Annotated in this window: 59 protein-coding genes and 1 riboswitch (1 of these 60 cut by a window edge); of the genes, 40 read left to right on the top strand and 19 right to left on the bottom strand. The window is 62.5% G+C overall.

Annotated features, from left to right (window positions below):
• Positions 1–1,179, bottom strand: the 5' end (the start) of a protein-coding gene (gene uvrB, locus QD408_RS21965) for an excinuclease ABC subunit UvrB (RefSeq protein ID WP_414140745.1). The gene continues 1,851 nt to the left of window position 1, outside the view; 1,179 of the gene's 3,030 nt are visible here — the first part of the coding sequence; its start codon is at positions 1,177–1,179; its stop codon lies beyond the left edge, outside the window.
• A 229-nt stretch (positions 1,180–1,408) separates the two neighbouring features.
• Between uvrB and QD408_RS21960 the strand changes: the two genes are divergently transcribed.
• Complete coding sequence (locus tag QD408_RS21960) at positions 1,409–1,696, top strand: DUF982 domain-containing protein (RefSeq protein WP_190237536.1); 288 nt, start codon at positions 1,409–1,411, stop codon at positions 1,694–1,696.
• A 96-nt stretch (positions 1,697–1,792) separates the two neighbouring features.
• Here QD408_RS21960 and QD408_RS21955 read toward each other — a convergent pair whose 3' ends face one another.
• Both QD408_RS21955 and QD408_RS21950 read right to left on the bottom strand, forming a co-directional pair.
• Complete coding sequence (locus QD408_RS21955) at positions 1,793–2,248, bottom strand: DUF805 domain-containing protein (protein ID WP_414140775.1); 456 nt, start codon at positions 2,246–2,248, stop codon at positions 1,793–1,795.
• 153 nt (positions 2,249–2,401) lie between these two features.
• On the bottom strand, positions 2,402–3,172 hold the full coding sequence (locus tag QD408_RS21950) for an adenylate/guanylate cyclase domain-containing protein (protein WP_414140744.1): 771 nt from the start codon (positions 3,170–3,172) through the stop codon (positions 2,402–2,404).
• A 219-nt stretch (positions 3,173–3,391) separates the two neighbouring features.
• On the opposite strand from QD408_RS21950, the gene QD408_RS21945 reads away from it, so the two are divergent.
• The 9 genes from QD408_RS21945 (at position 3,392) to QD408_RS21905 (ending at position 11,627) form a co-directional block, all read left to right on the top strand.
• Positions 3,392–4,180 carry a DUF899 domain-containing protein gene (locus tag QD408_RS21945; RefSeq protein WP_414140743.1) on the top strand — a complete coding sequence of 263 codons (789 nt, stop codon included), beginning with the start codon at positions 3,392–3,394 and terminating at the stop codon, positions 4,178–4,180.
• Between the two features lie 187 nt (positions 4,181–4,367).
• Positions 4,368–4,727 (top strand): DUF4087 domain-containing protein, encoded by a 360-nt coding sequence (locus tag QD408_RS21940; protein WP_190237524.1) that lies wholly within the window; start codon positions 4,368–4,370, stop codon positions 4,725–4,727.
• Positions 4,728–4,995: 268 nt separating this feature from the next.
• Positions 4,996–5,373: a response regulator gene (locus QD408_RS21935; protein ID WP_088685176.1), complete on the top strand. Its 378-nt coding sequence runs from the start codon at positions 4,996–4,998 to the stop codon at positions 5,371–5,373.
• A gap of 54 nt (positions 5,374–5,427) precedes the next feature.
• Positions 5,428–5,682: a hypothetical protein gene (locus QD408_RS21930; protein WP_414140742.1), complete on the top strand. Its 255-nt coding sequence runs from the start codon at positions 5,428–5,430 to the stop codon at positions 5,680–5,682.
• Between the two features lie 146 nt (positions 5,683–5,828).
• Entirely contained in the window at positions 5,829–6,629 is an 801-nt protein-coding gene (locus QD408_RS21925; RefSeq protein WP_088685174.1) for a class I SAM-dependent methyltransferase, read from the top strand.
• 254 nt (positions 6,630–6,883) lie between these two features.
• Complete coding sequence (locus QD408_RS21920) at positions 6,884–8,134, top strand: MFS transporter (RefSeq protein WP_414140741.1); 1,251 nt, start codon at positions 6,884–6,886, stop codon at positions 8,132–8,134.
• Positions 8,135–8,471: 337 nt separating this feature from the next.
• Positions 8,472–8,819: a DMT family protein gene (locus tag QD408_RS21915; protein WP_088685172.1), complete on the top strand. Its 348-nt coding sequence runs from the start codon at positions 8,472–8,474 to the stop codon at positions 8,817–8,819.
• 110 nt (positions 8,820–8,929) lie between these two features.
• Positions 8,930–10,441, top strand: coding sequence for a DUF1800 domain-containing protein (locus QD408_RS21910; protein ID WP_414140740.1), 1,512 nt, complete (start codon positions 8,930–8,932; stop codon positions 10,439–10,441).
• Between the two features lie 13 nt (positions 10,442–10,454).
• Entirely contained in the window at positions 10,455–11,627 is a 1,173-nt protein-coding gene (locus QD408_RS21905; RefSeq protein WP_414140739.1) for a DUF1501 domain-containing protein, read from the top strand.
• A 463-nt stretch (positions 11,628–12,090) separates the two neighbouring features.
• On the opposite strand, the gene QD408_RS21900 is transcribed toward QD408_RS21905, so the two are convergent.
• The gene (locus QD408_RS21900; protein ID WP_414140738.1) at positions 12,091–12,678 is read right to left on the bottom strand and encodes a hypothetical protein; all 588 of its coding nucleotides are present in this window, start codon (positions 12,676–12,678) and stop codon (positions 12,091–12,093) included.
• Between the two features lie 25 nt (positions 12,679–12,703).
• Positions 12,704–13,090: an acyl-CoA thioesterase gene (locus tag QD408_RS21895; protein WP_064691979.1), complete on the bottom strand. Its 387-nt coding sequence runs from the start codon at positions 13,088–13,090 to the stop codon at positions 12,704–12,706.
• Positions 13,091–13,398: 308 nt separating this feature from the next.
• On the opposite strand from QD408_RS21895, the gene QD408_RS21890 reads away from it, so the two are divergent.
• The 4 genes from QD408_RS21890 to QD408_RS21875 all read left to right on the top strand — a co-directional run bounded on the left by QD408_RS21890 (position 13,399) and on the right by QD408_RS21875 (position 17,840).
• The gene (locus QD408_RS21890; protein ID WP_088685168.1) at positions 13,399–15,219 is read left to right on the top strand and encodes a methyl-accepting chemotaxis protein; all 1,821 of its coding nucleotides are present in this window, start codon (positions 13,399–13,401) and stop codon (positions 15,217–15,219) included.
• Positions 15,220–15,370: 151 nt separating this feature from the next.
• Positions 15,371–16,678 carry an extensin family protein gene (locus tag QD408_RS21885; protein ID WP_414140737.1) on the top strand — a complete coding sequence of 436 codons (1,308 nt, stop codon included), beginning with the start codon at positions 15,371–15,373 and terminating at the stop codon, positions 16,676–16,678.
• A 93-nt stretch (positions 16,679–16,771) separates the two neighbouring features.
• Entirely contained in the window at positions 16,772–17,119 is a 348-nt protein-coding gene (locus tag QD408_RS21880) for a CAP-Gly domain protein (RefSeq protein ID WP_088685166.1), read from the top strand.
• Between the two features lie 118 nt (positions 17,120–17,237).
• Positions 17,238–17,840 (top strand): hypothetical protein, encoded by a 603-nt coding sequence (locus QD408_RS21875; RefSeq protein WP_414140774.1) that lies wholly within the window; start codon positions 17,238–17,240, stop codon positions 17,838–17,840.
• A 563-nt stretch (positions 17,841–18,403) separates the two neighbouring features.
• On the opposite strand, the gene QD408_RS21870 is transcribed toward QD408_RS21875, so the two are convergent.
• Both QD408_RS21870 and QD408_RS21865 read right to left on the bottom strand, forming a co-directional pair.
• The gene (locus QD408_RS21870; protein WP_414140736.1) at positions 18,404–18,829 is read right to left on the bottom strand and encodes a type II toxin-antitoxin system VapC family toxin; all 426 of its coding nucleotides are present in this window, start codon (positions 18,827–18,829) and stop codon (positions 18,404–18,406) included.
• Positions 18,826–19,080: a FitA-like ribbon-helix-helix domain-containing protein gene (locus QD408_RS21865; RefSeq protein ID WP_414140735.1), complete on the bottom strand. Its 255-nt coding sequence runs from the start codon at positions 19,078–19,080 to the stop codon at positions 18,826–18,828. The genes QD408_RS21870 and QD408_RS21865 overlap by 4 nt, the downstream gene beginning before the upstream one ends.
• Before the next feature lie 458 nt (positions 19,081–19,538).
• On the opposite strand from QD408_RS21865, the gene QD408_RS21860 reads away from it, so the two are divergent.
• From QD408_RS21860 to QD408_RS21840, 5 genes are all read left to right on the top strand, one after another.
• Complete coding sequence (locus QD408_RS21860) at positions 19,539–20,984, top strand: MFS transporter (RefSeq protein WP_414140734.1); 1,446 nt, start codon at positions 19,539–19,541, stop codon at positions 20,982–20,984.
• Positions 20,985–21,106: 122 nt separating this feature from the next.
• Positions 21,107–22,171, top strand: a complete 1,065-nt coding sequence (locus tag QD408_RS21855) for a sensor histidine kinase (protein ID WP_088685160.1) — start codon at positions 21,107–21,109, stop codon at positions 22,169–22,171.
• 231 nt (positions 22,172–22,402) lie between these two features.
• The gene (locus QD408_RS21850) at positions 22,403–22,954 is read left to right on the top strand and encodes a DUF924 family protein (protein WP_414140733.1); all 552 of its coding nucleotides are present in this window, start codon (positions 22,403–22,405) and stop codon (positions 22,952–22,954) included.
• Positions 22,955–23,090: 136 nt separating this feature from the next.
• Entirely contained in the window at positions 23,091–25,628 is a 2,538-nt protein-coding gene (locus tag QD408_RS21845; protein ID WP_414140732.1) for a mechanosensitive ion channel domain-containing protein, read from the top strand.
• 113 nt (positions 25,629–25,741) lie between these two features.
• Positions 25,742–26,008 (top strand): hypothetical protein, encoded by a 267-nt coding sequence (locus QD408_RS21840; RefSeq protein ID WP_088685158.1) that lies wholly within the window; start codon positions 25,742–25,744, stop codon positions 26,006–26,008.
• A 12-nt stretch (positions 26,009–26,020) separates the two neighbouring features.
• Here QD408_RS21840 and arsC read toward each other — a convergent pair whose 3' ends face one another.
• The 4 genes from arsC to QD408_RS21820 are packed head-to-tail and all read right to left on the bottom strand — an operon-like array spanning position 26,021 to position 28,018.
• Positions 26,021–26,443, bottom strand: coding sequence for an arsenate reductase (glutaredoxin) (gene arsC, locus QD408_RS21835; RefSeq protein ID WP_414140731.1), 423 nt, complete (start codon positions 26,441–26,443; stop codon positions 26,021–26,023).
• Entirely contained in the window at positions 26,440–27,135 is a 696-nt protein-coding gene (locus tag QD408_RS21830) for an MIP/aquaporin family protein (RefSeq protein WP_414140730.1), read from the bottom strand. Before QD408_RS21830 ends, arsC begins: the two co-directional genes overlap by 4 nt.
• Complete coding sequence (locus tag QD408_RS21825; protein ID WP_414140729.1) at positions 27,135–27,665, bottom strand: arsenate reductase ArsC; 531 nt, start codon at positions 27,663–27,665, stop codon at positions 27,135–27,137. Before QD408_RS21825 ends, QD408_RS21830 begins: the two co-directional genes overlap by 1 nt.
• Positions 27,662–28,018, bottom strand: coding sequence for an ArsR/SmtB family transcription factor (locus tag QD408_RS21820; RefSeq protein WP_414140727.1), 357 nt, complete (start codon positions 28,016–28,018; stop codon positions 27,662–27,664). The genes QD408_RS21825 and QD408_RS21820 overlap by 4 nt, the downstream gene beginning before the upstream one ends.
• Before the next feature lie 42 nt (positions 28,019–28,060).
• On the opposite strand from QD408_RS21820, the gene QD408_RS21815 reads away from it, so the two are divergent.
• The 5 genes from QD408_RS21815 to QD408_RS21795 all read left to right on the top strand — a co-directional run bounded on the left by QD408_RS21815 (position 28,061) and on the right by QD408_RS21795 (position 32,369).
• Positions 28,061–28,585, top strand: coding sequence for a DUF6428 family protein (locus tag QD408_RS21815; protein ID WP_088685153.1), 525 nt, complete (start codon positions 28,061–28,063; stop codon positions 28,583–28,585).
• Between the two features lie 119 nt (positions 28,586–28,704).
• Positions 28,705–29,208, top strand: a complete 504-nt coding sequence (locus QD408_RS21810; protein ID WP_414140725.1) for a DinB family protein — start codon at positions 28,705–28,707, stop codon at positions 29,206–29,208.
• Positions 29,209–29,217: 9 nt separating this feature from the next.
• A complete protein-coding gene (locus tag QD408_RS21805; RefSeq protein ID WP_414140724.1) occupies positions 29,218–29,832 on the top strand; it encodes a TetR/AcrR family transcriptional regulator in 615 nt (204 codons plus the stop codon).
• Between the two features lie 191 nt (positions 29,833–30,023).
• Entirely contained in the window at positions 30,024–30,854 is an 831-nt protein-coding gene (locus QD408_RS21800; protein WP_088685150.1) for a response regulator, read from the top strand.
• A 183-nt stretch (positions 30,855–31,037) separates the two neighbouring features.
• Entirely contained in the window at positions 31,038–32,369 is a 1,332-nt protein-coding gene (locus tag QD408_RS21795; RefSeq protein WP_414140723.1) for a diguanylate cyclase, read from the top strand.
• Positions 32,370–32,795: 426 nt separating this feature from the next.
• On the opposite strand, the gene QD408_RS21790 is transcribed toward QD408_RS21795, so the two are convergent.
• Positions 32,796–33,815 (bottom strand): GlxA family transcriptional regulator, encoded by a 1,020-nt coding sequence (locus QD408_RS21790; RefSeq protein WP_088683892.1) that lies wholly within the window; start codon positions 33,813–33,815, stop codon positions 32,796–32,798.
• A 294-nt stretch (positions 33,816–34,109) separates the two neighbouring features.
• A complete protein-coding gene (locus tag QD408_RS21785; RefSeq protein ID WP_088683891.1) occupies positions 34,110–34,310 on the bottom strand; it encodes a hypothetical protein in 201 nt (66 codons plus the stop codon).
• A 245-nt stretch (positions 34,311–34,555) separates the two neighbouring features.
• Here QD408_RS21785 and QD408_RS21780 point away from each other — a divergent pair, with 245 nt between their 5' ends.
• Both QD408_RS21780 and QD408_RS21775 read left to right on the top strand, forming a co-directional pair.
• On the top strand, positions 34,556–34,789 hold the full coding sequence (locus tag QD408_RS21780) for a DUF2171 domain-containing protein (RefSeq protein WP_088683890.1): 234 nt from the start codon (positions 34,556–34,558) through the stop codon (positions 34,787–34,789).
• 90 nt (positions 34,790–34,879) lie between these two features.
• Entirely contained in the window at positions 34,880–35,065 is a 186-nt protein-coding gene (locus QD408_RS21775; protein WP_003564288.1) for a DUF3008 family protein, read from the top strand.
• Positions 35,066–35,082: 17 nt separating this feature from the next.
• Here QD408_RS21775 and QD408_RS21770 read toward each other — a convergent pair whose 3' ends face one another.
• Positions 35,083–35,802 carry an MgtC/SapB family protein gene (locus QD408_RS21770; RefSeq protein WP_414140722.1) on the bottom strand — a complete coding sequence of 240 codons (720 nt, stop codon included), beginning with the start codon at positions 35,800–35,802 and terminating at the stop codon, positions 35,083–35,085.
• 224 nt (positions 35,803–36,026) lie between these two features.
• Between QD408_RS21770 and greA the strand changes: the two genes are divergently transcribed.
• The 6 genes from greA to QD408_RS21740 all read left to right on the top strand — a co-directional run bounded on the left by greA (position 36,027) and on the right by QD408_RS21740 (position 40,413).
• Positions 36,027–36,509, top strand: coding sequence for a transcription elongation factor GreA (gene greA, locus QD408_RS21765; protein WP_414140721.1), 483 nt, complete (start codon positions 36,027–36,029; stop codon positions 36,507–36,509).
• A gap of 118 nt (positions 36,510–36,627) precedes the next feature.
• Positions 36,628–37,008: an adenosylmethionine decarboxylase gene (gene speD, locus QD408_RS21760; RefSeq protein WP_414140720.1), complete on the top strand. Its 381-nt coding sequence runs from the start codon at positions 36,628–36,630 to the stop codon at positions 37,006–37,008.
• A gap of 99 nt (positions 37,009–37,107) precedes the next feature.
• Positions 37,108–37,959 (top strand): DUF350 domain-containing protein, encoded by an 852-nt coding sequence (locus QD408_RS21755; protein WP_414140719.1) that lies wholly within the window; start codon positions 37,108–37,110, stop codon positions 37,957–37,959.
• A 10-nt stretch (positions 37,960–37,969) separates the two neighbouring features.
• Positions 37,970–38,626: a hypothetical protein gene (locus tag QD408_RS21750; RefSeq protein WP_414140718.1), complete on the top strand. Its 657-nt coding sequence runs from the start codon at positions 37,970–37,972 to the stop codon at positions 38,624–38,626.
• Positions 38,623–38,859 carry a hypothetical protein gene (locus QD408_RS21745; RefSeq protein ID WP_414140717.1) on the top strand — a complete coding sequence of 79 codons (237 nt, stop codon included), beginning with the start codon at positions 38,623–38,625 and terminating at the stop codon, positions 38,857–38,859. The genes QD408_RS21750 and QD408_RS21745 overlap by 4 nt, the downstream gene beginning before the upstream one ends.
• A 3-nt stretch (positions 38,860–38,862) precedes the next feature.
• Entirely contained in the window at positions 38,863–40,413 is a 1,551-nt protein-coding gene (locus QD408_RS21740; RefSeq protein ID WP_414140716.1) for a polyamine aminopropyltransferase, read from the top strand.
• A gap of 60 nt (positions 40,414–40,473) precedes the next feature.
• Here QD408_RS21740 and QD408_RS21735 read toward each other — a convergent pair whose 3' ends face one another.
• Entirely contained in the window at positions 40,474–41,367 is an 894-nt protein-coding gene (locus QD408_RS21735) for a LysR family transcriptional regulator ArgP (protein ID WP_414140715.1), read from the bottom strand.
• Between the two features lie 98 nt (positions 41,368–41,465).
• Here QD408_RS21735 and QD408_RS21730 point away from each other — a divergent pair, with 98 nt between their 5' ends.
• Positions 41,466–42,074, top strand: a complete 609-nt coding sequence (locus tag QD408_RS21730) for a LysE/ArgO family amino acid transporter (protein WP_414140714.1) — start codon at positions 41,466–41,468, stop codon at positions 42,072–42,074.
• 63 nt (positions 42,075–42,137) lie between these two features.
• On the opposite strand, the gene QD408_RS21725 is transcribed toward QD408_RS21730, so the two are convergent.
• The gene (locus QD408_RS21725; protein ID WP_088683879.1) at positions 42,138–42,317 is read right to left on the bottom strand and encodes a hypothetical protein; all 180 of its coding nucleotides are present in this window, start codon (positions 42,315–42,317) and stop codon (positions 42,138–42,140) included.
• Positions 42,318–42,391: 74 nt separating this feature from the next.
• Here QD408_RS21725 and QD408_RS21720 point away from each other — a divergent pair, with 74 nt between their 5' ends.
• The gene (locus tag QD408_RS21720) at positions 42,392–43,333 is read left to right on the top strand and encodes a LysR family transcriptional regulator (protein ID WP_414140713.1); all 942 of its coding nucleotides are present in this window, start codon (positions 42,392–42,394) and stop codon (positions 43,331–43,333) included.
• Positions 43,334–43,432: 99 nt separating this feature from the next.
• On the top strand, positions 43,433–43,588 hold the full coding sequence (locus tag QD408_RS21715) for an entericidin A/B family lipoprotein (RefSeq protein ID WP_004680588.1): 156 nt from the start codon (positions 43,433–43,435) through the stop codon (positions 43,586–43,588).
• Between the two features lie 96 nt (positions 43,589–43,684).
• Here the strand turns inward: QD408_RS21715 and QD408_RS21710 are convergent, their stop codons facing one another.
• Complete coding sequence (locus QD408_RS21710) at positions 43,685–44,035, bottom strand: hypothetical protein (protein ID WP_088683878.1); 351 nt, start codon at positions 44,033–44,035, stop codon at positions 43,685–43,687.
• Between the two features lie 34 nt (positions 44,036–44,069).
• Entirely contained in the window at positions 44,070–45,065 is a 996-nt protein-coding gene (locus tag QD408_RS21705; protein ID WP_414140712.1) for a glycine betaine ABC transporter substrate-binding protein, read from the bottom strand.
• A 684-nt stretch (positions 45,066–45,749) separates the two neighbouring features.
• Here QD408_RS21705 and QD408_RS21700 point away from each other — a divergent pair.
• Together QD408_RS21700 and QD408_RS21695 are read left to right on the top strand one after the other, a co-directional pair.
• Positions 45,750–47,204 (top strand): cobyric acid synthase, encoded by a 1,455-nt coding sequence (locus QD408_RS21700; protein WP_414140773.1) that lies wholly within the window; start codon positions 45,750–45,752, stop codon positions 47,202–47,204.
• Positions 47,205–47,422: 218 nt separating this feature from the next.
• Positions 47,423–48,592 carry an adenylate/guanylate cyclase domain-containing protein gene (locus QD408_RS21695; RefSeq protein WP_414140772.1) on the top strand — a complete coding sequence of 390 codons (1,170 nt, stop codon included), beginning with the start codon at positions 47,423–47,425 and terminating at the stop codon, positions 48,590–48,592.
• 3 nt (positions 48,593–48,595) lie between these two features.
• On the opposite strand, the gene QD408_RS21690 is transcribed toward QD408_RS21695, so the two are convergent.
• Entirely contained in the window at positions 48,596–50,386 is a 1,791-nt protein-coding gene (locus QD408_RS21690) for a chloride channel protein (protein ID WP_414140711.1), read from the bottom strand.
• 227 nt (positions 50,387–50,613) lie between these two features.
• A riboswitch (cobalamin riboswitch) is annotated at positions 50,614–51,009 on the top strand.
• Between the two features lie 281 nt (positions 51,010–51,290).
• Between QD408_RS21690 and cobU the strand changes: the two genes are divergently transcribed.
• The 3 genes from cobU to cobN form a co-directional block, all read left to right on the top strand.
• Positions 51,291–51,800 (top strand): bifunctional adenosylcobinamide kinase/adenosylcobinamide-phosphate guanylyltransferase, encoded by a 510-nt coding sequence (cobU, locus tag QD408_RS21685; protein ID WP_414140710.1) that lies wholly within the window; start codon positions 51,291–51,293, stop codon positions 51,798–51,800.
• A 4-nt stretch (positions 51,801–51,804) separates the two neighbouring features.
• Positions 51,805–52,860 (top strand): cobalamin biosynthesis protein CobW, encoded by a 1,056-nt coding sequence (cobW, locus tag QD408_RS21680; protein ID WP_414140709.1) that lies wholly within the window; start codon positions 51,805–51,807, stop codon positions 52,858–52,860.
• A 3-nt stretch (positions 52,861–52,863) separates the two neighbouring features.
• On the top strand, positions 52,864–55,177 hold a 2,314-nt coding region (cobN, locus tag QD408_RS21675; RefSeq protein ID WP_414140708.1), incomplete at its 3' end, for a cobaltochelatase subunit CobN.

Below are 55,177 nucleotides of genomic sequence, written 5' to 3'. Positions count from 1 at the left end.
CAGCGGGTCGAACTCGGTGATGGCGTCGATCTCGTCGCCGAACATGCTTATGCGCCAGGCCGCGTCTTCCAAGTGGGCGGGGAAGATTTCGATGGTGTCACCGCGCACGCGGAAGGAACCGCGCGTGAAATCCATGTCGCGGCGCTTGTATTGCTGGGCGACGAGATCCGCCAGCAGCTGGCGCTGGTCCAGCCGGTCGCCGACCGACATCTGGAAGGTCATGGCCGTATAGGTCTCGACCGAGCCGATACCGTAAATACAGGAGACCGAGGCGACGATGATGCAGTCGTCGCGTTCGAGCAGCGAGCGCGTCGCCGAGTGGCGCATGCGGTCGATCTGCTCGTTGATCGAGCTTTCCTTCTCGATATAGGTGTCGGAGCGCGGCACATAGGCTTCCGGCTGGTAGTAATCGTAGTAGGAAACGAAATATTCCACGGCATTGTCGGGGAAGAAGTTCTTGAATTCGGAATAGAGCTGGGCGGCCAGCGTCTTGTTCGGCGCCAGGATGACGGCCGGGCGCTGCGTTTCCTCGATCACCTTGGCCATGGTGAAGGTCTTGCCCGAGCCGGTGACGCCGAGCAGCACCTGGCTGCGGTCGCCATTCTCCAGGCCCTCGACGAGATCGCGGATCGCCGTCGGCTGGTCGCCGGCCGGCTTGTATTCGGAATCCATGCGGATGGTGATGCCGCCTTCGGATTTATCCGGGCGGGCGGGGCGGTGCGGTGTCCAGATCTTGCCGTTCTTGTGCAGCGGGTTGCCGCTTTCGATCAGCTTCGACAGCGCCTCCACCGTGGCGGTGACGCTGCCGGGCGCCAGACTGCCGGCATCCTCCAGCGAGATGTCGAGACCGGCGACGGGATTGAGGCCGGCAGCGGCGCGCGTCTTCGGATCGGAGGAACCGCCGATCGAGACGCCGCGCGCTGTCTTGCTCGCCGTCGCCTTCTTGTTGACGCTGACGGCTTCCGAATGCTTGCGTGCTTCGTTCTCCACCTTCTTGCGGTGCTTGCCGGCCTTGGAGGCAATCTCGCGCTGGCTTTCGACGCCCGCCGCCTCGGCATCCGCCTCCAGCTGCTTCACCCAATCGGCGACGGAGCCGGAGAGGGGGGCTCCCTCGAACGACGACTGCGGGGCTTCCTCGAAGCCATTCGGGGCGGGGGATTTCTTCGGAGATTTGGCCATGGCGCGAATATGGAGAGAGTCAGCGCGAAAGGGAAGAGGCAAAGAGTACAAAAGGGAAACGAATGAATCGTTCGGATTGGCTCAACAATTGGCCGGCTGGTGGATGACGGGCGGAGCACCCGCCTCGTCCTTCGAGGCCCCTTCGGGGCACCTCAGGATGAGGCTCTCTTGGGTGCGGGAACCGGCATCGGCCCTCAGCCGTTAGTCTCCCGTCATTTCAGTTTCGGGTGTGACTGCCATTAGCGACCATTCCGCCTTCTGGAAAAAACCGATCTCGATCGATCTTGATACCGGCGAACGGCTGGTTCTCCGCTCACCGCAGGATGCGCTTTACGCACTCGTTTCCGACTGGCCGATCCACGGCGGCGTCCATCAGCAGAGGGCGGTCGATTTCTGCCGTGCCTGGCTCGCCGGCCGCATGCCGGCCGAGACGGTGCGGCAGGCTTTCATCCTGGCGGCGCTGGAGGCTGGTGTGGCGATCAATGATGATGGGGATGGGACGGAAGCTCGGTTTTGAACTCTCAGGACAGAGCAGTGGCCCTGCCTTACCCGCGTGCCCGTCAACCTACTTTTCTTCGTAGACGGCATCCTGCCTCAACGGGGCGACGCCTGCTCAAGCGAAGACGGTTTCCCTGGCATGATCCGCCGTCGGCGCTCTGCAGTACCATACGAGGACGGCAATCGTTCCAATGGGAAATAAAAACCAAAGAAGCTGGTGCCATCCGCTTCGGTTGACGTCGTGAAGGCGTCGGGCGGCCACGGCGATCCACGGAAGAAACGTGGCCAGCGACCAGATCCGGTTCAAGGTTTGGCTCCGGTCCACGACAAGCAAAGCGATGGCGACGAGAGAGAGGAAGAGTGCCGAATACCAGAATTCCGATCGGCTCGCCCTGCCGCGGAAGGTCACGTAGTTCTTGAAATAGCTGCCGATCGCCTGGCCGAAACCCATGGGCTGCGCCAGTCCGCCGAAGCGGTTCGGCCCGGCCGGCGGCTTTCTGAAGATGAAGATCACCGGCACGACGATCACGATCAACAGGATCAACCAGTGCCACAAAGAAAAACTGCCCATGAGATTCCCCCACGATTGAAGTGGCATAGAGATAAGCAATCTTCGTTTCGGGAGGATTAATCGGCTTGCAATCCGATGTTTTCGGCAATCACAGGATGAGAAACCGCGGCTGTTAGCCTGGAGATGCTTCGAAGAAGGCCGCAGCGCCGTCGCTCAGCGCTTGACCAGCACGCGCGCCTGCACCGGCTGCTCGATGCCCTTCAGGGACAGCATGCGCGCTTCGGCGCCGTCCGTCAGCTCGGGCGCCTCGGCCGCCGTTTCCGCCGAGACGAGGATTTCGCCAGCCGCAGCCTGGGATTCCAGCCGGGCGGCCTGGTTGACCACGCCGCCGATTGCGGTGAAATCGCTGCGGAAGCTGGAGAATTCGCCGATCTGGACCTCGCCGGAATGGATGCCGACGCCGACGCCCAAGGTGCGGCCGGGCAGGGCGGCGGGCGCCAGGCCGTTCAGGGCCGCGGCGCAGTTTCGCTGGATCTCCCGGGCGGCCATGATGGCGGCGCTCGCATGATCCTTGCGGACGATCGGAAAATTGAAGATCGCCATCAGGCCGTCGCCCATCTGCTTGTTGACGATGCCGTCATGCGCCCAGATCGCCTGGGCGCAGCGATCCTGGAACTGGCTGACGATTTCGCTCAGGCGCGCGGCCTCGATGCGCTCGGAAAGATCGGTAAAGCCCCTGATGTCGGCGAACAGGATGGTGGCGTCGACCGTGATCTGGCGCTGCTTCTTCACATATTGGAAAGAGCGCTCGCAGATCGTGCAGATGTCCGGATTCATCTTGCTGCGGGTGATGCCGAAGGCGCGGAAGGGAAGCGCGAGCGGGCCGCCGATCGGGATCGGCATGTGCATCTGATCCCAGCAGCCGCGGCAGATCCTGGCGCTGCCGTGTCTTGCAGTCTCGGTGAAAGTGGATTCTGTCGTCATGTCGAGCGATCCATCGCCAATGGGTGAGGGAAGCTTCCGTCAGTCCGCGGCTTTTGGCAACTCTTGTGTTGGCTCGGTGGCGTCTGCACGTGCATTGCCGGTCACACTTGTTACTCCCACTGTGCAACGCCAGCTGCGAAACTATCTCCGACCAATGCGCAATGAACCGGCTTCAATGATGGAGGTGCGGGAATTCGCCCCACTAAGGAGATCGAAGCGATGACTGCAACAGTTCAGAATGGAAAGGGCGGGCAGCCCATGCAGACGCCGCCCGTCGTGTCGCAGCAGGCCTGGGAGACGGCTCACAAGCAGCTTCTGGTGAAGGAGAAGGCCCAGAGCCGCGCCCGCGACGCGCTTGCCGCCGAGCGGCGGCGCATGCCGTGGATGGCGGTCGAGAAGAACTATGTCTTCGAAGGCCCGCAGGGCCGGATGAGCTTGCTCGATCTGTTCGAGGGGCGGCGGCAGCTCATCGTCTACCGCGCCTTCTACGAGCCCGGCGTCTTCGGCTGGCCCGAGCAGGCCTGCCGCGGCTGCTCGATGGTGGCGGATCAGGTCGCCCATGTCGCCCATCTCAACGCCCGCGACACCACCCTGGTCTTCGCCTCGCGCGCGCCGCAAGCCGATATCGCCGGGCTGAAGGCGCGGATGGGCTGGACGATGCCCTGGGTGACGATCACCGACGGTTTCGACAAGGATTTCGGCGTCGACGAATGGCATGGCACCAATGTGTTCTACCGCGACGGCGATCGCATCTTCCGCACCTATTTCGTCAACAATCGCGGCGACGAACAGATGGGCGGCACCTGGAACTATCTCGACATCACGCCGCTCGGCCGCCAGGAGGTCTGGGAGGATTCGCCCGAGGGCTATCCGCAGACGCCGACCTACAAATGGTGGAATTGGCACGACAGTTATGTTGCCGACGCCGCGCCGGACAAGAAATGGGTCGAAGTCTCGGAAGTCGGCGAGGCGGCGTTCCGCGAGGAAAGCGCCAAGGGGAAATCTTGAGTGGGGTTCAGGATCAGCCCGTTGCTTTATAATGCGGTTGTGCGTTTCGGGATGGGTGTGCCACACGACACGCCTTTAAAGGAAAGTGGCTGGGTAGAGTTGGCGCGATGATCGAGACCTGGATTACCCCCGTTGCCTTGCCGGCCACCGACCATGCATAGTGGCCGGCGAGGCGGAGGGGTTGATAATGAGATTGCACGCGGTTGTTTTGATGATGCTTCTCGCACCCGCGGCGGCGCATGCCGAAAGGCGCTGCGGCTGGCTGGACAATCCCTCGACGCGGAACTGGTCGCTCATGGATGCCAGTGGCGGCTGGACCATCATGGAGAATGGCAGCGGCTACAAGGCCGAGGGAATGGACAAGATTCCCGACCTTACGACCGGCGAATATGTCTACACCTATGCCACGCACGGCTATGGCTGCGCCTGCATGGACGTGGAAACGGACGGCGAGGGGGGGATCAGCCGCATCCATTCCGTGCGGCAATTGCCGCTTTCCCGATGCCGGAACGATGCCGCCATCCGCTGGTTCCTCGATAAGGACTAATGAGCGGGCAGGCTGACTGCCCTAGCGCTCAACCTTATATCCCTGAAAGTGCGTGAAGAAGGGCGGGTCCGCTGTCTCGCGGCTGGAACTTTCGCGTCTGAACGGTGTTCGAGGCATGCATCGGGCGGTCGCGCCGATGACGCAAGAACTCGGTTACTATTTCTGCACGCATGTCTTTTGGATTGGAAACATTCGAGGGGAAGTTGCGTTGTATGGGTTACCGGCGGTGTGACCGGCGGCCTGCTTGTTCATGGGAGGAGGATGATCCATGAAAGTGATGATCGTTGAAGACGAGAACTTCATCGCCTTGGAACTCGAGCGCATCGCGCAGGATGCCGGCCACCAGACCGTCGGGCCGGTTTCGACGATCGAGCAGGCGCTGGCCTATGCCCCGCGAAGCGATGTCGCGCTCGTCGATCTCAGCCTTTCCGACGGGCTCAGCGGCGCGCAACTCGCCCGCCGGCTGATCGACCGTTACGGCGTCGACGTCATCTTCGTTACCGGCAGTCCGGAAAGCGTCGGAAACGGCATCGAAGGCGCCGTCGACGTGATCGGCAAGCCCTTCACCGACGAGAGGATCGCCGGGGCGCTCTCGCGGGCGCAGGCGCTTCGCGGAGATTACGAAGGCAGGAACGCTGTATTCTGAGCGAACAAAGTCGTATTCTTCCCTTACCCTTGTCATCGGGAGGAGACGCTTGGGATGAAGCATGCGCTCATTGCCGTTTTCTTCGCCCTCGCCGCCTGCGCCGGCACTGCCGGCGAGCCGCAGGCGCTCCCGGACAGTCTCACCTATGGCGGCAAGACCATCCATTCGCCCTATCGCCCGGGAATGGTGGTCCAGCACACTTTTCTCGGCGCGTTCGGCTACCGCGTCTTCGAGACCTATGTCGTTCAGCCCGATGGGACGCTCAAGCTGACCTCGCAAAGCACGGGGCCGGATTTCCTCTGGCGGTGAGCAAGGTCGGCGCGGCGGTAATCTTCTCTGATCCACGACAAATCCATCATGTTACTCTCAATCTGGTCCGGCGCCCTGCTTGCGACGAGTGCCGCGCGGAACCATAATCATAGGCGCAGACATGGTCCTTGAACGGGGAGGCTTCGATGCCGTCGAGTTTCAATGTCGAAAGTGCCGATGGTTATGAGCGGCTGATGGGGCGCTGGAGCCGAAGGCTGGCGCCGATGCTGATCGATTTCGCGGGGCTTGCGGATGGAGATCGGGTGCTCGATGTCGGTTGCGGCACCGGCAGCCTGGCATTCACGCTGGCGGAAAAGCCCGGCCTGCGGGAGATTGCCGCGATCGACTATTCGCCGGTATTCGTCGCGGCGGCGCAGGCGCGCAACACCGATCCCAGGATCACGATCCGGCAGGCGGATGCCTGTGCGCTGCCCTTCGAGAATGATCGCTTCGACAGGGCGATATCGCTGCTCATGCTGCATTTCGTGCCGGAGGCTGATAAGGCGGTGGCCGAGATGGCGCGTGTCGTGCGGCCCGGCGGCGTGGTCGCCGCCGCCGTCTGGGACCATTACGGCGGCATGTCGGGCATGCGGATGATGTGGGATACGGTCGTCATGCTCGATGAGAATGCGCTGCCGTTGCGCCGGAAATATTGTTTCCAGCCGATGATGCGGCCGGGGGAGATGAAGCAAAGCTTCATCGCGCAGGGACTTGCCGACGTCGAGGAGACGTCGCTCCTGATCCGGATGGATTACCTCTCTTTCGACGACTATTGGGGACCGATCGCCGCCGGCGAGGGGCCGCTCGGCAAGTATGTGGCAGGGCTGGAGCCGGGCAAGAGAAAGGCGGTCGATGCCGCCCTCAGGGCGGCTTACGAGGCGGGCGAGCCCGATGGGCCGCGGTCGTTCGCGTCCGTTGCGTGGGCGTGCCGGGGCAGGGTGGTGTGAGAAGGCTGGGAGGTGCCCAGCTTTCGGGTTAGCAGCGCTGCCTTGCTTGAGCCGCGACGGAATGCCGCTCCCATCACGGCCAATGTGATGGAACGAGGCTGATATCGCTGACGTTGTTTTCGCTGTCTCCGGCTGCGCAATCCTTCCCTCACAACCGCAGCCGCGACAGCCGCAACCCGCCCGTTTCGGGCACCCCTTCCGACGGCATCCGGAATTGCCCCGCCTCGCCGCCGCTTTCGGACGGAGGAATTCAGATGTCCGCTTTGGAAAGCCTGCGCCTGCTGACGCCGCAGCAGCGCAACACCGTCATTGCCAGCTATCTCGGCTGGACGCTCGATGCTTTCGATTTCTTCATTCTCGTCTTCGTTCTCAAATATATCGCCGAGGAATTCCACACCGACGTCCCCGCCGTTTCGGTGGCGATCTTCCTGACGCTTGCGATGCGGGCGCTCGGCGCGCTGATCTTCGGGCTGGCGGCCGACCGATACGGGCGGCGCATTACACTGATGGCCGACGTGCTGCTCTATTCTCTGTTCGAATTCCTGACCGGCTTCTCCACCGGCCTCACCATGTTCCTGGTGCTCCGGGCGCTTTACGGCATCGCCATGGGCGGCGAATGGGGCGTCGGCGCTTCGCTCGTGATGGAGACGGTGCCGGAGGAGAGCCGCGGCATCGTTTCCGGTATCCTGCAGGCGGGCTATCCCTCGGGCTATCTCATCGCCTCGGTCGTGTTTTTCCTGCTTTTCCCCGTCATCGGCTGGCGCGGCATGTTTTTCGTCGGCGCGCTGCCGGCGCTGCTGGTGCTCTACATCAGGCGCAATGTCGAGGAGAGCCCGGCCTTCCTGAAGCGGCAGGGCGCGGGGCGCCGGCCGTTCCTGACGGTGCTGCGCGAAAACATTCCGCTGTTCCTCTGGGCGGTGCTGCTGATGACGGCGTTCAATTTCTTCAGCCACGGCACGCAGGATATCTATCCGACTTTCCTCGAAACCCAGCGCAATTATTCGAGCTATACGGTCGGCGCCATCGCCATCGTCTATAATATCGGGGCGATCTGCGGCGGGCTGTTCTTCGGGGCGCTGTCGCAGCGGATCGGCCGCAAGCGGGCGATCGTCACGGCCGCGCTGATCGCCGTGCCCGTCGCGCCGCTCTGGGCCTACGCGCCGGGACCGGTGCTGCTCGCCATCGGCGCCTTCCTGATGCAGTTCTTCGTCCAGGGCGCCTGGGGCATCGTGCCGGTGCATCTAAACGAGCTGTCGCCGGACGAGGTGCGCGGCACCTTTCCCGGCTTCGCCTACCAGCTCGGCAACCTGCTCGCCTCGGGCAATGCGACGCTGCAGGCGGGCCTCGCCGCCCGCTGGGATGGCGATTATGCCTTTGCGCTGCTGATCGTCGCGGCCGTGGTGGCGCTCGTCGTCGCCGTGCTCGCCGGCTTCGGCCACGAGAAAAAGGATGTCCGCTTCGGCAGGGAGGAGGCCGAAGAACCGCATGGCGCGATGCGAATCTAGCGCGGCCTGTGGTTCAAGAGGCCGGTGGCAGGTGTCGCCGGCCTCCGACGAGGTCTCTTCCGTCATGCTCGGCCTTGTGCCGAGCATCTGACCACGGTAATTTCTTGGCAGTAAATCGTTTATTTTCAGATGCTTATTTGACGTGTGCAGATCCTCGGCACAAGGCCTGGGATGACGTCGCGAGTTTTGCAGCGGTTTGTCAGCAGCCTGATGTCTGAGGCGCTGCCGCCGGCCTCTCTGCTTCCGGGGACTTGCCGCCGAACGATGGCGTGCTAGGTAAGGGCGCGCCGGCATCTCGCCGGATCAACTATTCCCTCCATAGCCCCGAGTATTCTCCATGCCATTTTCTCCCGCAGCCGTTTGGCCCGTCGTCATGCTATTTGCCTCCAACATCTTCATGACTTTTGCTTGGTACGGCCATCTCAAGCATAAGAGCAGCGCCATCTTTCTGGCCATCGTCGTCAGCTGGGGCATTGCGTTTTTCGAATATTGCCTGGCGGTGCCGGCCAACCGCATCGGCTCGGCGGTCTATACGACGGCGCAGTTGAAGACGATGCAGGAAGTGATCACGCTGATCGTCTTTTCCGGTTTCTCGATCTTCTGGCTCGGCGAGAACCTCACCTGGAACCACGCGATCGGCTTCGCGCTCATCGCAATCGGAGCATCCTTCATCTTCCGGGCGTAAACTTTAGGCTTTTCAATACATTACAAATCGTCCATGTCTAGATAACGCCGCATTTCCTACAGAATCCGCTGTCAGCCTGTCACCAACTAGTGATCAGGAGTTGACCGGCCATGAGCCTCTCTTTCCCGACGATGGCGGCGATCCGCTTTGGTTATGGCTTGCGGCCGGGCGAGGCGCCGCCGCAGAGCAAGGATGAGCTGATCGGCCAGATCGCCGAGGGCGTGGCGGTGACGCCGGATTTTCCGCTCGGTGGCCCCGACATGCGCCACCGGGCGATCCTCAGCCTGCAGGCGCAGCTGAAGCAGATCCGCGAGGACGCCAAGACGGTGACCGACGATCCCACGCGGCGCGAGATGCGCAAGGGCGTGCAGCAGCAGGCGCAGCAGCAGTTCCAGCATGACGTAAACCTGCGGCTGATGCAGGCGGTGCTGTCGCCCTATGGCTTTTACGAGCGGCTGGCGACCTTCTGGACCGATCATTTCTCCACCAGCGCCAATAAGAGCCTGCCGATGCGGCTCATCGTGCCGCTTTACGAAGCCGAGGCGATCCGGCCGTTCATCGGTGGCAAGTTCGGCGAGCTCCTGCGCAACGCCACGGCCCATCCCGCCATGCTGATCTATCTCGACCAGGCGGATTCGCTGGGGCCGGATTCGGCCGGCGGCATGAAGCGCAACAAGGGGCTGAACGAAAATCTCGGCCGGGAGCTGCTCGAGCTGCACACGCTCGGCGCCGGCAGCGGCTATACCCAGGCGGATGTGACGGCGGCCGCCATGGTGCTGACCGGGCTCACCGTCGACCGCAAGGAGATGGATATCGTCTTCCGGCCTGGCATATCCGAGCCGGGCACGCATGAGGTGCTCGGCGTCAGCTATGGCGGGCGCAAGCGTTCGCGCGACGATTATCTCGACATGCTCGACGACCTCGCCGTCCATCCAAAGACGGCGGCGCATATCAGCCGCAAGCTGGCGGTGCATTTCGTCTCCGACCAGCCCGATGAGGGCATGGTGGCCGACATGGCGGCGGCCTGGAAGAAGACGGATGGCGATCTGACTGCCGTCTACACCGCCATGCTCGACCATCCCGCCGCCTGGCGCGACGAGGGCGCCAAGGCGCGCCAGCCTTTCGATTATGTCATCGCGGGTCTCCGGGCGCTGAATGCGGGGCCGGTCAACGGCGTCGTCGGCAGCTTCCTGGCGGCCAACCAGCAGGGCACTGATGACGGCGACATGGCGGCGAACACGCCCGGCATGGCAGGAGCGCCTGTCACAACGGACCCGGCCGGCGAGGCGAGGGACAAGCGGCTCAAGGCCTTCCGGACGGCGCGGGCGCTGGGGCAGGGGGCGCTGAAACGCATGGGCCAGCCCACCTGGCTGCCGCCAAGCCCGGCCGGCTTCGAGGAAGGTTTCTCCGCCTGGATCACCGGCAGCCAGCTCGCCGAGCGGCTCGCCTGGGCAAGGCGGGCTTCGGCGCAGTTCGGCCGGGACGAAGATCCGCGCGAATTCCTGAAAGCGACGCTTGCCGATGCGGCGCGCGACGAGACGATCCGCGTGGTGTCGCAGGCGCCGAACAAGATCAGCGGATTGACGCTGGTGCTGGCATCGCCCGAATTCAACCGCCGATAGGAGGCTTTCGTCCATGAACAGGATCTCGCTGTCGCGCCGCGGTTTTCTCACCTCCGCCTGCTGTCTTGCCGCCGCTCCCGTCTTCACGCCGGTCACCTTCGCGGCGATGCCGGGCGACAACCGTTTCGTCACCATCGTGCTGCGCGGGGCGATGGACGGGCTTGACCTGGTGCAGCCTTATGGCGATGCCGGTTTTGCCGCGCTTCGCCCGACGCTGGCGCTGACGCCGGAGACCGGGCTTCTCGATCTCGATGGGCATTTCGGCCTCAATCCGGCCGCTGCCGATCTCATGCCGCTGTGGAAGAGCCACGAGCTCGCCTTCGCGCATGCGGTCTCGACGCCCTACCGTGACCAGCGCAGCCATTTCGACGGGCAGGACATGCTGGAATCCGGCGGCGAGCATGTCGCGGAGGAAAAGACCGGCTGGCTGAACCGGACGCTTGCCGTCATTCCGCGCTCGGATGCGCGCAAGGCGATCGACGTCAACACTTCGACAGAGCTGATCCTCTCCGGCCCGAACAATGTCGATGTCTGGACCTCGGATTCCAATCTGGCGCCGGCGCGCGACGAGATGCAGTTCCTGGCACGGCTCTATGCCGGCGATCCGCCTTTTGCCGCAGCCCTTGCCGAGGCGACGCGCGCCGACAGCGCCGCGATGATGGTTGAGCCGGACGGCCAGCGCGGCGAGAAGACCGCCGATGTCGCAGCACTCGCGGCCAACATGCTGAAGGGCGATTACCGCATCGCCAGCTTCTCGATCACGGGCTGGGACACGCATATCGGCCAGGCCGGTCAGTTCAAGCGGCCGGCGCAGGATCTCGCGCAGGCGATCAACACGCTGAAGACGACGTTCGGGCCGGAAATCTGGTCAAAGACGGTGGTGCTCGCCATGACCGAATTCGGCCGCACCGTCCGCCAGAACGGCTCCGGCGGCACGGACCACGGCACCGGCGGCTGTGCCGTACTTGCCGGCGGCGCGATCAACGGCGGCCGCATCCTCGGCCGCTGGCCGGGGGTCGGTGACGGCCAACTGCTCGACGACCGCGACCTGATGCCGACGGCAGACGTGCGCGAGGTGGCGGCGGCGATGCTCTATCGGCAGTTCGATGTCGGTGTGAATGATCTGACGGGGAAGATTTTTTCCGGGCTGGGGTTTGATAAGGGATCGCAGTTTTTGAAGGTGTGAGAAGTGCTTTCTCAAAGTGGGATCGATCGGCCGGTGAACCAATTGCAGGGCCGGACGCTCTGAGGGAGGTTAAGCATCGGGCGGCCGCCTGCTCTTGGCGAGGCACAATCTCTCCTCCGTCATTCCTGTGCTCGTCACAGGAATCCAGCAGCCGCGTGTCCACGCGGCGGAAGACTTAAAAGCGTTGCCGAAGAATAGTCATATCCTTGCCAGGCGAGGGGTGCCTGTTCTCTTTTCAAGAGTCCTTTCGGCTTGCAGACGCAAGCCGGCTGGATTCCTGTGACAAGCACAGGAATGACGGAGGAGAGGTTGTGCTTCGTCGAGGGAGCAGCCCTGCGATCGATTCACTGGATCGATTACTCCCGCTTCGCGGGACCGCTGCCAGCCCTTCGCTTGGGCTCTGGGCGTTCGTCGCTGCAATCGATTCACTGGATCGATTGCTCGGGCTTCGCCCGACCACTCCTCACTCCAAAACATCATAAAGCCTAAAGATGAAGCTCACCTGGTAAGCGAGGTTGGCGATGATGAAGATGGTGTGGAAACGGCGGTTGGGGGTCCAGGCGGCGATGGCGCAGAGCAGGATATAGGCGATGTTGCGGGCGGGATATTCCCAGCCGAGGGAGAGGATGCGATCGTGGCCCTTGATTGCGGTATCCAGGATATCGACGGCGTAGGTCAGGCCGAGGATGCCGAAGAACCATTTGCGCCTTGAAATGAAATATTCCTCGTAGCCGCCATATTCGTCGAGGCTTGCCGGGAAGAGCAGGGCGCAGAGCAGGAAGAACAGGCTGCAGAAGCAGACGAGGAAGAGATAGATGCCGAAGCCGATGACGGGCACGGCCTGCAGGCGATATTCCCACCACCAGATATGGATGATGAAGAGAAACAGGGACAGCGCCCAGCCGAGATGGATGGGATAGACCTTCGCCTTGGCGGGATGCTGGACGATGCCGGCGACGCCGGTCAAGAGCCTCGCAAGCGAGAGGCTGATGACCATGCCCATCACCACCTTGATGTGCAGGAACACTTCAGGCGAGCTGACCGTTTCCATCCCTATCCCCCGGTTTTGAGGCTTGTCACTCCGCGGGGACTGCCTTGGGTTTGCCCTCTTCGTCGAGCGCCACCATGATGAAGGTGCCGGCGGTGACCTTTTCCATCTTGGCGTAGCGCGAGCGATGCGCCCAGGCCTCGACGATCAGCGTGATCGAGGTGCGCCCGACCCGCTCGACATCGGTATAGACCGACAGCGTATCGCCGATCTTGACGGGCAGCTCGAAGGCCATCTCCTTGACGGCGGCGGTGACGACGCGGCCCTTGGCGCGCTCGGCGGCGCGGATGCCGGATGCAAGGTCCATCTGCGCCATGACCCAGCCGCCGAAGATATCGCCGGCGGGATTGGCATCGCCCGGCATGGCGAGCGTGCGCAGCGTCAGTTCACCTCTCGGCTTGGCGGCTTCGGTCATCAGGGGTTCTCCATCTGGTGCGGGCGGAAGGCCGGCGATTCACTGGGAAGCAGCCTAGTGCAAAGACTGTGAGCTGTAAAAGACGCCAATGCCAGGTGCGCCAGTCACTTCGAGGTGGCTGCCGTCGCCGGCGGTTGAAAAATGCTGTGTCAGCAGCCGCTTAAATTCCATGGGATTTCAATTGGTTGAATTTTGCAACCTCTGCCTCACCTAGCGTTATTTGATTGCTTTCTAATAAAGCTTTACGCTCCAGTAATTCCGGTGGTTCAGAATGTGAGCGATCTCTCATAAGAATCGCCGGGAACCCCATGCGCAACGTCAAGATTTCCACCCGTCTTTACTGCCTCGTCGGCTTCACGCTTGCCGTGCTTGCGGCGACGATGGTCTTCTTTCTCAACTATTCCTACTCCGAGCTGGAAGCGGAGCGGAAGGCGGGGCTGGCGCAGCTGGATGCGACGGCGCTCGGCATTTTCGACAAGTATTACAAGATGGAGCAGGCGGGCACGATGACCCGCGAGCAGGCGCAGGCAGCCGCCAAGGACGTGATCGGCGCGATGCGCTACGGCGCCGACGGCTATTTCTGGATCAACGACATGCATCCCAAGATGGTGATGCACCCGATCAAGCCGGCGTTGAACGGCACCGATATTTCCCAGATGAAGGACCCGACCGGCAAGTTCCTGTTCGTCGAGTTCGTCAACAAGGTGAAGAAGGACGGTAAGGGCTTCGTCGATTATTACTGGCCGAAGCCGGGCGCTGAAGAGCCGGTGCTGAAATATTCCTATGTAGCCGGTTTCGAGCCCTGGGGCTGGATCGTCGGCACCGGCGTCTATGGCGACGACCTTGCCGCGCTCTATCGCCAGAATGCGATCTGGGCCGCTGTGCTTTGCCTGCTCGGCGCCGTCGCGACGATCGCGATCGCCTTTGCCATCGTGCGCAGCGTGACGGCGCCGATCGCGCGGCTGAAGACGGCGATGAATGCGATCGCCGCCGAGGAAGCATCGGTGGAGATTGCCGGCAGCGAGTGCCGCGACGAAGTCGGCCAGATGGCCAAGGTGCTGCTGGTGCTGCGCGACTCCGTCGACGAGCGCAGCGCGCTACGCGGGCGGGAAGACGAGAGGCAGCGGCAGATCGATGCAGAGCGCCGCGGCAACGAAGCGAACCTGCGCTCGGCCTCCGAACGGCAGACCCACGCAATGCAGGCGCTCGGCGTCGGCCTGGAGAAGCTCGCCGGCGGCGACCTGACGGTTTCGATCGGCGATATCGGCGAGGATTACGCCAAGCTCAGGGGCGACTTCAACGCCGCCGTCGATGCGCTGAACGGCGTCATTCATGCGATCTCCGAATCGAGCCGCGTCGTCAACGACAGCGCGTCCGATATCAGCGAGGCGACCGGCAACCTGTCGAAACGCACGGAACAGCAGGCCGCCGCACTCGAAGAGACGGCGGCAGCGCTCGACGAGATCACCGCGACGGTCAAGACCGCATCCGAGCGGGCCAACGAGGCGCGCGAGATGGTGGCCGAGACCAAGGCGAGCGCCGGGCGCTCCGGCGACATCGTCCGCAATGCCGTGACGGCGATGGGCCGGATCGAGGAGTCCTCGAGCCGCATCAACCAGATCATCTCCGTCATCGACGAGATCGCCTTCCAGACGAACCTTCTGGCGCTGAACGCCGGCGTCGAAGCCGCGCGGGCAGGCGAGGCGGGCCGCGGCTTTGCCGTCGTCGCCCAGGAAGTGCGCGAACTCGCCCAGCGTTCCGCCAACGCTGCCAAGGAGATCAAGGCCCTGATCAGCAGTTCGGCAACGGAAGTCGAGGGCGGGGTTGCGCTGGTGCGCTCGACCGGCGACGCGCTGCTGGAGATCGAGGCGCTGGTCAACCAGGTCAACGATCACGTTGCCTCGATCGCGACGGCGGCGCGCGAGCAGGCGACGGGCCTCAACGAGATCAACAGCTCGGTTAATCACATGGACCAGATGACGCAGCAGAATGCGGCGATGGTCGAGGAGACGACGGCGGCAAGCCGCACGCTCGCCGACGAAAGCACGCAGCTGAAGACGCTGCTTGCGAATTTCCGCCTGCGCGAGGCGGGAAGGCAGGCCGAGGCCAGATACACACGGGCAGCGTGAGTTGAACGAGAGATTAAAGGCCGGGCGACCGGCCTTTTTCAGTTCCGTCGCGTTCAGATTGTGCGGGTAAGTTTTCATTCACCGTTTTTAATTAAAATTGGACCGAGTTTTTTCGGTCACTGCACGGCCGGCCTACGGAAGCGATAAGAGTATGGCGTTTGTTTCCTTTCCTCGGCGATCCCTTTTGCCCGTGCTGCTTTCGGTGGCGCTGACCACCTGTTCGATCAGCGATGGGCTCACGCCGCCGGCCAATGTCGACAGTGGCACCAGGGTCAGTTCGATCTCGCCGGCGCGGGCGCCGGCCGCGCGCATGGCGCCTGCGGTGCGCATGGCGCCCGTGGAGAGCCAGGCCTCCTATCCCGTTTCCGGTGCGCCTGTCGGCAGCAGCCAGGGCTCCGTCGATTACCTCGATACGCCGAACCTTGCCGGCACCGGCCAAGCCGCGCCGATGGCGCGGAGCGCGCCGGGCGGGCGCAAATTGCCGATGATCGACAGCGACGAGGCGATGGCGGCAGGCCAGCAGACGGAGAATTGGGGCGGCACGCAGAACCTCGCGATCCCATCCGGCGGCGTCAACATGGATGACGAGCTCGGGGCCGAGCCGGTCGTCGGCCTGGCGCAGGAGCAACAGCAGCAGATCGCCGAGGGCAACGCCACCGAGCCCGTCGTCGACGGCATCGGCACCGATACTCCGACCCAGCTGAACCAGCCCGCGCCGCGGGCCATGCCGCAGCCGGCCGCGCAAGCGCAGATGAGCCGGGCGCCGACCTGGAACGACGGCAGCCCGGTCTTGGCGCCGACCCGCGTCCCCGAAGAGGACGAGGCCGAGGAAGTCGCGATGCTGCGGCCGAACAACCCGATGATGAGCCAGCCCGCCGCACCGGTCGACCCGAGCGTCATGCCGGCCTCCGAGCTTGCCTGCCGGCGCGAACTGAAGCGCATGGGCGTGCTCTTCGACGAGAAGCCGCCGATTTCGCAGGGGCCGGCCTGCCAGGTGCCCTATCCGGTGTCGCTGAAGGGGCTTTCCGGCAATATCGGCGTCAAGCCGGCCGTGACGCTGAACTGCCAGGTGACGCTCGCCTTCGCCAAATGGGTGAAGAACGAACTGGCGCCGTCCGCCCGCTTTCGCTATTGGAGCGGCATCAAGACGATCCAGCCGCTCGGCGGCTATTCCTGCCGGCGCATGAACAACAGCCGGCAGAGATATAATCCGATGTCGGAACACGCCCGCGGCAATGCCATCGACGTCGGCAAGTTCGTGTTGAAGAACGGCCACGCGATCGACGTGCGCAAGAAGGGCCTGTTCTCGCTGCGCGAGGGCCGCCTCCTGAAGGCGGTGCGCACCGACAGCTGCCGCTATTTCAACACCGTGCTCGGGCCGGGCAGCAACCCGGAACACTGGAACCACTTCCACTTCGACCTGCGCTCCCGCAAGAGCGGCAAGGTCTATTGCGACTAACGCATCGGCCGCTGCCCGCAAGAAAAGGGTTCATCCGAGCCGCCGGACGCGCTATGGACCGGGGAGGCGGATTGCTATTGGAAAGTCTGATCCATGAGCTATGAATTCCATGTCGGCCAGAAGGTCGTCTGCATCAACGATACCTTCAAGCATGTCAGCATCGACCAGCTCATCCGCAAGGGCGAGATCTATACGATCCGCTGGGTCGGCGAATATACCCATTATGTCGACGGCACCTTCATCGGCGTGAAGCTCGCGGAAATCCATCGCGGCAATGATGACGGGCCGGAAGGTTATGGCGCTGCCGACATGCCCTATCGCGCGACGCGTTTCCGCCCGCTGGTGAAGGACAAGATCGCATCGCTCCGCAAGCTCCTGGCGCCGACGCCGGATGCGCCGGTGGAGCCGAAGGAGAAGACCAAGAAGAAAGAGAAGGTCTGAGGACCGCTTCCGCGTCGGCGGCATCAGCGCTGCGGTGACATGATTGTGCCTTCCGACCGCCTATGCGACAGTCGGCGCGTGACACGCCGAGGAGGGGCCGGTGCGGACGATTTTGAAGATGCTGGTGCTGTGCGCCGCCATTGCCATGAGTATCGCAGCAGCAGGAACAGCGGTGGCCGACCCGCTGGTTTTCAGCTATCACGGATGGCAGGTCGATCTTACCAATGCCAGGGGCGCCGAGCCTGATAAGGAGATGGTCGCGGCCGTCAAAAAGCAGCTCGACATCGTCGAGCACGTCAATCTGAAGCCCGACATCCTTACCTTCATGCGGACCATTCCGATCTGGGCCAATCCCGCCGCCGCGGGTTTCGGCCCCGGCCATTACAGCAGCAAGACCGGCATCGACCTGCGTGTCCGGAGCCTCGATCCCGACAAGCCGATCATCCTGCACGAGCTTCTGCATGCCTATAACGACCGGATGCTCCCCGGCGGATTCGGCAATGGCGATGTCAGGCAATTCTTCAACAACGGCCGGGGCCTCTGGCCCGGCGATTCCTACATGATGAGCAATGACCGCGAGTTTTTCGCGGTCACGGCGAGCGTCTACCTCTACGGCGATATCGACCGGCCGCCTTATTCGCGCGGCCAGCTGCGGCAGAAGCAGCCGCGATATTACCAGTGGCTTGCCACGCTATTCGACGACGGCCGGCCGCGCTCCTAAAGCGCCGGAGTTCCTTCTTTCGAAAAGCGATCTCGATTTCGGGCCGATCGCTGCCATGGCTGGCGACCCGACGAGAGTCCTTGAACGCATCACTCATAATGTTCAGAAGAGATGCAGGCGAATTCGGGTGCAAGCCCGCAGTTAAGCCAACTTAGAAACGACCCGTGATCCATGTTTTTCACTTTTCTGTCGTCCCAGGCTTTGGGCTTGGGATCCGTTCCGTAGCGCCCTATAGGCGCTATACGGAGGCTCGGGGGGCGAGCACAACGGGGAGTGGGCGGTTCGTGTGGCTAAAGCGCGTCGCGATCTTTCAGATTCGCTCCTCGCGCTTTAGATCTTTGTTTTACGCATGTCGTTCTCGCAAAACCGCCGCACACTTTTGCGCGACATGCTCTAAATGGGTCGCGGACGGTACGGCCTTGCTCCTGGCATGGGCAAAGGCTTGCGCTGTCAGCCTTTTCACGAGAAAAACCTCGGATGAGCATTCCCAGGACGCATCCCTTCACCTTCGATCCGACAGTTCTTCAGGGTGACATGAACCGCCGTGCCGGTTGCGGGAGGCGTCAGCCGCGGTCCTGCCATGGGTTGATCATCGGGACGCCGGCGGCTTCAAACGGGGTGGTGTCGCGGGTGGCCACCATCAGGCTGTGTGCGGCGGCGGTGGCGGCGATGTAGCCGTCGGCCTTGCCAATTGCTTTGCCTGCCGCCTTGGCTTGCGCCATCAGGGCGGCATAGGCTTGTGAGGCGCTGAGATCGAAGGGCAGCACGCGCCCCTCGAATAGCGGCAGCACATCGCCCTCCAGCCGGTCATGCAGGGTCGTGCGGCGCTTGCCGGCGGGCAGGGCCGCAATGCCGAAACGCAGCTCGGCGACTGTGACCGCCGAGAGGTAGAGGGTTTCGATGGTTTGGGCGTCTATCCACGCCAGCACACGCGGATCGGGCGTGGGCTTCCATGGTTCTGAAATCACGTTGGTATCGACGAGGATCATTCAAACCTCATCGGATCTGCCGGGGTCTTGTCGCGCAACTGGTCGAACAGTTCCGCGTCGGCATCGGTCAGCTCCGCTTCGCGAGCGATTGATGCCAGCAACGAACCGAGCTTGACCCGCTCCGGGGGACGGACGGCCGTCTCCAGAATGTCTCGAATTTCCGCCTCGGTGCTGCGGCCATGCGTGGCCGCGCGAATGCGAAGCGCGCGGTGCACCTCGTCGGGCAGGTTCCGAACGGTGACGCTCGCCATCGTGCTTCCTTTGGGATTGATTGCAATGATAGCATTATATGTCATGTGATTGCATTCTTGCAATGCCGCCTGCTGCAAAGGCCGAGCCACGTTGGCAGAGGCGAAGGTCTCACGGCGGAAACCTGTGCCGATCCCTCAAATTTCGTAGGCAAGCGTACCGCTACGGTGAAATCTGGCCTCGCTGCGGGATGGCCCGCAGGGTATGGACCTCTACGCCGCTCCTGTTTTCCCGGGAGCGGATCAAACTTGGGCCTCGCTTCGGCGGGGCTTTTTTCTTGAGCGGGCGGCCACATCGGGAATATTCCCGCGCAGTGCGAGATTTAGCCTTTCCGGCCTGATGCAACGGGCGTATTCAGCCAGGGCGCGGTGTTTTTCCGCGCTCCCTCGCGCGGCAGATTTCCGATAGGCTTCCTTCCCGCTTGCCTGCCGCGTCATCCGGAATTTTCATTGGCAGATCCATGACCACGGCAGAGACGAGCGAGCAGGGGCAAGAGGCGGCGGGCAGCCGCCAGGCGAAGATCGTGGCGCTGGTCGTCGCCGTTTCCTTTTTCATGCAGATCCTCGACGGCACGATCGTCGGCACCTCGCTGCCGCAGATGGCGGCAAGCTTCGGCGTGCAGCCGGTGTCTATGAGCATCGGCATCACCGTCTACATGCTGACGATGGCGGCCTTCATTCCGCTCTCGGGCTGGCTCGGCGATCGTTTCGGCGCGCGCCGCGTCTTCCTGGTGTCGATCGGCGTCTTCACCGGCGCTTCGCTCTTCTGCGGCCTCTCCGGCAGCCTCACGGAATTTGTGCTGTGGCGTGCGCTGCAGGGGGCGGGCAGCGCGCTGATGACGCCGGTCGGTCGCATCATCGTGCTGAAGAACGCCCGCAAGTCCGAACTCGTCCAGGCGATCGCGCTGATCACATGGCCGGCGCTGACGGCGCCCGTGGTCGGGCCTGTGCTCGGCGGCTTCATCACCACCTATGCCAGCTGGCATTGGAATTTCCTGATCAACATCCCGATCGGCATCATCGGCATGGGGCTGGTGCTGCGCTTCGTGCCGGAGCAGCGCGAGTCCGATCCCGGCCGGCTGGATATCCTCGGCTTCATCCTGAGTGCTGCGGGGCTGACCTTGCTGCTCGCCGCGCTCGAGCTTTCGGTCAAATGGGAAGGCGGGCTTTGGCCTGTCATCTCATTGCTGGCGGCGGGCATCGTCCTGTCCGTCATGGCGACGCGGCATTTCCTCGCGGTCGACAATCCGCTGCTCGATCTCTCGGCCTTCCGCGTCCAGACCTTCTCGATGTCCACGCTTTCGGCGGGCACGGCCTGCCGGACGGCGATCAATGCGACGCCTTTCCTGCTGCCGCTTCTGTTCCAGCTCGGCTTCGGGCTGAGTTCGATTGCCGCCGGCACCTATCTGCTCGTCTATTTCCTCGGCAATTTCAGCATGAAGGCGGTGACGACGCCGCTCCTGCGCTTCTTCGGCTTCCGCACCGTGCTTGGGCTCAACGGCCTGATCGCGGCGCTTTCGATCGTCGCCTGCGGTTTCCTGACGCCCGACACGCCGCCGTTTTTCATGCATGCGCTACTCTTCCTCGCCGGCCTGTCGCGGTCGATGGAGTTCACCGCGCTGAACACGCTCGCCTTCGCCGATATCGGCCCGGCGCAGCGAAGCTCGGCCTCGACGCTGTCGAGCATGCTGCAGCAGGTATCGATGCTGCTCGGCGTCGCGGTGGCCGCCGCCGTGCTCAATATTTCCTCGGCTCTGAGAGGCGCCGAGAATCCCGTGCTGGCCGATTTTCGCTGGGCTTTCCTCGTGGTCGGCGTGATCGGCATCGTCTCGTCGCTGCGCTTTCTGCAATTGCCGAAGGAAGCGGGCGCCGAAGTTTCCGGCCACCGAAAGTTCCAGAAGAGCTAGCGCCGCCTGCGACAAGAGCGGGGGCTGTTTACCTCAGGCGGTCAATGCAATACGACATTGCCATGCTGACGACTCGGGCGCTTGCGGGCGGTCGTCGCTTAGAGAGAACGCCGGGAGATGGAATGAGCAATTCTAGCGGCGATGCGGATGCCCTGATCCACATCCTCTATATCGACGACGACGAGGGGCTCGCCCTGCTGATGCAGAAAAACCTTGCGCGGCGCGGCTTTTCGGTCGAGTGGGCTCGGAATGGCGCTGCCGGCCTGGCGCGGCTCGGCGAGGGTGGCATCGACGCCGTGGTGCTCGATCATCTCCTCGGCGGCGAGACCGGGCTCGATATTCTGCCTTGCATCACGTCCCTGCCGGACCATCCGCCCGTCATCTATGCCACGGGTTCGGACGATACCGGCATTGCGGTGGCCGCACTCAAGGCCGGCGCCGATGACTATATGCTCAAGGGGATCTCGGCCGATTATTTCGACCTGCTCGCCGCCGCCCTCGAACAGGCGCTGGAGCGGGCGCGCTTCCGCCGCGAGACGGCGCAGGCGCAGGAGGTGATCCGCCAGCAGCGCGATCATGCCGAAATGCTGCTTGCCGAAGTCAATCACCGCATCGCCAACAGCCTCGGCCTCGTCGGCGCGCTGATCCGCATGCAATCCTCGATGACGAAGGACCAGGTGGCGATCGACGCACTGCACGAAACCCAGATGCGCATCAATGCGATCGCGAGCGTCCACCGCCGGCTCTACACCAACCGGCAGGTCGGCTCGGTCAAGGTCGACGAATATCTGGACAGCCTGCTCACAGAACTCGAAGCCTCGATGCGTGACGACAAGCGGCCGCACAGCATCGTGCTGGCTGCAAAACCGGTCAATTTGGCGACCGACAAGGTGATCACGCTCGGACTGATCGTCAGCGAACTCGTCACCAACGCCTTCAAATATGCCTATGCGGAAGCGGTGCCGGGCGAAATCCGGGTCTTCGTCGACCAGACGGACGGGGAGCTGCGGGTTGTCGTGGAGGATGACGGCGAAGGCTTCGACCCGTCGAGCCCGGCCAGGGGGACCGGCTTGGGCACGCGCATCCTGACGGCGATGGCGGCGAGCTTGAAATCGGATTTTGCCTATGATCCCGGGCATGACGGGACGCGGGCGACGCTGGTGTTTTCGTTGGGTGAGGGGAAGTAGGCTGAGGTGGAAGGTCACGATGAAGGGTGTGCCCGCGGCCCCTCATCCGCCTGCCGGCACCTTCTCCCCGCTGGGGAGAAGAGACTCACGGCAACGTCTCGGTTCCCTCTTCTCCCCAGCGGGGAGAAGGTGCCCGTAGGGCGGATGAGGGGGCTGCTCGGCACGCCTTATCCTATTTTTACAATAACTTACCAACATAACATCATCAAGCTAACGTAGCGGGAGGAAAGCATGACCACGATCCGCACACCTCGAGAGATCTATGATTTCTGGTTCGTCCGGTGCGGTCCGGAGCTGTGGTTTCGTCCGCCGCCGGAGCTCGATGTCGAGATCCGCGATGTTTTCCGCGATACGCATCTGGCGCTTGCCGCAGGTGTGAGCGACGAGTGGCGGGCTGATCCGCTGAGCAGGCTGGCGGCCGTCATCGTGCTCGACCAGTTTCCCCGCAACATCTATCGCGGCACCGGGCTTGCCGTCGCGACCGACGGGCTGGCGCTTCGGGAGGCCAAGCTCGCGCTTGCTGATGGCGCCGACCGGGCGGTGGAAGATGCATGCCGGACCTTCTTCTACCTGCCCTTCGAACACGCGGAGAATCTCGACGAGCAGGAGCGTTCGGTGGCGTTGTTCACCGCACTCGGCGACGAGGAATATCTCGATTTTGCGATCCGCCACCGCGACGTGATTGCCGCCTATGGCCGCTTTCCCCACCGCAACGCCATGCTCGGGCGGGAATCGACGGCTGCGGAACTTGATTATCTAGCCCAGCCCGGCGCCGGCTTCTGAGCTGTTTTGGGCGAACGGGCGCGGCATGGAACAAGCTTGGTGCAAGGCGCTTTCGGCATCTTCCGCCTTTCTGTCGCCTTTGTTTGCGATGAAAAGCGAGCATTCAATTTTGACGACAACCTTTCCGGAGGCCTTTTTGCGGCTGAGATCCATCCTGCTTCGCGCCATTCTTCTCATGACGCTGGCGCTCGCCGGCGCGCATTTCGAGAGTGCGGCAGCCCTGGCGCAGGAGCCGCAACCGCAGGCGGCAGCAGCAGAGACGCCGCTCGTCGATACGCCGTCTGCCCAGGCGGCGAAGGAGATCGACAAGGCGAAGGCTGAGCTTGCCTCGCTTCAGGACGGCGTCAAGGAGAATGCCGACAATGACGATGCGCTGGTCGGGCTTGCGACCAAGGCGGACGAGCTCAGCCGCGCCGTCATCACCATATCGGTCAATCTGCGGCCGCGTTTCGACCAGATCAAGAACCGGCTGACGGAGATCGGCGAGCCGCCGAAGGATGGGCAGCCGCCGGAGGCGCAGATCGTCACGGACGAGCGCAACGCGCTTGCCGCCGAGCGGGCGCAGATCAACGCGGTGACGGGCGATGCCGAAAACCTGTCGATTGCGGTAACGAAGCTTCTCAACGAGATCATAGAGATGCGGCGGCAGCTTTTTGCCGATACGCTTTTCAAGCGCACCGAGATCTCGGTCTCCGTTCTCGACGATGCCGCCAGCGCCTTCGTGCGGGAAACCGGCGAATTCGCGCAGGCCCTGTCGAGCTGGGCCAGCTTCGTCTGGAAATTCAAGCGTTTCCCGCTGTTTGCCGCGATCCTCCTGTCGCTCGCCTCGGCGCTGATCCTGCTTTCCGGCAGCTACCGGCTGTTCGGCTCCTATCTGCGCCGCGACGAGGCGGTCGAAAACCCGTCCTATATCGGCCGGCTGTCGATCGCCTTCTGGTCGACGCTGATCCGCACGCTGGCGCTTTCGGTGCTGCTCGTCACCTCCTTCTTCTTCCTCAACAGTTTCAACGTGCTGAGGCCCGATATCGCGCCCGTCATCGGCGCGCTGTTCGGCACGATCGGGCTCGTCTATTTCGTCGGTCGCTTCGTCAACGCGATTTTCGCGCCGCATGAACCGCGCTGGCGGCTGGTGCGGCTTTCCAATCTCGGCGCGCGATCGATCGGCTATTGCCTGCTGGCGATGGCCGTCATCAACGGGCTCGACTATCTCTTCAGCAGCATCGGCGAGGCGATGGGCTCGCCGCTGGTGCTGACTGTCGTCAGAAGCCTGATCGCCGCGCTCATCATCGGCATCATCCTGATCGCCGTGTCTTTCGGCAAGCCGATGCTGGCAAGAAGCGGCGATCCGGATGCGCCGGGCCGGCATTGGCCGCGCGGCATGGCGATCATCCTGCGTGTCGTCGGCGCTGCCCTGATCGTTTCGGCGCTCTCGGGTTATGTCGGGCTGGCGCGCTTCGTCGCCACGCAGCTCATCATCACCGGCGCCGTCGTCGCCACCATGTATGTCGGCCTGCTCTCCGGCAAGGCGATATCGCGGCAGGAGAGCTTCGGCGATACCTTCTTCGCGCGTTTCCTGACGCGCCGCTTCAACCTCGGCCCTGTGGCGATCGACCAGGTCGGCCTGCTCGTCGGTCTTGCCATCTATGCGGTGGCGCTGATCGTCGGCATTCCGCTCATCCTGCTGCTCTGGGGCTTCCATGTGCAGGACCTGCAGCTCATCGCCTTCCGGCTGTTCACCGAGGTCAAGCTCGGCGGCATCAGCATTTCGCTGCTCGGCATCTGCACCGGCATCCTGCTCTTTGCCGGCGTCTACCTGCTGACGCGCTGGATACAGCGCTGGCTCGACGGCAATGTGATGGCGCGCAGCCATGTCGATCTCGGCGTGCGCAATTCGGTCAAGACGGGCATCGGCTATCTCGGCGTCGGCATTGCGGCGATCATCGGCGTCTCGGCGGCCGGCATCGATCTGTCGAGTTTCGCGCTCGTCGCCTCGGCGCTCTCGGTCGGCATCGGTTTCGGCCTGCAGAACATCGTCTCCAACTTCGTCTCCGGCCTGATCCTGCTCGTCGAGCGACCGTTCAAGGTCGGCGACCATGTCGTCTCGGGCACGGCCGAAGGCATCGTCAAGCGCATCTCGGTGCGCGCCACCGAGATCGAGACCTTCCGCAAGCAATCGATCATCGTGCCGAATTCGGAGCTGATCAACGGTCTCGTCGGCAACTGGACGCACCGCAACAAGATCGGCCGTTCGGAAATCCCGGTTTCCGTCAGCTACGACGCCGATCCGCAGAAGGTGATGGATATCCTGCTGGAACTGACGGCGAAGATTCCGCTCGTCATGCGCAATCCGGAGCCGCATGTCGAATTCCTGCGCTTCGGCCCCTATTCGCTGGATTTCGAGCTGCGCTTCTTCCTCGCCGACATGGGCGACGGCATGACGGTGCGCAACAATCTCAGGATCGAGATCCTTCGGCGCTTCAGGGCCGAGGGTATCGAGATCCCGCTGCCGCAGAGCGATCTCACCATCCATCGCGATGCCGCGCCTCTCCCTCTCAACGCGCGCAAGGATCAGGCGGACGGCCAGGAAACGCCCCGGGACAAGCCGATGGAAGACGAGGAGCGGCCGGTGCGGCAGCTGCGCGGGCGGACGGCGGAGGGCGGCCTGAAGAGCTGAACGGCTCATTCAGCCATCATTCACAGGTCTATGTGCATCATCCCTGACAATCGGGATCGCTGCCGAGGGCAGCACCGATCGTTCGAGGGGAGGGCGCATCCGCGCCGCCGCACATGATGGCAAGATTTGCCGCCGTTCTGCTTGTCCCGCTGCTTGCCGCGCCGGCGGCCCATGCGGCATCCATCACCAACACCGATCCCGCCGCCGTGGTGCTCGTCATCACCGAGGGCGGCCAGCGCGTCGAGGTCGTGGTCGATGCCGGCGCTTCGGAAAGCCTCTGCCCCTCCGGCTGCTTCATGACGACGCCCGACGGCGACCGCATCGGCCTCGACGGCGGCGAGACGATCGACATCGTCAAGGGCTCGGCGATCGTCAAGTAGCGCCCCGCAGGGTCAGACGATCCGCTTGCCTTCCGCATCGAGCACCTTCTCGCCGTCTTCCTTGGTGAAGGCGCCCTTGTGCGTTTCCGGCAGGATTTCGAGCACAAGTTCCGATGGCCGCGACAGGCGTGTGCCGAGCGGTGTGACGACGAAGGGCCGGTTGATCAGGATCGGATGCGCCAGCATGGCGTCCAAAAGCTGGTCGTCCGTCAGAGCGGGATCGTCGAGGCCGAGTTCGGCGTAGGGCGTGTCCTTCTGGCGAATGGCATCGCGCACCGTCAGCCCGGCATCGGCGATTATCTTGATCAGATCCTCACGCGAGGGCGGCTCCTTGACGTATTCGATGATCGTGGGTTCGATGCCGGTGTTGCGGATCATCGCCAGCGTATTGCGCGACGTGCCGCAGGCCGGATTGTGGTAGATGGTGACGTTCATAGTTTTGCCTCTGACGATAGCGTTGACGAAGCGCCGGGCTGCAGCAGCCAGGTGAACAGGAGAAGGGCTGCGACAGCGCCTGTTATTTCGGCAATCCAGAATCCGGGAAGATCGATCGGGCGGATGCCGGAGAAACTGTCGGTCAGCGAGCGGGCCAAGGCGACGGCCGGATTGGCGAAGGAGGTCGAGGCGGTGAACCAGTAGGCGGCGGTAATATAGAGCCCGACCAGCCACGGCACCGCCTTCTGCTCGAAGCGGATGCCGGCGAGAATGATGGCGACCAGCCCGAAGGTCGCTACACCTTCGGAAAACCATTGCGCGCCGCCGGTGCGCACCTTGCTCGACAATTCGACGATCGGCAGGGCGAATATCAGATGGGCGACGACGGTTCCGACGATGCCGCCGGTGATCTGCGCCAGCACATAGCCGGCGAGATCGCGTTTCGCCAGCGCGCGCGACATGGCAAAGACCAGCGAGACGGCCGGATTGAAATGGGCGCCGGAAATCGGCCCGAGCACGGTGATCAGCACCACCAGGATCGCGCCGGTCGCGAGCGTGTTGCCGAGCAAAGCGAGCCCGACATCCCCAGTCAACGAGCTTGCCATGATGCCCGACCCGACGACGGTTGCGACCAGCATGGCGGTGCCGAGGGCCTCGGCCACCAGCCGGCGCGGCAGATCGAACGACGCCATCAGCCGGCCCCTGCCGGTTTTGCGGTCGCGCCTTCCATCGCGCCGATCTGGCGCAGATGCTGCTCCAGCGCCAGCTTGTCGATCGACGACAAGGGCAGGCTGAGGAAGGCCATGATCCGGTTCTTGAGGAAGCGGGCGGCCTCTGCGAAGGCGCGGCCCTTCTCGACCTCGCTGCCCTGGACGGCGGCCGGATCCTCGACGCCCCAGTGAGCGGTCATCGGATGGCCGATCCAGACCGGGCAGGCTTCGCCATGGGCGCTGTCGCAGACGGTGAAGATGAAATCCATCTCCGGTGCGCCGGGCTTGGCGAACTCGTCCCAGCTCTTCGAACTGAAACCGGCCGAGGGATAACCCAGTGCCGCGAGCTCCTTCAGCGCCAGGGGATTGACCTCGCCCTTCGGCTGGCTGCCGGCGGAATAGGCTTTGAACCGGCCCTTGGCTTCGGTCTCCAGGATGGATTCAGCCAGGATCGAGCGGGAAGAATTGGCGGTGCAGAGAAAGAGCACATTGTAAACGCGGTCTGTGGTCATTGCAGTTCCTCCTTGATTGCAGGTGCACAGCATGCGGCGACAGTGGCGGCGGGGGCGCAGATCTCGGCGTTGCCGCCGCAGCAATCCTCCATCAGGAAGCGGATCAGGCCGCCGAGCGCCTCGTAATTGGCGGTGTAGATGATCGAACGGGATTCACGCTGCTGGGCGATCAGGCCGGCTCGTTCCAGCTCCTTCAGATGGAAGGAGACATTGGAGGGGGAGACGTCCGCCCTTTCGGCGATGGCGCCCGCCGCCATTCCGTCAGGACCCGATACGACAAGCATGCGAACGATCTGGAGGCGCGTTTCCTGCGAAAGCGCGCCGAATGCGGCGAGGGCTTGACGTTGATCCATATTTCAATAATCCTTGAATTGTTGAAATGAGGATTAGCGCAAATGAATGTCATCGACAACGGTAAAATTCAAGCGGAAGACATCAACCTGGGCCTGCTGCTCAACGCGCTCTCCGGCGACAAAGACGCGCCGCTGGTTTTTCACTACGACGGCCGGCCGGTGAATCAGGGCTATCATATCACCGAGGTCAAGGCGGGCCAATTCGCAGGCCTCGATTGCGGCGCCAATCCCGAGGCATGGACGGAGATCTTCATCCAGCTTTGGGACATCGAGGAGGGCGAGCGCACGCATATGCCGGCCGGCAAGTTCCATGCGATCATCCGCAAGGTGACGGAGCACGTACAGCTCGACGGCTCCGCCAGGCTCACCTTCGAGGTCAGCGACGGCGTGCGGCCGATGCAGCTTTATTGCGCGGCGATGCCGGTTTCATGCGCCGGTACGATGCATGTCGAGTTGTCGCCGAGGCCGGCAAGCTGCAAGCCGCGCGACCGGTGGCTGGCGGAAGAAAACGAGAAGGCGGCGGCTTGCTGCGGACCGGCAGCGGCAAGGACCGGGTGCTGTGCCTAAGACCCCGTGAAACTGCGTGCGGGCAGCGTCACGGTTGTTGACTGACCATCAGTCAGTGGCGTAAACAAGAGCAGCCGGCTTGATGTCGGCGCCATCCGTTTCACCGCCCGGAGATCGCCATGAGCGCGCGGACCTTGCTGAATTCCCTGTTCCGATACAAAGCCAGCATTGACGAGGAACTTCTGGACGCGCTGAGCGCGCTCGGCGAAGAGGGCCGATCCGATGCCTTTTCCTCGGCCCTTCGTGTGCTCAACCATGCCCATCTCGTCGACCGCATCTTCGCAGCCAATCTTCAGCGGGAGGTTCACGACTACACGGCGAGCTGGAGCAGCGTCACGCCGCCTTTGGCGCAGCTTTCGGCCGATATCAGGGAGACGGACCGTTGGTATGTCGACTACACCTCGCGTATAACGCCAGATGAAATGGAAGAAGTCGTCGACTTCACCTTCACCGATGGCGGGCGCGGGCGCATGTCCCGCGAGGAAATGCTGGCGCATGTGGCGACGCATGCCGGTTATCATCGCGGGGAGGTCGGTCGTCTGCTGCCTGAAATCGAAAACGCCGCGATGCGCGACGTGTTTGCCGGCTACCTGCACAGGGCCGAGCCATCGCGCCGCCAGTGAGAATGGACCATGCCGGCCGATCCCGTTTCAAAACCGAGAACCAAGCCTGCTGAAGAGCGCCGCGACGAACTGATGACCGCGGCCGAGCGGCTGTTCCTGGCAAAGGGCGTGGAGCAGACCACCATCGAGGAGATCACATCAGGGGCAGGGGTCGCCAAGGGCACCTTCTACCTGCGCTTCTCCTCGAAGGCCGATGTTCTGGAAGCGCTGCGCGGCCGCTTCGTGCAGGGCGTTCTGGACGGTATCGTCGCGGCAGTCGAGGGACAGCGGCAGGAGGATTGGCGCGGCAAGCTGGCGGCGTGGTCGGCCGCCTGCGCGACCGGCTATCTCGATGCGGCCGGCCTGCATCACCTCGCCTTCGTGGCGGCGCCTCCGGCAACGCGGGAAGGGCTTTCCAGCAACATCCTGATCGCGCATCTGAGCGAGCTCATCGCCGCCGGGGCAGCCGATGATGCCTGGGCGGTCGACGATCCCGGCTTTACGGCGGTGTTTCTGTTCAATGCCCTGCATGGCGTGGTCAATCAGCCCGGCATCGCCGAGACCCCGTCGGCCCGCGCCGAATTGCTGCATAAGATCGAGGCGCATTTCCTGCGTTCGCTGGGTTTGGTGCTTGGGGGCAGTTGAACTGCCATTCCCCGTTGCGGGCGCTCATCACCCGTTCCGCGCGGGAATTTCTTAATCATATCCGCAAAGAAACCGGAGCCGGCGCACCTGGTTGCATCTTCGTTTCATATCGGGACGCGCTGATTAATAATTATTCAAATCAATTGATGTATCAAATCGACCCGGGGACAGATTTACATCAAAGGTTTGCTATGGCGTTTCTAGGTATTTCGGGGATGCAATATTCCGGGGAAATGTTTGCCGGTGCGCGGATTATTGTCGCGGAAGATTCCAACGTATTCACCTCGATGATCAGCAAACGCCTCAAGGAGCTGTTCGACATCGATGTCGAGATCTGCCGCAGCTTCGAGGATCTGCAGTTTTCCTACGACAAGTCTTCCGAGCCGATCACGCTGGCGATCTCGAACATCAACCTGCCCGGCGCCGAAAACGGCGAAGCGCTGGAATATCTGGTCGATCTCTCCATTCCCACCATCGTCTTCACCGGCACCTTCCAGGAAGGCATGCGCGACAAGCTGATGGCCAAGGATATCGTCGATTACATCCTCAAGGACAATGTCTTCGCCGTCGACCTGCTGGCGGAATCGATCTGCCGGTTCCTGACCAATCATCGCCATCACGTGCTGATCGTCGACGACAGCGCCACGGCGCGCGCTTTGCTGTCGAGCCGGCTGAAGCGCTATAATTTCCGCGTCAGCACCGCCGAAAACGGCGTCAAGGCGCTGGAGATCCTGAAGGCCAATCGCGATATCGGCCTGATGATCACCGATTACAACATGCCCGACATCGACGGGTTCGAGCTGACACGGCGCATCCGCGCCCATATCGGCTCGCATGAATTGCGCATCATCGGCGTTTCCTCCTCGTCGAACCGGCTGCTTTCGGCACGGTTCCTGAAGGCCGGCGGCAATGATTTCATGCTGCGCCCCTTCATCGACGAGGAATTCTACTGCCGCGTCAACCAGAACCTCGACACGCTGCTGCAGATCCAGTCGATGCGTAAGGAGCGGGCGGTTGCCTGACGGCCGCTCCAGAGGGATGGCGAGGAAGCCGGGGGCTGTCTTCGGCGGCGTACGTCGAATTTCTGCAATTGCAAGTAATCCTATTATTTGTCCCCTTCACGCGGATGGGCCTCTCGGCTATCGTCCGCCGCGCCGGGGGGAGGGCCGAGTCGAGCCCGTGAGGCGCATGGGGGAGTAGCGGCCGTGGCTTTTCAGGGGGATTTCCAGCGGGATGGCATCGGGCTGCGCTCCAGCGGCCTCAAGATACTTCTGGTTGAAGATTCCAGGATGTTTTCCGCCGTGCTCTGCCACCGGTTCCAGACGGAACTCGGCCTTACCGTCAAGTCCTGCTCGTCGCTGAAGGCGCTTCGCAGGGAACTTTCCGACGATGGTCACGGCTACACCATGGCCGTCGTCGATCTCAACCTGCCCGACTCTCCCTATGGCGAGGCGCTCGACTGCACGATCGAGCACGACATCCCGGCCATCGTCTTTACCGCGACATTCGATCTCAATACGCGCAACAAGATCATGGAGCGCAATGTCATCGATTATGTGCTGAAGGACAACGAGTTCGCGCTCGACAACCTGGTCGCGACCGTGCGCCGCGCGATCTCCAACCGCAAGACGCGGGTGCTGGTCGTCGACGATGTCGTTTCGGCCCGCCAGGTGCTCGTCGATCTCCTGAAGGCGCAGCAATATCTCGTCGTCGAGGCGAATTCGGGGCTCGAGGCGCTCGCTGCACTCGAAGCCTATGGCGATATCGAACTCGTCGTCACCGACCATCACATGCCCGATATGAGCGGCTACGAATTGACGCGGCGCATCCGCCATCGCTTCGGTTCGGACCGGCTGCGCGTCATCGGCGTTTCCTCCTCCAACGACCGCATGCTGTCGGCCAGCTTCCTCAAGGCCGGCGCCAGCGACTTCGTCTACCGGCCCTTCGTTGCCGAGGAGTTGCAATGCCGCATCGCCAACAATGCCGAGACGCTGGCGCAGATGCGCCAGCTCAGGGCGGCGGCGGCCTGCGATTACCTCACCGGCCTCTATAACCGCCGCTATTTCTACGATAACGGCCCGAAGCTGGTGAATGAGTGTCTGCGGCTGAAAGTGCCGAGCTCGGTTGCCATTCTCGATATCGACCATTTCAAGCGCCTGAACGATACATACGGCCACGAGATCGGCGACAAGGTGCTGAAGGCGGTCGCAAACAGGCTGTTCACGATCTTCGAGGGCAGCGACAATCTGCTCTCGCGCCTCGGCGGTGAAGAATTCGCCATCCTCTTCCCGCAGATGGATTCGGCCGCCGCCACCAAGCTCTGCGACGAGATCCGCTCGGACATCTCACGGCTGAAGGTCACGGCCGACGACGAGGATCTCGGCGTCACCATCTCGATCGGCATTGCCGAAATCGGCAGCTACGAAACCTTCGAAAATTATCTCAACGCCGCCGACCAGTTCCTCTACATGGCCAAGCACCGCGGCCGCAACCAGGTCTATTCCGACGCCAGGATGACGGAGGAGGCGGCGCAGTAGGGGCGTTTCTGGTTTCATGGCGCGTCATCAGTCGCCGCGCCTGCCACTCATCCCGCTATCCTCGTTCTAAGTACCCGGTAGCCGAGGTGAGAGCGCCGACGTTTCGATTCCCTCTTCTCCCCAGCGGGGAGAAGGTGCCCGTAGGGCGGATGAGGGGGCCGGAGACGCAGGCCTTTCAACAGTGCTTATGCAGTCTTCTACCATGATTGGGCATGCGGTTTCCGCCTGCGTGCCGGGATGGTTTACGATGGAAAGGGTGTCCCGTGTGGCCCCCTCATCCGCCTGCCGGCACCTTCTCCCCGCTGGGGAGAAGAGAATATGCCGCGCCATCTTCGCTCCTCGACCGCTCTCGAACAGCACGTTCTCGCCCGCGACCGGAGGCAGATGCTCGGGACAAGCCCGAGCATGACGATGAGATGTTGCGTCTCAAGCCGCAACCGCCTGCCGTGCCGTCGCCATGGTGGTCTTGCGCTCGGCGCGTTCCTGCTGCGGCGAGCGGTGGTAGAGTTCGCGATAACACTTGGAGAAATGCGAGGCCGAGACGAAGCCGCAGGCGACGGCGACTTCGACGACGGGCATGGAGGACTGCACCAGCAGGTGGCGGGCGCGGTCGAGGCGGATTTCGAGATAGTAGCGCGCCGGCGAGCGCCCCATCTCCTGGCGGAACAGCCGCTCGATCTGGCGGCGGGAGAGGCCGGCGCCGTCGGCGATCTCGATCAGCGACAGCGGTTCGGCGAGATTGCCTTCCATCAGTTCGATGATCGACAGGACCTTGGCGTTCTGCACGCCGAGGCGGGCGCGCAGCGGCAGGCGCTGGCGGTCATGCGGGTTGCGCACGCGGTCGGTCAGGTGCTGCTCGCAGATACGGTTGACGAGGCTTTCGCCGAAATCCTCGCCGATGAGGTTCAGCATCATGTCGAGCGAGGCGGTGCCGCCGGCGCAGGTGTAGAGATTGCCGTCGACCTCATAGAGGTCGGCATAGACCTCTGCCTGCGGAAAGGCTTCGGAAAAGCCCGGCAGGTTCTCCCAGTGGATGGCGCAGCGCTTGCCGTTCAGGAGGCCGGCCTGGGCCAGCACATGCGCGCCCGTACAGAGCGACCCGACGGCGACGCCGCGGTTATAACATTCGCGCAGCCAGGCATTGACCGACTTGTTGTTGAATTCCTCGATATCGATGCCGGAACAGACGAGCACCATGCCGGGCCGGTTTTCCCCGCCGAGATGGCGGCGCTCTTCGGCGAGCGATGAATTCGCCTCGATGCCGATGCCGCAGGAAGAATAGACCTTCTCTCCATCGACGGAGGCGAGCCGCCAAGTATAGGCCTGATAGCCGAGCATGCGGTTGGCGATGCGCAAGGTGTCCACGGCCGCCGAAAAGGGCAGCATGGTGAATTGCGGTACCATAAAGAAGACCAGTGAACGCTTCTTGATCTGCATCCTGTTCATAGCGAAATCCATGCTCGAGGAACGATGACCTATTCGTTGCGCGGAATGCGTCGCGCCGATGTCCTGAAAGCGACACTCGCATGGAAAAAAGCGGCCGTGAAGAGCAAATATGCGACATTGACCGCGATTTGACTGCCGGAACCGTCGTCAAACCGGGAACAGGGCGGAGGATGGGCCTGCAGGCGGCGGAAATTCGGGATCGAAAGCGGCTATGAATTGGACAGCCAGGAGACGAAAAAGGCGGTGCTGCGTGAGGCAGGCGCCGCCCTCATCGGGGAAGAAATGTCGCATTCATTACATGGTCCGGTGTTTGCTGTCGTCCGTGCTCGGCCAGCCGATGTCCTTGCGAATGTCGAACGGCATAGCTTCGATTTCGCGGGCGGTCCGCCAGCGGGTCCAGGCGAGCACCAGCTTGTGGGCGTAATCTGCCAGAGCAAAGTGGAATTCGCCTGATGTATGGGTCTTACCGTGACCCCGATAGGTAAGCGTGGTCATTTTTCGGTTCCTTTCCTGAGCCGGGACATGGCAGCGATGGGAGGTTCGTTCCATGTCCATGCTGTAAATATGGGCTCTCGGAACCCATCATTCAAACGAATAGAGCTTATGGATAACATCAACGAGATTGAATGATCGGCGTGCGCCGGCAGCGGAGAATCCGGGTTGCGGCAAAGGGCCTTGGAACCAACTCCGCTCCCCATCGTTGCGGCCTGGTAACTGCCAGTGACGCAAAGGAGGAAACGATGATTTCCGCAGATCAGATTCGTGAACATATGGAAGTTCTGACCGCCGACGGCACCCATGTCGGGACGGTCGATCATCTCGATGGTCCCAGCCGTATCAAGCTGACCAAGACCGACTCCGAGGACGGCAAGCATCACCTGATCCCGCTCGACTGGGTCGATCATGTTGATGCTCACGTTCACCTGTCGAAGAACGCACGGGATGTCCGCAGCCAGTGGGCCACCATCAACTGACGCGCGATCGGCTGCGGCTCCGGCCGCAGCCTTCGCCGCAAGCGAAGGAAAGTTTGATCGAGCGGGCTCCGTCCTCAGAAGGAGATCGATATGCCAGCCAAATCCAAAGCCCAGCAAAAGGCTGCCGGCGCCGCGCTTTCGGCCAAGCGCGGCGAGACGCCGAAGAAGGAGCTCAAGGGCGCTTCGAAGCAGATGGTCGAATCCATGAGCGAAAAGCAGCTCGAAGAGTTCGCTTCGACCAAGAGGAAGGGCAAACCCGAACACGCTTCGAAATAGGGCAGGGTTCCCTTGGATCAGGTCGCCGTCGACTGCATCGAGAATTCCGCGATTTCATGCGCCTCGGAGACGGCAGCCAGGATCGCACGGGCGGATGCGTCCGGATCTTTCGCGAGCCAGCGCAGCTCGAAGGTCGTCCCCATGCGGCCGTCTTCGGTCCGTTTCAGCGATCCGAACAGCGCGCTGCATTCGAGGGGGCCAAGCACAGCCGACAGGTCGGGAATGTCGGAGCTCGACCCGTAGAGGACGAGCGTCGCCTTGCGTTCGCAGCGCAGCCAGGTATCCAGCCGTTTCATTGGCGAAAGCACGATGAAGGCAACCATGGTTGCGATCGTTCCGGTCACGATCTGTCCGCCGCCGAAGCAGAGGCCGACGACGGTCATGAACCACATGGTCGCGGCCGTCGTGACGCCGGTCATCGTGTCACCACGCCTGAGAATCGCGCCGCCGCCGATGAAGCCGACACCCGTCAGCACGCCGAGGGGAAAGCGCAGCACGTCCATCTGCGTGAAATAACTAAAGGTTTTTCCGTAGGTCGATAGAAGGAGGTTCGCCTGGATCATCGCCAGGCAGGCGGCAAGCGCCACCAGGATCGTGGTCCTGAAGCCCGCCGCATGACCGCCGCGCTCGCGGTCGAGGCCGATGAGGCCGCCGGCGACGACGGTCAGTGCGATGCGCGCGGCTAGATCCCACCAACTCGGCGTCAGCGGCATGGCGTCGGTCAGGAAGGAGGGCATGGCCTGTTCCTGACTGCGTTGCCGCTCCTTCGCTGCCGGCCGGGCATTCGATCCTCCTGCGCTACGGTGCTTCTGGAGGGAATAAACGTCATGGCGGCCAGGACGTTCCCGGCAGACGGAAGCCGCAAAGTTGGCGGTTCATCGGCAGCCGGTGTATGTATGGTTCCAAATTGGGGCAATCGCCCCTGATGATAAGCGCATAGCGCCTGCAATGGAGTTCAAGATTGGCTGTCGCCTTCACCAAGGAAGAGAGTTTCGAAACCGCTTCGGAAACCCTGCTGCCGGACCGTCCGATTTCGCCGCATCCGAACCTCGTCACGGAAGCGGGATTGAAGGCTCTGGAGCAGCAGTTCCAGGCGGCGCGAGAGGCCTATGACGCCACAAGCACGATCGACGACGTGAACGAAAAGCGGCGGCAGGCGGCCGGCCCCTTGCGCGATCTGCGGTATCTCGCGGCAAGACTCCGCAGCGCCCAGCTGATGCCCGAACCCGCGTCCACGGACGCCGTGGCATTCGGCAGCACCGTAACCTTCGGCCGCGACGACGGGCGCGTGCAGACCTATCGCATCGTCGGCGAAGACGAAGCCGACCCCAAGGCCGGATCGATCTCCTACGTTTCGCCGGTGGCGCGGCTTCTGATGGGCAAGGCTGTGGGCGACGTGGTGGAGTCCGGCGGCCAGGAGCTGGAAATCATCGCCATCGCTTGAGCGCACGATCGCGCCGAAGCATGTCGTCGCGGCACAAAATGCCCATGGTTGGAATTGGCACTAGCGTGGCTATCCCGGGTGGAGATATGCAGGAGTTCCAATATCAACAGGAACTTGCATGCCCTTCAAGACATCCGATGCGCCTGGCAAGACGGATTATCCGCCGGGCACCCACGTCCTGCTCGATTTTTGGGGTGCGCGAGGGCTGCAAGATGCGGCCTTCATAGAGGCGGCGATGCGTGGCGCTGCCGAGGCCTGCGGCGCGACGGTTCTGGAAACGCGGCTGCATCAGTTCGGCGCCGGTGGAGGCATTACCGGGGTCGCTCTCCTGGCTGAATCGCATATCAGCATCCACACATGGCCCGAGACGGGATATGCAGCGCTGGATATTTTTCTCTGCGGAGCTTGCCGGGCGGAGGATGCGATCGAACCGCTGAAGACCAGTTTCATGCCGTCCCACGCAACGGTTGCGACCGTGGAGCGCGGCCGGCGATACTGATTTTTACATGTGAAAGTTGCGCTTTTACTATTGAAGCCGCACCAGGCAAAGAATACACGTTTTCATCCCTCCTATTTTCAACCTCCGCAGGACGCTGACATGGATTTCCGAGGACTTGCGGTGGACGATATCGTCCGGGCGCCGGCCTTCATCCTCCTTTATCTCGGTCTCATCCTGACCGCGAAATGGTTCAAGGCTCTGGCGGTCTCCTATAAACTCGACGAGGAGCTTGCGCGGAACGACAATCTCGCCGTCGGGCTTTCCATGTCCGGCTATTATCTTGCAACCGCAGCCATTTATGTCGCGGCGCTCTACGGACCGGCAGGCGGCCTCGTCCACGACCTCGTCGTCGTTGGCGGCTATTCGCTGCTCGGTATCGGCCTGCTCAATCTCGCGCGCTGGTTCAGCGATCGGGCGGTGCTGCGCAAGTTCGACGATACCCACCAACTGGTCAACGAGAAGAACATCGGCGTCGGGGCCGTACATTGCGGGGCCTACATCGCAACCGGCTTGGTCATCGCAGGCTCGATATCGGGCGAGGGCGGCGGCCTGTTGTCGGTCATCGTCTTCTTCGTGCTCGGCCAGTTGTCGCTGTTGCTGTTCACGCTCGTCTACGAGCGGCTCCTGCCTTATGACATTCATGAAGCGCTGCGCGGCAGGAACGTCGCCAGCGGCGTCGCTTTCGCCGGTCATCTCGTCGCGCTCGCGATCATCATCATGAACGCCTCGGCCGGAAACTTCGTCGACTGGGGAAAAGATCTGACCGAGTTCTTCATTGCCGATGTCGCCGCCTTCATCTTCCTGCCGATCCTGCGGCTGGTGATGGACCGGATGACCATTCGCGGTCAGTCGCTCGGCGGCGAGATCCGGTTGGACGCCAATGTCGGGGCAGGTCTGCTGGAAGCGACGATGGCTGTGTGTTTTGCCGTCGTTCTTGCTTTCCTGATTTGAAGGCGGCGCCGTGCGGACGGATTTTTCACGGAAACACCAACCAGAATTCCGGTTGCTGCCTGCTGAAGACGAGGGGATCCAACTCGGCTATCTGGTGGCGGTTTTCTTCTTCTTCAGCGTGCTCAGCTTGATCACCGCCTTGAAGTTCAGTGAACCCGTGGAAACGCTCTATAACGGCGCAGTGTCGTTTCGTCCTCAGCCCGTTGCCGAGGAGGTGGAGCCGCTCGAAGCCGGGGAGGAGTATGCCGCCAATAACTATGCCTTGATCGGCCCGTTCACGATCGACAGGCGCGGCCAGGTGGTCAAGGTGGAGATGAGTATCGCGCAGCCCGCTCTCAATACCTGGTGCTTTGTCGAGGCCGAGCTGTTGGACGAGGAACAGGATTACCTGCTCTCATTCGGCCAGGAGCTCTGGCACGAGACGGGAAGGGACGACGAGGGCTTTTGGGATGAGACCGAGAAGAGCTCGGAGATGAAGCTCACAATTCCTCAAAGCGGCAAATACTACTTCAATATCAGAACCCAGGGTAATTTTCGGCCCGACCACATATTCGTGACCGTCACTATGCCCTATGCGAGCAGCATACCTCATACGCTCTTCGGCATCCTGACTTTGGTGATCGGTGCAGTTTTGCAAAAAATCAGAAGAATGAGCAAAAGTTCATGAACGCGAGAACTCGAAACGTGCTCTGCATCGTGACTGCTGCGCTGGCATTCCTCTACGTCATGCTCTTTTACATGGCGCTTCACGGCTACGGCTATGCCGGTCACGGCGGCTTTCACATGCCGGCCTCGGCCTGGTATTCCAGCCAGGTCGAAGTCTACCAGGAGCGCAGCAACCGGTCGGGCAGCGCCGGCGGCGCGCACCTGCTGGGCGGCGGGCCGGAAAGCGGCAAGTAGCCGATGTCGGAAGAAGCGACGGACCGGACCGGAAACGGCAACCGCAGACAGATCGCAGCGCTGATCTTCTCGGCTTTCATCTCCGGCCTTTGTTCGATCATCTACGAACTTCTGATCGCCACCACCGCCTCCTATTTCTTAGGGGACAGCGTCAAGTTCTTCTCGCTGACCATCGGGATCTACATGGCCTCGATGGGTGTCGGCACCTATCTTTCGAAATTCATCGACCGGGAGATCCTGGCGCGTTTCGTCGCAATCGAGCTGGCGCTGGCCGGGCTTGGCGGCCTCAGCATCCCGATCCTCTATTTCGCCTATGCATGGACGGGCCTGTTCATTCACGCCTACCTGTTCCTGACCATCGCCATCGGCATGCTGATCGGCTTGGAAATCCCGTTCCTGACGCGGCTGATGGATCGCTACAACCCGCTCAAGGTCAATATCGCCAACATCCTGTCCTTCGATTATTTCGGGGCGCTGGTGGCGACGATCGCCTTTCCCTTCGTCCTGCTGCCCTTTTTCGGCATCTATCAATCGTCGCTGCTGTTCGGCTTCGCCAATATGTCGATCGGTTTTGCGATGCTGCGTGTCTTCGGGGCGGAAATCGGCGCCGGCGCCCGCAGGCTCATGCGGCTGACGGTCGCGCTCACCGGCCTGCTGACCGCAATGATCCTGCTGTCGCATTATTTTCTCAACTATTGGGATCAGGCGCTCTACGAGGACAGGATCGTCCATGCCGAGCAGACGCGCTTTCAGCGGATCGTGCTGACGCGCGACCGGGACGACCTGCGCCTTTATCTCGACGGCAACCTGCAATTCTCCTCGGTCGACGAATATCGCTATCATGAAGCGCTGGTGCATGTGCCGATCTCGTTGCGCTCTGCCGCGCCGCGGCGCGTGCTTCTGCTCGGCGCCGGCGACGGCATGGCCGCCCGGGAATTGCTCAAATATCCCGACCTCCAGCAAATCGTGATCGTCGATCTCGATCCGCGTATGATCGCGCTCGCTCAAGACAATCCCTATGTCAGCGCGCTCAACGGCAACAGCCTGCGCTCGCCGAAAGTGAAGATCGTCTTCGCCGATGCCTTCGGCTATCTGCAGGAGAACACCGAGCCATTCGACATGGTGATCGCCGATCTGCCCGATCCCAACAACAACGCGCTCGCAAGGCTCTATTCGAAGCAATTCTATCAGCTGGTGCATCGCAGCCTTGCTGCGGGCGGCGTGTTCGTCACGCAGGCGACCAGCCCATATTATGCGCCGCGCGCTTTCTGGAGCATTGCGGACACTGTGAGGGCAGGCGGCTTTGCCAATATCTACCCTTACCATGTCAATGTGCCGTCCTTCGGGGAGTGGGGCTTCGTGCTTGCAAGCGACGCCAGGCTTAATATGGCAAAGCCTGAACTCTCTGTGGAGACGCGCTTTCTGCAGCCGGACGGCGTGAAGACGTATTTTGAGTTCGATAAGGATATCGCCAGGGAGAATGTCAGCATCAGCACGCTCGATCGGCCTGTCATCCTCGATTATTACCTGGCGGGCTGGGAGCATTATCGCTGACGAGATTGCGCCTCATGCCGGTACAGCGCCACGGGGTCGCGAGGATGCTGCTTTGATGCGTCAGAGATTGCGCTTTGCCACCGCGACGACTTCGCGCGTCAGATCCGCAAGGCGGTCGGCGGCAAGCCGGTTTATCTGCCAGTAGAGGGGCACGTCGAGCGGCGTGCCGGGAACGAGCTCCACCAGCCGTCCCGACGCCAGATGCTCGCGGGTGAGCTGGATCGGGTTCATGCCCCAGCACATGCCGGAAAGGCTCGCCTCGACGAAACTCTGCGGCGATGGCAGCCAGTGGGTGGGGTAATCGAGGTCGCGGCCGAAAGTTCTGCGTATCCAGTCGCTCTGCAGCCTGTCCTTCTGATTGAAGGTCAGCGCCGGGGCGTTGCGGATCGCCTCTGATGTGACGCCATGGGGAAAGTGGCGCGCGACGAATTCGGGGGTGGCCGTGGCGTGATAGCGCAGCGTACCGAGCGCGAAACGCCGGCATCCCCGGACCGGCTTTTCCAGGCTGGTGACGGCCGCGATCACGCGGCCGCGCTGCAGCCATTCGGCGGTGTGGTCCTGGTCGTCGACGGCAATGTTCAGGAGATAGGAAGAGTTCCTGGCAAAGTTCGATATCGCCTCCACGAACCATGTGCCGAGGCTGTCGGCATTGGTCGCGATCTGCAGCGTCACCCTTTGGCGCGGCTCGTCGGGATCGACGAGGGCCGGCAACTGTCCGAGGAGCTCGGCTTCGAGCATGCCGACATTCTCCATGTGCCGGCAGAGCCAGTCTCCCTTTTCGGTGGCCGTGCAGGGGCTGCCTCTGACGATCAGGACGACGCCGAGGCGCTCTTCGAGCTGCTTGACGCGCTGCGAAACGGCGGAAGGCGTCACGTTCAGGACAGCCGCGGCGCGTTCGAAGCTGCCGGTCTGGACGACGGTCGCGACGGCGCGCAGGGCAGGGTAATCGAGCATGATTAGTTTCACTTAATCAGGGTAATCCAGATTAAGTAGCCTAAATTAGTTGTTGGCGATACCGCAACTTATCGAGATAAGGGGCATTTGCCGAAAAGATGAGTTTTTCGATCTATATTACCGGCCTGATGATGGGCCTCAGCCTGATTGTCGCGATCGGCGCACAGAACGCCTTCATCCTTCGCCAGGGCCTGCGCAACGAACACGTCTTCGCCGTCTGCCTTACCTGCGCGCTCTCCGATGCGGCGCTGATCCTGCTCGGCGTCACCAGCCTCCAGCAGATCGCCACGCTGCTGCCCTGGCTCGATCCTGTCATGCGCTATGGAGGAGCGGTGTTTCTGGCCTGGTACGGCGCCAAAAGCCTCTATTCCGCCTTTCGCTCGAACGCCGCGCTGACGGCGACGGAGGCGACAACGGCGAGTTTTCGGCAGACGCTCGCGACCTGCCTCGCACTGACCTGGCTCAATCCGCATGTCTATCTCGACACGGTCGTGCTGCTCGGCACGATCTCGACGCGCTATCCCGGACAGCAGGCTGCCTTCGCCGCAGGCGCTGTGACCGGCTCCTTCCTGTTCTTCTTTGCCCTCGGCTACGGCGCGACGCGGCTGCGGCCGATCTTCTCCAAGCCGTCGTCCTGGCGGATGCTGGAAACGCTCGTCGCGTTTACGATGTGGATCATCGCGTTCAAGCTGCTGGGCGGTATGTGATCAGGGCGGATACTTCAGCCGCCTGCGGTGCTCGATTTGGCACGCCAGCGACATGGCGCGCCTTCAAAGGAATTCGGCGGTCGAAGGGCAGAGGAACGGATCATCTCCGCGGACATCGGCCAGCAGATGCGGCGGAAAACGCTTTATCTGCCGCAGCGCCTCTTCGTAATTGGCGTACCTGCGCCTGCGCGACTTGAATGCGGAAAGCGCCTGTATGATATTCCAGATGATTGTGTGTGACATGTCGGGCCTCCTTTGCTGCATCAAGCTTCCGACAGCTCGAAATATGGAGGCGCATTGACATTCAATCAAACAAAATGATATGGCGTTATAAATCAGAAAAATTGAAAGATGCGACGATGAGCCTTCCCTTTCGCCGTCCCATTCCTTTGCTTGACAACGATGTGCTGCGCACCTTCGTTGCCATCGCCGAGACAGGCAATTTTTCCACCGCCGCCGAAGCGGTCTTCCGCACGCCGTCGGCGGTCTCCATGCAGATCAAGAAGCTCGAGGAACAGCTCGGCGCGACGCTGTTTTTACGCGACGCCCGCTCGGTATCGCTGACGCGGCACGGCGAGATGCTGCTTTCCTATGCCCGCAACATCCTGGCGCTTTCGAACGAGGCGGTGTCGCGCTTCATCATGCCGGAACTGACTGGTGTCGTCAGGCTCGGCGCGCCGGAGGATATCGGCGAGCGGCTGCTGCCGAGAATCCTGAAGAGTTTTGCCGAAAGCTATCCCGGCATCATGGTCGACGTGACGATCGACATGAGCGTCGGGCTGAAGAAGCGCATGGAGGAGCAGCGGCTCGACCTGGCGCTGATCAATTGCGCGACGCGGCCTTTCCCGACCGGCGGCGAGGTGGTGTTCCGCGAGCGGCTGGTCTGGGCCGGCGCACGGTGCGGTTCGGCCCATCGGCGCGATCCCCTTCCGATCTCGATCTGGGAGGATGGCTGCATCTGGCGCCAGGAGGCGCTTGCTCAGCTCGAACGCAACAAGCGGCCCTATCGCGTCGCCTATCTCAGCGGCCATACGATGGCGCAGCGCGCCGCCGTGCTCTCCGATCTCGCCATCGCCCCGCTGCCGCTTTCCTATGTCGGCGAGGACATGGCGATCCTCGGCCTGCAGGAAGGGCTGCCCGAACTCGGTTCCTTCGATATCCGCCTGCTAACCGCCTCGCAGATGTCAGGGCCGATCGAGACGGTGGCCGACAGCATCCGCGATACTTTTGCCGAAAGAGCGAAGGCGGTCGCCGCCTGAGCATTGCTTTCCGCCCGTGAACTTTTTCGTCCCTTGTGCGTTATGGGCGCGGATGGCATGAGTGCCGTTCGGGGTTGATTTCAAACAAGGATATTCGAAATGACGACAACGGCCAAAATTGCCGCAGCCTTCATGGTTCTTCTCGCTCTTTCCTCCTGCGGCAACACGATCCGCGGCATGGGAAAAGATACGGCGAACGCCGTCAACGCCACGCAGGACGCCGGCCGTTCAGTGGATCGCGCTGCGAAGAAGTAATCGTGGCTGAGAGGCTGGCTGAGATTTAGGAACCGGATCGTCATAGAGGACGACCGGGGCCGGACCATCTTATCGGATGGCCGGGGACGGACCACCCTATCGGGTGGCCGGGGGATATGCCTTTTCGAGGCCGCCGGATCGGCTGAGGCCGGTCCGGAAGGCCTGGTAGGCGGGATGCTGGCTGGAGCGGGCCGTTTCCGTCAACCGGATCTGCAGGCGGTCCGGTGCCTGGGCGCCGATCCACAGGCCGAGATTTTCGAGTTTCAGCGAGTTCAGGAAAGGTGATTGCGCGGCGAGATCGAGGTGGCGGCGCAGGCCATCGAGCAGATTGTCGTCCTGGGCGACGTTTTCCATCAGCAGCGTCAGGAAGGATTTGTCGGCGTCCGACAGCGCTGCAAGCTTTTCCGCAACGGTATCGCGGTCGGGAAAGGGAACGGTGCCAGTCATTTCGAATCGTCCGGTCGTTGATCGTCTCCCGCCGTTATAAGCTCGCCTTGACCTTCTCGGCTACATCGGCCGGCACCCATTTCGTCCACAGGCTCTCGTAATTGTGCAGGAAATGGATCGCGGCGTTCTCGTTGCTTTCGCGGTTTTCGTCCTGCCAGGCGAGCACCTGGTTGATCGTCGCATTGTCCCATTTGCGGGTCTTGAGATAGGCGGTGACAGGCCCGGCGCGGCTGGCGAAGGACCGGGTCATCAGTGTGAACGCACGCGAGACCGGGTAGGAATTGAGTTGAGGCCTGGCGCAGCCGGCAACCGCGGTGCAGGCGTCCCATTCCTTCTTGTCGTGACCGACGCCGAAGCTCAGGCGGGTCATGTCGTATTTGCCGAGCACGGCGGTCGGCGCCCAGTAATAACCGAGCCAGCCGACCTTGTTATCGAAGGCGCGGGCGATCGACGCGTCGAGCCGTTCCGGGCTGCCGGTCTCGACGAGTTCGAAGCCCTTCTTGTCGGCGGCAAGCGCGTGGAAGAGGTTGGTGGTCGATATGTGGCAGCTCCAGTCGGCCGGGCAGTTATAGATCGCGCCCTTGGCCGTATCGTCCTCGGCCGGGAAAAGCTCGGGATGTCTCAGGGCATCCTCGACCGAGCGAATGTCGGGATTGGCGTCGGCGATGAATTTCGGGATGAACCAGCCCTCGACGGCGCCATCGGCAAGGATCTCGGCGCCCTGCACCAGCCGGCCGGTTTTGACGGCCTGATCGAGCAGCGCCCTCACCGAATTGATCCAATATTCGGACGCGATGTCGGGCGTGCCTTTCTCGTTCATCGAGGCGAAGGTCGGCAGCGTGTCGCCGTCGACGATGGTGACGGAGCAGCCATAGCCCTTTTCCAGGATGATCTTGTCGAAGTTCGCCGCAATGCCGGCCGAGGCCCATTTCATCTCGGCGATCGAAACCTGGCCGCATTCGGCGGCCGCAGCCGGCGCGGCGACGGACAAAGCCGCGGCAAAGACGGCCGAAATCAGAAGCGTCTTCATCGTCGTTCCCCGAATTTTCTTGCTCGAACGCGCGGCCGGGTCTCAAAAATCGTCAAAGATCTTTCCGGCGCCCGAAAGGAAGAATGCTTGCGGAGCGGTGCCCCAACAGGTCTTCCGTTTCATGGACGCCGTTTATCACTACGGCTTCGGCAGCGCGTCGCAGGTCATGTTCAACAATGGCGCATTTTGACCAACCCTACGCGTTCGCCCGCAGAAATCAACCATCTTCTGCCCATGGTTGCGCGACTAAATGATTGAATTCGAAGAATTTATGTCAGCAGCCCGAAAATGGCGCCTTCGATGGAAACACACGCTGTTCGCGACTGCCTGGGGGCCTTCGGCAGAAATTTCGCCGGGAATGTCAAAAAAAGTCGAAATTAATATTTGCGTAAGCCTTCAATAACTCTCCGGTAAGAATGTGCCGTTATCAGTGGGGTCGCAGCGGGAACAACCGCTGCTTCTTCGGTTCAGGTAGTGCGTACCGGAGAAAGCGAGCTTCGCCGTGTAGAGGGTGAAGACGCCAGAGTTTTCGGCAAACCGCGCAGAGCCAAGGCCATGCGCGGTTTTCGCGTTTTCTGCCGGAGCTTGACCCGGGATTTTTACCCTTGTAGGCCTCGGGCTAGAGCGGTTCAGCTTTTCACGGAAGCGCAGAAAGGACGATGCTCTCGGGAAAGGCTGATGCCAATGGCAAGAGCGATCATGCTGCAGGGAACCGGCTCGGATGTCGGCAAGACGGTGCTGGTCGCCGGCCTCTGCCGGCTGGCGGCCAATCGCGGGCTCGCCGTCCGGCCGTTCAAGCCGCAGAACATGTCGAACAATGCGGCGGTCGCCGATGACGGCGGCGAGATCGGCCGGGCGCAGTGGCTGCAGTCGCTGGCGGCGCGCACGCCGTCCTCGGTGCACATGAACCCGGTGCTCTTGAAGCCGCAATCGGAAAACGGCAGCCAGATCATCGTGCAGGGCAGGGTGTTCGGGCAGGCGAAGGGGCGGGATTATCAGCGGCTGAAGCCGCAGTTGCTCGGTGCGGTTCTCGCAAGCTTCGAACAGGTGGCCGAAGGCGCCGATCTCGTCATCGTCGAGGGCGCGGGATCGCCGGCCGAGATCAATCTCAGGGCCGGCGATATCGCCAATATGGGCTTTGCGACGCGGGCTGATGTGCCTGTCGTGCTCGTCGGCGATATCGACCGCGGCGGCGTCATCGCCTCGCTCGTCGGCACGCATGCGATCCTCGACGAAGCCGACCGGGCGATGATTTCGGGCTATATCATCAACAAGTTCCGCGGTGACGTCTCGCTGTTCGACGACGGCATCCGCGCCATCGAAGGCTTCACCGGCTGGCCGTGCTTCGGCGTCGTGCCGTGGCTGTCGGGTGCCGCGCGTCTGCCGGCCGAGGATTCCGTCGTGCTCGAGCGGCTGGCAAGGGGCGGGACCGGCGCACTGAAGGTCGCCGTGCCGGTGTTGCCGCGCATCGCCAATTTCGACGATTTCGATCCGCTGAGGGTGGAGCCGGATGTCGAGCTCACCTTCGTGCGGGCGGGCGAACGGCTGCCTGCCGATGCCGGACTCGTCGTGCTTCCCGGCTCGAAATCGACGATATCGGATCTTGCCGATTTCAGGGCCCAAGGCTGGGACCGTGATCTCGAGATGCATGTGAGACGCGGTGGCCGGGTGATCGGCATCTGCGGCGGCTATCAGATGCTCGGCCGCATGGTGCACGACCCGCTTGGGATCGAGGGCGGGAGGCAGGAAACGCCGGGGCTCGGACTTCTCGATGTCGAAACCGAGATGGCGCCGGAGAAGACCGTGCGCAACAGCCATGCCCGTTCGACCGAATATGACGCGCCGCTTTCCGGCTACCAGATCCACCTCGGCATCACCCGCGGCCCGGATTGCGATCGGCCTTCGGCGATCGTCGATGGGGCGCCTGACGGAGCGGTTTCGGCGGACGGGCGGATCATGGGCACCTATCTGCACGGGCTCTTCGGCAGTGATGCTTATCGTGCGCGGCTGCTGGAGAGCTTCGGGCTTTCCGGCCGACATGGGAATTATCGTGAGAGCGTGGAGCGGGCGCTGGATGAAGTTGCCGCGGAACTGGAGCGCTGTCTGGATGCGCGGTGGTTGGGGGAGTTGTTGGGTTAGGTGCTGGAGGGTGGGAAGAATTTGCTGAGTGTAAGGCAATGAAAGGCGTGCCGGCAGGCAGATGAGGGGGCCACACGGCAGATACCTATATGCGGGTCCAACTTCATCACGTCATTCACGCGAGAGTAGTATCGCAATGCGAAGCAGGCTAATAAGTAGTATGCGCGGCCAGGCGAAGCCCATTCCCGGTTCTCCATCCCCATGCGGAGGTTTCCAAAATTAACGATCATATTCAGTGGCTTATCGAGCATGGAATCACCAGCGAGCATATTAGCGATCTCGTCACCGGTCTGTGCGAGAGGCTGATCGCGGAAGGGTTTCCGATCTGGCGGGCGAGCATCCGGATGCCGTCCATCCATCCGATGTATCGCGGCATCGCGGCCAATTTCGTCAGGGGCGGCGTCACGATCATCGAAACGGCCGGACACGGCAGCGAGACGCAGCGCAACTTCGAGAACACGCCGATATTCTACCTTTTGAACCGAGGCGAGAATACGGGACGGTGGAACCTGGCGAAGGGCGAGGGCCTGCAATATGCCGAGCTTCGCGAATTCGCGCTTGCCGGTGGCACGGACCATGTGATCAACCTTTGCGAATTCCCGAAGGAGGTTGCGCTGCGCGGGCTCGGTTTTTCGCTGACGAGCGACGCGCCGGACGGATTTTCCGATGAACAGCTGGCGGTCATCGAGGGGTTTTTCCCAGCGCTGGGGCTGGCGGCCTACCGCGTGGCGGCATCGAACACCGCGACCGAAATCCTGGCGGTCTATACCGGCGCCAGGACGAGCGCGCGTATCCTTGCCGGCGAAACCCAGAGGGGGACCGGCGGCTCGATCAATGCTGCGATCCTGATTGCGGATCTCAGGAATTTCACGGCGCTGACCGAGGTCTATCAGCCCGAGGAGATCGTCGGTTTTCTCAACGAGCATTTCGAGCTGATCGACCGGCATGTCGAGGAAAACTCCGGCGAGATCCTGAAGTTCATGGGCGACAGCGTGCTGGCGATCTTCCCGACGGATGCGGACGATCCGCAGAAGGCCTGTATGGCGGCGCTCGCTTCGGCGCAGAATCTGCTGGAGGCAACCGACGCGCTCAATCGCGAGCGGACGGGCAATGGCGGCCCCGATATCGGGGTCGACGTCGTGCTGCACCTCGGCGAGGTTTTCTACGGCAATGTTGGCGCTCACGGCAGGCTGGATTTCACCGTGATCGGCAGGGCCGTCAACGAGGCTTCGCGGCTTGAAAAGCTCTGCGGCACGCTCGAACAGCCGCTCCTGATGTCGGAGAGTTTTGCGAAGACCTGTGCTGCGCCTTGCGAGCATCTCGGCTCGTTCGAGCTGCGCGGCGTTTCGAAGAAGGCCGACGTTTACCGGCTCGCCGACGAGACATAGTGGTCAGATCTCGCCCGACACCTCGCGGCGGCGGCGGTCGAGCTCTTCGCTGTAGCGGCGCAGCGTGTGGCTTTCGCTGAGCTGGCCGACCACCTTGCGCTCGATCAGGTTGTTGACGACGGCGAGCGCTTCGCTTTCGGTCTTGTCGAAGATCGCCGCCGCCTGCCTGGCGTTCATCTGCGGCTGCAGGAAATCGTTGCGGTAGCGGATGAAATCGGAAAGCGCCTTGCCCTCATCCTGGACGTCGGTCGGGTTGGCGTAGATCTCCGGGACCAGAACGAGGCCGGCATATTTTTCGCTCTCCTCGACGAGGATGACGCGCTGGGTCGAGCCGATAGGAAAGGCCTGCTTGAATTCTTCGAGCGAGATGCCGGCCCGTGCGGTCTTGACGTCTGATCGCATCAGCTTGTCCACCGTCAGGTTGCGGATCCAGCCGACGTCGTGGGCGCTGCGGATGCTTTCGCCGCGCAGGTGGAAGCGCCAAGTGGCGAAGGAGTAGCCGAAGGTCGAGCGCACGACGAGCGAGGAGGTGATGACGGCGGCGAGCACCAGCGCCGTGATCGGGAAGTCGCCGGTGATTTCGAGCGCCAGGAAGGTCATGGTCAGCGGGCCGCCGATGACGGCGACGGCAAGCGAACTCATGCCGACCACGGCATAGATCGCAGGCGTCAGCGTCGCATCGGCGAAATAGGGGCCGCAATAGGCGAAGAGCTTGCCGAGCAGGGCGCCCATGAACAGCGAGGCGAAGAACAGGCCGCCCCTGAAGCCGGAGCCGATCGAGATCGCCGAGGCGAGCGATTTCAGCAGGAAGAGGCCGATCAGCGCCGGGATCGCGACATCACGCGACAGGTTGAGATGCAATGCGCCGTGGCCGGCCGAGAGCACCTGCGGCGAAATCATCGCGAGAAGCCCGACGATGATGCCGCAGAGCGCCGGCCGGAAAGGCGGAGCGATGGAGCTCTTGCGCGCCAGCTCCTCGACGAAGGCGACGCCCTGCATGATGAGGATGCCGACGCCGGCGCAGAAGACGCCGAGCAGCAGGGCCGGGACATAGTCGGCCGGCACGACCGAACCGAAGCTGCCGATATCGATGGTGAAATCACCCTCGGCAAGCAGCCTTGCGACGAGCGTGGACACGAGGGCGGAGGTGACGACCGGCGTCAGCGACACGATCGTATAGGTGCCGATGATCAGCTCGAAGGCATAGAAGGCGCCGGTCAGCGGTGCGTTGAAGGCGGCGGCGATGGCGCCGGCCGCGCCGCAGCCGACGAGGACGCGCAGGTCGGAGCGGCGAAGCTGCAGCTTCAGGCCGAATTTCGAGGCGAGGCCTGCGGCAAGCTGGGTATAGCCGGCCTCCAGGCCGACGGAGGCGCCGAAACCGTTGGAAATCAGGTTCTGCACGGCGACGATGATGCTGTCGGTGAGCGACAGGCGGCCGCCATGCAGCGCATTGGCCTCGATCGGGTCGACCATCGGCTTCTTTCGCCGTTTCGCCAGCACGAAGAACAGCAGCCCGAGCAGCAGGCCGCCCATGACGGGAGCGGTGAGCAGCAGCAGCTTGTCGTCGATCAGCGATGAACTCAGCCTTTCGTCGTCCGAGATACCGAAGACCAGCTGGTGCAGTTCATTGGAAACGAAGCTCATGCCGGTGACGGCAAGTCCCGAGGCGATGCCGACGACGGCGCCTGCCAGCGACAGGCCGACCTCGCTGCGGCGGGTCAGCGCGCGCAGCCGCCCCGGGTCGAAGAAAACACGCAGCGCGCGCAGGCGGCGCCGATCCAATTTCATAAGCATGGCTAGACAACTAGGCGGGGAGAGACCCGGTCAAGGGTGACGGTGCAGTCCGCTTGCAACGGAATTGCGGCGAAAAGCCGGCGCGCCGATCAAATATTCATAACGTAAGCCTCTGATAAAAGACGATATTTCCGGTAGAGTCAGTCGTATTGGCTTGGAAGCCGCAGGTAATCCGCGCCGAGAGCGGCTGCGAAGGCCGGTTGACTTCAATCCCCGGCTTGCCTAACCATCCTGACATAACGGATGGTTCCGGATCGGCGTTGCGCCCTTCCGGATGAAAAGGGAATGTGACGGGGTGGACCCAAACCGGGCGCCTTCATCACAGCCGACCCCGCGACTGTAGAGCGGTCAGGGTCTTCCATCCGGCATCGAGCCCTTTTCGCCGGCAGCCAGCAATGGTGCGGGCGGGCGAAGCGGAGGAGATGCCGGAAAAGCCACTGGACATGCATGGTGATCAACCGGGGCCGGACGCCTCTATTTCTACGAATCGTCCACCTCTTCGCCAATGCAGCCGGGAAGGCGAGGCAGATCCGCCGGCACGATCAGGGCGACCGGAAACGGTTTGCCCCGATCGCGGCCGATACCCGCGAGCCAGGAGACCTGCCATCCCGTGCCGGGCGAAAAGCCCACCCCTGGGCAAAGCGCCCGCTGCCAGCACGGAGGTTGTTTTGGCTGAACGACTGAATTCAGCGCTGCCTTGTGTGGTGCGCGCCTCTCTCTCTTCCCTCATTCCTGTGCTTGTCACAGGAATCCAGCCACCGCGCGTCTGCGCGGTGAATGAAGCTATAACGCTGTTGAATGAGTCTTTCGTGCCCAAGGACTTGGACACGCTGGATTCCTGTGACAAGCACAGGAATGAGGGAGGTCGAGGAGCACGCGCGCTTCCTCTACTGGCGGTGTTGTCATGACCACCACCCTCATCCTCGGAGGCGCACGCTCCGGCAAATCCCGCTTCGCCGAAAACCTCATCATCGCGACCGGCCTCGATCGTCATTACATCGCCACCGGCCGGGCCTGGGACGATGAGATGCAGGCGCGTATCGACCAGCACAAGGACGATCGTGGCCCCTCCTGGATCACCCATGAGGAGCCGCTGGAGCTTGCCGAGCGGCTTGCGGCCATCGATGGCGAGGGCAGGGCGATCCTGGTCGATTGCCTGACGCTGTGGCTCACCAATCTGATGATGGAGGGGCGCGATATCGCGGTTCAGGCTGCGGCGCTTGCCGCCTTTCTGCCGCAGGCGAAGGCGCGGCTCGTCATCGTTTCCAATGAAGTCGGCCTCGGCATCGTGCCGGAGAACCGCATGGCGCGGGAGTTTCGCGACCATGCTGGAAGGCTGCACCAGATGATCGCGGCGAAGGCTGCGGAAGTTTATTTCGTCGCGGCAGGGCTGCCGCTGAAAATGAAGGGTTAAGTGCATGAACCAGCAGAAAATCCCCGCAACCGTCATCACCGGCTTTCTCGGCGCCGGCAAGACGACGATGATCCGCAACCTGCTCACCAATGCCGGCGGCAAGAAGATCGCGCTCATCATCAACGAGTTCGGCGATCTCGGCGTCGACGGCGATGTGCTGAAGGGCTGCGGGGCGGAAAACTGCACCGAGGACGACATCATCGAGCTGACCAATGGCTGCATCTGCTGCACGGTCGCCGACGATTTCATTCCGACCATGACCAAGCTTCTGGAGCGCGACCAGCGCCCGGATCATATCGTCATCGAAACCTCGGGCCTTGCCCTGCCGCAGCCGCTCGTCGCCGCCTTCAACTGGCCGGATATTCGCAGCGAAGTCACCGTGGACGGCGTCATCACCGTGGTCGATAGCGCCGCCGTCGCGGCCGGCCGTTTTGCCGACGATCACGATGCCGTCGATGCGCGCCGCGCCGAGGATGAATCGCTGGATCATGAAAGCCCGATCGAGGAACTGTTCGAGGACCAGCTGACCTGTGCCGACCTGATCGTGCTCAACAAGACCGATCTGATCGACGCCGACGGTCTCGGCCGCGTGAAGAGCGAAGTCGCCTCGCGCATTGCCCGCAAGCCGGTGATGATCGAAGCCAGGAATGGCGAGGTGCCGGCCAGCGTGCTGCTCGGCCTCGGCATCGGCACGGAAGACGATATCGCCAACCGCAAGTCCCATCACGAACTGGAGCATGAGGATGGCGAGCCGCATGACCACGATGAGTTCGACAGTTTCGTCGTCGAGCTCGGCGCAATCGCCGATACGGCTGTGTTCGTCGAGAAGCTGAAGGGCGTCATTGCCGAGCATGACGTGCTGCGCCTCAAGGGCTTCGTCGACGTTTCCGGCAAGCCGATGCGCCTGCAGCTGCAGGCCGTGGGTGCCCGTATCGACCAGTATTTCGACCGCGCCTGGGCGCAGGGCGAAACGCGCGGCACGCGCCTCGTCGTCATCGGCCTGCACGAGATGGATCAGGGCGCGGTGCGCAAGGCGATCGAAGCGCTCGTCCGAGGATAGAGAATGCATCTGCTTCTGGCCCAGCAGGGAACGATCAGCGATGGCGACGAGGCGATAGACCTCGGTCAGTCGCCGGGCGATATCCTGTTCCTCTCGGCTGCCGATACCGAGCTTGCGGCAATTGCCGCGGCTCATGCCGGCGGGGCGACAGGGTATTCGCTGCGGCTTGCGAGCCTGATGAGCCTGAAGCATCCGATGTCGGTCGATACATACGTTGAACGGACGGCGCGGCATGCGAAGCTGATCATCGTGCGGGCGCTGGGTGGGGCGAGTTATTTTCACTATGCGCTGGAGGCGCTGCATGCGGTGGCGGCGCGCTGCGGTGCGCTGATTGCGGTGCTGCCGGGGGACTCCAAGCCGGATGCGGGGTTGACGCCGTTTTCGAATGTGGCGCTGGAGGATCTGAATGCGCTGTGGGGCTATCTGATCGAAGGTGGTGACGCCAATGCGCGGGGCTTTCTGGCCTATGCGGCGGCGATGCTTTCGGGCGAGGAGAAGCCGGCGCCGGCTGCGCCGTTGATGAAGGCGGGGATCTGGTGGCCGGGGCGGGGACTGGTTGGGGTTGAGGAGTGGAAGAGGCTGGTTTCTGGCGTTTCTCCCGCAGCCACGACCTCGACGGCAGACGGGAGCATTGCCTGTACGACAGAAGAGGTGGAAACCGAACCTACGATCCGCCCCGTCGTCGCCATCGCCTTCTACCGCGCCCTTGTCCAGAGCGGTGAAACCAAACCCGTCGAAGCCTTGATCCAAGCGTTGCAAGCAAGAGGCCTTAATCCCCTGCCGGTCTTCGCCTACAGCCTCAAGGACCCCGTCTCCAAAGGCATTCTCGAATCCATCTTCACTGACCTCAAACCCGATGTCGTCATCAACACCACGGGCTTTGCCGTCTCCGCCCCCGGCGCGGATCGCGAGCCGACCGTGCTTGAGGCGAATGACGCCGTCGTGCTGCAGGCGATCTTTTCCGCTTCGTCGCGGGAGGCCTGGGCTGCCTCGTCGCAAGGGCTCTCGGCCCGCGATCTCGGCATGAATGTCGCGCTGCCGGAAGTGGATGGCCGGGTGCTGTCGCGCGCCGTCTCCTTCAAGGCGGCGGCCCGTTATGATGCTGATGTCGAGGCCAATATCGTTTCCAGCGAGCCGGATACGGGGCGGATGGATTATGTGGCTGCCCTTGCCGCCAACTGGGCGCGGCTGCGGCAGCGGTCGGAGGCGGAGCGGCGTGTTGCGCTCGTCATGGCGAATTATCCGAACCGTGATGGACGGCTCGGCAATGGCGTCGGCCTCGATACGCCTGCCGGCACCGTCGAGGTGATGCGGGCGATAGAGAGGGCCGGTTATTCCATCGCCGATATTCCCGCCGATGGCGATGCGCTCATGCGGTATCTGATGATGGGGCCGACCAATTCTGGCTTCGACGGTAAGGTGGTGCGCGAGAGGCTTTCCCTGAGTCGATACAAGAGCTTCTTTGCGTCTCTTCCCGATCAGATTCAGGATGAAGTGACGGCGCGCTGGGGCGATCCCGAGGCCGATCCTTATCTGCGGGATGGCGCTTTCGCGCTGCCCTTTGCGCGCTTCGGCGGGCTGCTCGTCGGCATCCAGCCGGCGCGCGGCTATAACATCGATCCCAAGGAGAGCTATCACTCGCCCGATCTGGTGCCGCCGCACGGCTACTTTGCTTTCTATGCTTTTCTCCGCGAAGAGTTCGGCGCCGATGCGGTCATTCACATGGGCAAGCACGGCAATCTGGAATGGCTGCCGGGCAAAGCACTGGCGCTGTCGGAGACGTGCTACCCCGAAGCGATCCTCGGGCCGCTGCCGCATCTCTATCCCTTCATCGTCAACGATCCCGGTGAGGGTACGCAGGCCAAGCGCCGCACCGCCGCCGTCATCATCGATCACCTGACGCCGCCGCTGACGCGGGCGGAAAGCTATGGGCCGCTCAAGGATCTGGAGGCGCTGGTCGATGAATATTACGAGGCCTCGGGCGGCGATCCCAGGCGTATCCGATTGCTGAGCCGGCAGATCCTTGAACTTGTTGCCGATATCGGGCTGGACCGGGATGCGGGGATTGCCAAGGGCGAGAGCGAAGGCGAGGCGTTGAAGAAGCTCGATGCCTATCTCTGCGATCTCAAGGAAATGCAGATCCGTGATGGGCTGCATGTGTTCGGGGTCTCGCCGGAAGGGCGGCTGCTGACAGATCTCACCGTGGCGCTGGCGCGGGTGCCGCGTGGGCTGGGTGAGGGTGGGGATGCGAGTTTGCAGCGGGCGATTGCGGGGGATGTGTTGAAAAACCCCTCCCCAACTCTTGCTGATAAAAACC

It is taken from the genome of Rhizobium sp. BR 249 (assembly GCF_047445895.1).
Classification (GTDB): Bacteria; Pseudomonadota; Alphaproteobacteria; order Rhizobiales; family Rhizobiaceae; genus Rhizobium.
This window is presented reverse-complemented; position numbering and strand designations above follow the sequence as displayed.

Coding starts and splice junctions, on each gene's coding strand:
- QD408_RS21955 (WP_414140775.1), bottom strand. CDS start 2,248: ATGGGCAGTTTTTCTTTGTGGCACTGGTTGATCCTGTTGATCGTGATC.
- QD408_RS21950 (WP_414140744.1), bottom strand. CDS start 3,172: ATGACGACAGAATCCACTTTCACCGAGACTGCAAGACACGGCAGCGCC.
- QD408_RS21945 (WP_414140743.1), top strand. CDS start 3,392: ATGACTGCAACAGTTCAGAATGGAAAGGGCGGGCAGCCCATGCAGACG.
- QD408_RS21940 (WP_190237524.1), top strand. CDS start 4,368: ATGAGATTGCACGCGGTTGTTTTGATGATGCTTCTCGCACCCGCGGCG.
- QD408_RS21935 (WP_088685176.1), top strand. CDS start 4,996: ATGAAAGTGATGATCGTTGAAGACGAGAACTTCATCGCCTTGGAACTC.
- QD408_RS21930 (WP_414140742.1), top strand. CDS start 5,428: ATGAAGCATGCGCTCATTGCCGTTTTCTTCGCCCTCGCCGCCTGCGCC.
- QD408_RS21925 (WP_088685174.1), top strand. CDS start 5,829: ATGCCGTCGAGTTTCAATGTCGAAAGTGCCGATGGTTATGAGCGGCTG.
- QD408_RS21920 (WP_414140741.1), top strand. CDS start 6,884: ATGTCCGCTTTGGAAAGCCTGCGCCTGCTGACGCCGCAGCAGCGCAAC.
- QD408_RS21915 (WP_088685172.1), top strand. CDS start 8,472: ATGCCATTTTCTCCCGCAGCCGTTTGGCCCGTCGTCATGCTATTTGCC.
- QD408_RS21910 (WP_414140740.1), top strand. CDS start 8,930: ATGAGCCTCTCTTTCCCGACGATGGCGGCGATCCGCTTTGGTTATGGC.
- QD408_RS21905 (WP_414140739.1), top strand. CDS start 10,455: ATGAACAGGATCTCGCTGTCGCGCCGCGGTTTTCTCACCTCCGCCTGC.
- QD408_RS21900 (WP_414140738.1), bottom strand. CDS start 12,678: ATGGAAACGGTCAGCTCGCCTGAAGTGTTCCTGCACATCAAGGTGGTG.
- QD408_RS21895 (WP_064691979.1), bottom strand. CDS start 13,090: ATGACCGAAGCCGCCAAGCCGAGAGGTGAACTGACGCTGCGCACGCTC.
- QD408_RS21890 (WP_088685168.1), top strand. CDS start 13,399: ATGCGCAACGTCAAGATTTCCACCCGTCTTTACTGCCTCGTCGGCTTC.
- QD408_RS21885 (WP_414140737.1), top strand. CDS start 15,371: ATGGCGTTTGTTTCCTTTCCTCGGCGATCCCTTTTGCCCGTGCTGCTT.
- QD408_RS21880 (WP_088685166.1), top strand. CDS start 16,772: ATGAGCTATGAATTCCATGTCGGCCAGAAGGTCGTCTGCATCAACGAT.
- QD408_RS21875 (WP_414140774.1), top strand. CDS start 17,238: ATGCTGGTGCTGTGCGCCGCCATTGCCATGAGTATCGCAGCAGCAGGA.
- QD408_RS21870 (WP_414140736.1), bottom strand. CDS start 18,829: ATGATCCTCGTCGATACCAACGTGATTTCAGAACCATGGAAGCCCACG.
- QD408_RS21865 (WP_414140735.1), bottom strand. CDS start 19,080: ATGGCGAGCGTCACCGTTCGGAACCTGCCCGACGAGGTGCACCGCGCG.
- QD408_RS21860 (WP_414140734.1), top strand. CDS start 19,539: ATGACCACGGCAGAGACGAGCGAGCAGGGGCAAGAGGCGGCGGGCAGC.
- QD408_RS21855 (WP_088685160.1), top strand. CDS start 21,107: ATGAGCAATTCTAGCGGCGATGCGGATGCCCTGATCCACATCCTCTAT.
- QD408_RS21850 (WP_414140733.1), top strand. CDS start 22,403: ATGACCACGATCCGCACACCTCGAGAGATCTATGATTTCTGGTTCGTC.
- QD408_RS21840 (WP_088685158.1), top strand. CDS start 25,742: ATGATGGCAAGATTTGCCGCCGTTCTGCTTGTCCCGCTGCTTGCCGCG.
- arsC (WP_414140731.1), bottom strand. CDS start 26,443: ATGAACGTCACCATCTACCACAATCCGGCCTGCGGCACGTCGCGCAAT.
- QD408_RS21830 (WP_414140730.1), bottom strand. CDS start 27,135: ATGGCGTCGTTCGATCTGCCGCGCCGGCTGGTGGCCGAGGCCCTCGGC.
- QD408_RS21825 (WP_414140729.1), bottom strand. CDS start 27,665: ATGACCACAGACCGCGTTTACAATGTGCTCTTTCTCTGCACCGCCAAT.
- QD408_RS21820 (WP_414140727.1), bottom strand. CDS start 28,018: ATGGATCAACGTCAAGCCCTCGCCGCATTCGGCGCGCTTTCGCAGGAA.
- QD408_RS21815 (WP_088685153.1), top strand. CDS start 28,061: ATGAATGTCATCGACAACGGTAAAATTCAAGCGGAAGACATCAACCTG.
- QD408_RS21810 (WP_414140725.1), top strand. CDS start 28,705: ATGAGCGCGCGGACCTTGCTGAATTCCCTGTTCCGATACAAAGCCAGC.
- QD408_RS21805 (WP_414140724.1), top strand. CDS start 29,218: ATGCCGGCCGATCCCGTTTCAAAACCGAGAACCAAGCCTGCTGAAGAG.
- QD408_RS21800 (WP_088685150.1), top strand. CDS start 30,024: ATGGCGTTTCTAGGTATTTCGGGGATGCAATATTCCGGGGAAATGTTT.
- QD408_RS21790 (WP_088683892.1), bottom strand. CDS start 33,815: ATGAACAGGATGCAGATCAAGAAGCGTTCACTGGTCTTCTTTATGGTA.
- QD408_RS21785 (WP_088683891.1), bottom strand. CDS start 34,310: ATGACCACGCTTACCTATCGGGGTCACGGTAAGACCCATACATCAGGC.
- QD408_RS21780 (WP_088683890.1), top strand. CDS start 34,556: ATGATTTCCGCAGATCAGATTCGTGAACATATGGAAGTTCTGACCGCC.
- QD408_RS21775 (WP_003564288.1), top strand. CDS start 34,880: ATGCCAGCCAAATCCAAAGCCCAGCAAAAGGCTGCCGGCGCCGCGCTT.
- QD408_RS21770 (WP_414140722.1), bottom strand. CDS start 35,802: ATGCCCTCCTTCCTGACCGACGCCATGCCGCTGACGCCGAGTTGGTGG.
- speD (WP_414140720.1), top strand. CDS start 36,628: ATGCCCTTCAAGACATCCGATGCGCCTGGCAAGACGGATTATCCGCCG.
- QD408_RS21755 (WP_414140719.1), top strand. CDS start 37,108: ATGGATTTCCGAGGACTTGCGGTGGACGATATCGTCCGGGCGCCGGCC.
- QD408_RS21745 (WP_414140717.1), top strand. CDS start 38,623: ATGAACGCGAGAACTCGAAACGTGCTCTGCATCGTGACTGCTGCGCTG.
- QD408_RS21740 (WP_414140716.1), top strand. CDS start 38,863: ATGTCGGAAGAAGCGACGGACCGGACCGGAAACGGCAACCGCAGACAG.
- QD408_RS21735 (WP_414140715.1), bottom strand. CDS start 41,367: ATGCTCGATTACCCTGCCCTGCGCGCCGTCGCGACCGTCGTCCAGACC.
- QD408_RS21730 (WP_414140714.1), top strand. CDS start 41,466: ATGAGTTTTTCGATCTATATTACCGGCCTGATGATGGGCCTCAGCCTG.
- QD408_RS21725 (WP_088683879.1), bottom strand. CDS start 42,317: ATGTCACACACAATCATCTGGAATATCATACAGGCGCTTTCCGCATTC.
- QD408_RS21720 (WP_414140713.1), top strand. CDS start 42,392: ATGATATGGCGTTATAAATCAGAAAAATTGAAAGATGCGACGATGAGC.
- QD408_RS21715 (WP_004680588.1), top strand. CDS start 43,433: ATGACGACAACGGCCAAAATTGCCGCAGCCTTCATGGTTCTTCTCGCT.
- QD408_RS21710 (WP_088683878.1), bottom strand. CDS start 44,035: ATGACTGGCACCGTTCCCTTTCCCGACCGCGATACCGTTGCGGAAAAG.
- QD408_RS21705 (WP_414140712.1), bottom strand. CDS start 45,065: ATGAAGACGCTTCTGATTTCGGCCGTCTTTGCCGCGGCTTTGTCCGTC.
- QD408_RS21700 (WP_414140773.1), top strand. CDS start 45,750: ATGGCAAGAGCGATCATGCTGCAGGGAACCGGCTCGGATGTCGGCAAG.
- QD408_RS21690 (WP_414140711.1), bottom strand. CDS start 50,386: ATGCTTATGAAATTGGATCGGCGCCGCCTGCGCGCGCTGCGTGTTTTC.
- cobU (WP_414140710.1), top strand. CDS start 51,291: ATGACCACCACCCTCATCCTCGGAGGCGCACGCTCCGGCAAATCCCGC.
- cobW (WP_414140709.1), top strand. CDS start 51,805: ATGAACCAGCAGAAAATCCCCGCAACCGTCATCACCGGCTTTCTCGGC.